The organism is Acidovorax sp. LjRoot38, from assembly GCF_964252975.1.
Lineage (GTDB): Bacteria > Pseudomonadota > Gammaproteobacteria > Burkholderiales > Burkholderiaceae_C > Acidovorax > Acidovorax facilis.
Genome location: NZ_CAXUPT020000009.1, coordinates 115008 through 169012, shown reverse-complemented (window position 1 = coordinate 169012; position 54005 = coordinate 115008). Strand labels below are relative to the sequence as shown.

Genomic DNA, 54005 nt, shown 5'->3' with positions numbered 1-54005 from the left:
GTGGCAATGATTTGATTGATGCAGCCCAAGTACCGCCCGAGCGTAAGGATGGCACACCAGTCCCACGCCATCAGCGACTGCTACTCACCGCAGAAGAGGCAGCCACATCACCTGGCACGGGTGCTGAGCGTTTCATCAGCGAAGCTGGGTGGGACAACTTCGTCTCCTACATGCTTGCCAACTTTGCGGAATTGGTCGCGCGCCGCGACCTGGGGCCCAGCAAGGGTCGCCCCATCTTTCTACACACTTATGCAACACCCACCGTACGGCCATCGGGCACCGTGGGCTCGCCACAAGGGTGGCTATACCCGGCACTGCTACGCTACGGATTGACCGGCGATGCAGCCCAAGATGTATGTGACTTGCTATTTGGCCGTTTGCGCGCCTTTTTGCTGGCACTGGACGAAAGCAGCGGCGAGCCCGAAGCGCAGCCACAAGTGCATGTATTTGATTCAGCAGGGTTGACGACCATACAACGCGCCGACGCGCAAGCTAGCGATTTGTCTGGGCATTGGGTGAACGAGATTCATCTGAGCCCAGATGGCTACGGCGAGTTGGGCGTAGCTTTTGGGCCTTGGATGGAAAGCCACTTGGCCAACTATCCATAGCCATCAGTTGGCAGTCTGGTCCACTGGCTTTGGCAGACACAAGGGTCCTAGGCCTCATCCCCATGTAAACGCTTGTAGAAGTTGCACGATCTCTGCTTGCCGGTGGCAGCCCGTCTTGGTCAGCAGGTTCTTCGCATGCGTACGCGCAGTGTGCCAACTGCACCCTTGTGCCTGCGCGAAATCTTTGACAGTTCGGCCTTGGGCCAGCATGAGCGCAAGACGCGCTTCAGTTTCTGTCAGCCCCAGTGCTGTACAGATATGTTCCACAGTTTTGACAGCCAGCGTGGAAGACCACACGAGCAATGCATAGGGTACGGCGTGCAGGGCAGCCGCCAAAGGATGACTGGCGCGCAAAGGCAGGATATGAACAAAGCACTCGCCGCCACAGTGCTCGCTGGATGCAATGCGAACGATGCCCGCACGTGCGAAGTCTCCGGATCGACAGGCTTCGGCTACACGGTGCTCTAACAAGCGTTGACTCTCTGGGTCGCTCGCGTGCAGCACTCCTTGGCAGGACGTAAAACGGGTTTGGCCTGCAAAAACATGCTCGGCGGCAGCATTGGCATAGCGAACATGTAGCCCAGCATCGACCACGGCCAGCGCTTGGGGCAAAGCATCCAAGGCTGCAGCCCCCAGTGCCGCCTGCACTGCTAGCTGGTTTGCGCGGTAGCGCAGCTTGTTGGCCCGAACCAAGTGGGGCACCAGAGAGGTGACCAGCGTTTGCTCTTCGGAACCAAAGGGCGGCTGGTCAAGATGACGAATGAAACCAAGGAAGTCACGAGAACTGGCGCCGTCGCGCAAAGGAATCCCCAACGTGTGCCGCATACGGAGTTCAGCCAGGAACTCTGTGTAAATCGGCGCCCTGTCCAGGGTGGCGCGGTCTAGCTGTTCGTGGTCGCACCACACGGCGCCTTCGGTGAACTGCCACATGGCAGGCAAGCGAATGTCCTGCGGGGCGTAGTGCCTCTCAAAGGCCGCCACCTTTTCTGACGGAGCCTCCCCACCCGCCATGGATGCGGCAATGCTTTGCACACTGAAGTCCCGGCATCCAATGTCGAGCTGGTGGAAGGCAGCACACTGCAGCGATGCCTGGATTGTCTGCAACGCGCCCATCCATTGGGTTGGCTCCAGGATGCCCTCATACAAGGACGTTGTGATCGCGTCGGTGACTGAGTGGAGGCCCATAGTTCTACGCTATCCACGTATGAGCGACCGGACCAATACACCGATTTCGGCTTGTCGGTGCATCCCCGTTTTGCGCAGGAGATTTTTGGCATGGGTGCGGGCTGTGTGCCAACTGCAACCCTGCAACTGGGCAAAGTCCTTGACTGTGCGCCCTTGCGAAAGAAGCAGCGCCAAGCGCGCCTCTGCCTCGGTCAACCCCAGTGCTGCCCCAATATGAGACACCTGAAGCGTTGAATCAGCCGACACCCAGATCAGCAATGCATAGGGTTGTGCGCGATGCCACTGCGCCAGTGGATGTGTGGACTGCAGTGGCAACACATGCACAACCCGCGAAGCCGCCTGGGCACCTGCGCTGACGCCGCGTGCACCTCCTAAGTGCAGCGTGCCGCCCTGCGCTCCACCGTTGGCTTGGCATGCAGCTGCTACACAGTTCATCAAGCTCTGTTGGACGTGGGGTGAATCTGCGTGCAAACGGCCATGGCGAAACTTCAAACTGCCGTTGCGTGCCAGTTCCTTACGTGCTACCGGATTCAAGTATTGCACGGTACATTGGGCATCCACCAGCACCAGCGCTTGGGGCAAGGCATCCAATGCTGCGATGCCCAATCCAGCCTGCGCAGCAATGCGTCCGACATGCACCCGCAGACGCGATGCACGCAGCAGATCGGGCATCAAGGCTCGCAAAAGGTCGCGGGTATCGTCTTCGAAATGACGTTGACCTACTTCGCGTATGACGCAAATCCACTCCCGAACCGCCCCATCATCGAAGACGGGTACACCGAGAGTATGGCGATAGCCCAGCGGAGCCAGCCAATCAGCGTAGATGGCATTGCGCGACATATCTCGGGGGGAAAAGTGCTCATGATCCAGCAGGATTCCACCGACCGGCATCGTCATGACGATGGGGATGCGGGGGTCGTTGGCAGCATGATACGTTTCGTACTCCCGCACTTTCTCAGCAGGCTGAACATCGTTCGCCACCCCGCTTACAACGCAGTGTGCATGCCGATCCCAAGCTACGTGATGGAAAACGCCATCATCTGCCGCTACCCGCAAGCCATCCAGCGCTTCAACCCAAGTTTCAGCGCAGGCGATTCCTTCGTAAAACTGCCCCGCAAGTTTTTTGATCTTCTCTGTGCGTGCCATGCGCAACAACCTCCGTGTCGGCAACCCTCTCGCCAGATAGTCCTACTATGCAACATATAGACACATTAGTGAAAGCGCGTAGAAGGAATTCATTGAGAAGCGGGCATGTTGTGTGCTTGAATGGTTGCGTGACGTAACCATCACAGGAGCATGCAATGACCAGCCATAGCCTTGTTCCCCAGCCACCCGCCCTGCGCTTGCCGGTGGCCCAGATGCGCAATGTGTTCCACCCCGGTGACGTCGAGCGCAAGCTCGCACGGTTGCAGGAGTCGGGCAACCAGCGCGAATACGAAACCCTGCGCACCGTGTACGAACGCATGCTGGAACGTGGTCCGGAGCGCTTTCAGGTCAAGCCCTCGGGCATCCCCGACATGGCCAGCCTGTACGAGCAGTTGCCCAACTTCACCGAGGTGCTGGACGACGTCAAGCGCCACATGGCGCTGGCGCAGGACAGCAGCGATGGCCTGGAGGTCACGCCCATGCTGCTGCTGGGCCCGCCCGGCATCGGCAAGACCCACTTTGCGCGCCACCTGGCCGAGCTGCTGGGCACGGGCATGAACCTCTTGCCCATGAGCTCCATGACCGCAGGCTGGCTGCTGTCGGGCTCGTCCGCACAGTGGAAGGGCGCGCGCCCGGGCAAGGTATTCGAGGCGCTGGTGGAGGGCGAATACGCCAACCCCGTGATCGTGGTGGACGAGATCGACAAGGCCAGCAGCGATGCGCAGTACGACCCGCTGGGTGCGCTGTACAGCTTGCTGGAGTACGACACCGCCCAGAGCTTTACCGACGAGTTTGCGGAGGTGGCCATCGACGCCAGCCAGGTGATCTGGATCACCACCGCCAACGACACGCGCGGCATCCCCGACCCCATCCTGAACCGCATGAACGTGTTCGAGGTGGAGGCGCCCACGCTGGAGCAGGCGCGCACCATTGCCCGCAACCTGTACCAGGGCATCCGCGCGGGGCACGACTGGGGCCGCCTGCTGGATCCGGAGCCGACGGACGACGTGCTGGACCACCTGGCACAGATGCCCCCCCGTGAGATGCGGCGTGCGCTGATGACGGGCTTTGGCAATGCGCGGCTGGACCGCCGGTCCACCGTGGAGATTGCTGATCTGCCCAAGGCGGCGTCAGGGCGCAGCCGCATCGGTTTCGTGCAATAACAAGGCCCACGCCGCCAGTCCTGCGCTCGCCCGCAGGACTGGCCTTCGGGGCCCCAACCCCGAAGGCCCACCAGGCCCCCCGGTGTGTGCACACCTGGGGTAGGTGCCTGCAGAACGCCCAGATACACTCAGTCATCCGGTGTGCCGCAGCGCCACGCTCCGTCGCCATTCATGACCCTCTCCCAAAGCCTCTTTGTCATCGGGCTGCTGATTGCAGCCAGCGCCTTTTTCTCCATGGCCGAGATCTCGCTCGCCGCAGCGCGCCGCCTGCGCCTGCGGCAGATGGCCGACGAAGGGGATGCCAGGGCGGACCAGGTGCTGCGCATGCAGGAGCAGCCGGGCGACTACTTCACCGTGGTGCAGGTGGGGCAGAACGCCGTGGCCATCCTGGGCGGTATCGTGGGCGAAGGTGCGCTGAGCCCCCACTTCACCACGCTGTTCGGCCTGTGGCTGTCGGAATCAGCCGCGCAGAAGGCGGGCTTTCTCGCCTCGTTCCTGGTCATCACCTCCCTTTTCATCCTGTTTGCCGACCTGTTCCCAAAACGCCTGGGCATGGCCGAGCCCGAGCGGCTGGTGGTGCGGCTGGCGCAGCCCATGGCCTGGTGCATGGCACTGTTGCGCCCTGTGGTGTGGTTCTACAGCCGGGGGGCGGATGCCCTGTTCCGGGTGCTGGGTATGTCGTCGCTGCGGGACGACCGCATCACCTCGGACGACATCCTGGCGATGATGGAAGCGGGTGCGCGTGCCGGCGTGCTGGCCGCCCGTGAGCAGCAGGTCATCACCAATGTGTTCGAGCTGGACACGCGCATGGTGTCCAGCGCCATGTCCCCCCGCGACCGTGTGGCCTTCTTCTTGCGCGACGAGCCGGACTCCGTGATCCGCCTGCGCATTGCTGCCGAGCCTTTCTCCACCTACCCCGTGTGCGAGGGGGACATCGACCATGTGGTGGGCTATGTGGATGCCAAGGACCTGTTCCAGCGCGTGCTGAACAACCAGCCCATTTCGCTGGCCGATGACAGTCTGGTGCGCAAGGTGCTGATCGTCCCAGACCGGCTCACGCTGTCGGAGGTGCTGGAGCAGTTCCGCCAGGTGCACGAAGACTTTGCTGTCATCGTCAATGAATACAGCCTGGTGGTGGGCGTGGTCACCCTGAACGATGTGATGAGCACCGTGATGGGCGACCTGGTCGGCCCGGCGGATGAAGAGCAGATTGTGCGGCGCGATGAAAACTCGTGGCTCATCGACGGCGTCACACCGGTCGAGGACGTGCTGCGCGCACTGTCGCTGGACGAGCTGCCCCACGCGGGCGACTACGAAACCCTGGCCGGGTTCCTGATGGTGATGCTGCGGCGCGTTCCGCGCCGGACGGACAGCGTGAGCTGGGGTGGCTACAAGTTCGAGGTGCTGGACGTGGACAGCTACCGCATCGACCAGGTCATGGTGTCTCGCCTCGGTACCGCCCAGTCAGCAGGTTCCGGCCAGACCATCCAGGCCTCCCCAGCAGACAGCGCTACGCCGACTTCGACCTAGGCCTGTGGGCGAACGGGCACCATCGGCTTTTCGGGAGCTGACTCCCGTTGCCGCTTGCAGAGTTTCAGACAATCAGCCAAATTGGCATTTAGCGCTTGATGGATAAGCACAAACAGCTATATAAACAATAGCAAATCAGGCAGCAGGCAGCTGTGAACCCTCGGCGAACAACCAGTTGCGCTGTGCGCGAAACACGGCGTCCGGATACGGCGAACGCCCCCGGCTGCCGTTGTAACGCCCCAGCGCCATGAACAGGTCGCCCCGCTCCCGGTCGATGTAGTGCCGCAAGATCACACAACCAAAGCGCAGATTGGTCTGCATGTGAAACAACTTGCCCGGGTCACCATCCCCAATCACCCGTGTCCAGAAGGGCATGACCTGCATGTAACCACGTGCGCCCACGCTGGACACCGCGTATTTGCGGAACGCACTCTCCACCTGGATCAGGCCCAGCACCAGGGACACATCCAGCCCGGCACGCTTGGATTCGTACCAGGCGGTCTGCAGGAAGTCGCGACGGACCTCCCATTCGGGCTTGCGGCGGCGCAGGCGGTCGCTCATGGCGGCGAGCCAGCGCACGTAGTGAATGCGGGCTTCGGTGGTGAAAAAATGGGGCTCTGGCGGTGCCTGGTTGGCAATGGCCGAACTGAGGGCGGTGCGCACAGAGTCCATCAGGGGCTCTTCCAGCTGCCCGCCCGCATGGGCCAGCGAGGGCGCCGCCAGCCAAGCCGCAGGTGCAGACAGAGCCGACAGCGCCGTCAGGCACACGCGCCGGGAGACACAGCCCCCATCATCGGGAGCTCTGCCCGCCGCAGAAACCAGCCGCGCCGTGTTCATACCGCCATGCGGCCCTTCACGTGGGCCAGGATGTCTGCCACCGCCACCTTGGTGGCCGCAGGGTCGCGGCGGTGCTGGTACTCGACCACACCGTCTTTGAGGCTCTTGTCGCCAATGGTCACGCGGTGGGGCACACCGATCAGTTCCCAGTCGGCAAACATGGCACCGGGGCGCTCACCCCGGTCATCCAGGATCACGTCCACACCCGCAGCCAGCAGATCGGCATAGAGCTGCTCGGCCGTGGCCTTGACGGCTTCGCTGCGGTCCATGCCCACGGGGCAGACCACCACGGTGAAAGGGGCAATCGCGTCGGGCCAGATGATGCCGCGCTCGTCGTGGTTTTGCTCGATGGCCGCAGCGGGCAAGCGCGTGACGCCAATGCCGTAGCAGCCCATTTCAAAAAATGCGGGCCTGCCGTCGTCACCAAGGAAGGTGGCGTTCATGTCCTTGCTGTATTTGGTGCCCAGGTAGAACACATGACCCACTTCAATACCGCGCTCAATCGCCAGCTCGCCCTTGCCGTCGGGCGAGCGGTCGCCCGCCACCACATTGCGCAGGTCGGCCACGGCGTCGGGCTCGGGCAGGTCGCGGCCCCAGTTGACGCCGGTGATGTGGAAGTCCACCTCATTGGCGCCGCAGATCCAGTCAGCCATCAGGGCGACTTCGCGGTCGGCCACGATCTTCAAAGGCTTCTTCAGGCCGATGGGGCCTAGGTAACCGGGCTTGCAGCCGAAATGGTCTTCGATTTCGCCCACCGTGGCAAAACGGAAACCCGCCAGCCCCGGCACCTTGCCCACCTTGATCTCGTTCATGTCGTGGTCGCCGCGCAGCAGCAGCAGCCAGACCTGGGTCTTGACAATTTCGCCGGCTTCGTTGGTTTCGTCTGTAGCCAGCACGAGCGACTTGACCGTAGTGTTCAGAGGCACGCCGAGCAGTTCTGCCACATCGGCGCAAGTGCTCTTGCCAGGCGTGGCCGTTTTGGTCAACTCCTGAGTGGCTGCGCCGCGTGGGCCGGCAGGGGCCAGCGCTTCGGCTTTTTCCATGTTGGCGGCGTAGTCGCTCTGTGGGCAGTAGACGATGGCGTCTTCGCCCGTGGCAGCGATCACCTGGAACTCTTCGGAGAGGTCGCCACCGATGGCACCACTGTCGGCCGCCACGGCGCGGTAGGTCAGGCCAAAGCGGTCAAAAATGCGGCGGTAAGCCTGCGCCATGACCTGGTAGCTGGCCTTGGCCGAGGCTTGGTCACGGTCGAAGCTGTAAGCATCCTTCATGATGAACTCGCGTCCGCGCATCAGGCCGAAGCGCGGACGGCGCTCGTCGCGGAACTTGGTCTGGATCTGATAGAAGTTCTTCGGCAGCTGCTTGTAGCTCTTGAGCTCCTGGCGCGCAATGTCAGTGATCACTTCTTCGCTGGTGGGCTGCACCACGAAGTCGCGCCCGTGGCGGTCCTGGATGCGAAGCAACTCGGGGCCCATCTTTTCAAAGCGACCCGTTTCCTGCCACAGCTCGGCGGGCTGCACCACAGGCATGGTCAGTTCCACGGCGCCTGCACGGTTCATTTCCTCGCGCACGATGGCCTCTACCTTGCGGATCACCCGCAGCCCCATGGGCATGTAGTTATAGATGCCAGCGCCCAGCTTCTTGATCAGCCCCGCCCGCGTCATGAGTTTGTGGCTGACCACTTCGGCATCCGCCGGAGCTTCCTTGAGGGTGGAAATAAAGAATTGGGAGGCTTTCATCGGAATCGATTGCAGGCAGAACGGGGCCGTCCACTTGCTGCGCGCTAGGCGCCGTGCATAATGGACACAGTTTAAAAATTTGGGGTTTGATTATGCTTGACCGGGACGGCTTTCGGCCGAACGTCGGCATCATCCTGCTCAACCAGAAAAACCAGGTGTTCTGGGGCAAGCGTATACGCACCCACAGCTGGCAGTTTCCGCAGGGTGGCATTGACCGGGGAGAAACCCCCGAGCAAGCCATGTTCCGTGAGCTGCATGAAGAAGTGGGCTTATTGCCCAACCACGTACGCGTGGTGGCCCGCACCCGGGACTGGTTGCGCTATGAGGTGCCTGACCGGTACATCCGCCGCGATGCACGCGGACACTACAAGGGCCAGAAACAAATCTGGTATCTGCTTCAACTGGTAGGACACGACTGGGACCTGAACCTGCGTGCCACCAACCATCCGGAATTCGACGCCTGGCGCTGGAATGACTACTGGGTTCCGCTGGATGTCGTGGTCGAATTCAAGCGTGGCGTCTATGAAATGGCGCTGACGGAACTGGCCCGCTTCCTGCCTCGCCACGAGCAGCGCAACCGCTACCTGCGCAGTGGCATGCGCACGCGCGAGGGCGAACACGCGGGCACCATGTTTCGGACGGGGTCCATGTTGATCAATCCGGGCATGGAGCTTCCACCGGGGGCCAGTTTCGATCCGGATCCGCAGAACAGTGTGCCTGGAGAGCTGGACGGACTGCCTGCGGTCACCACGCCGCGTTAATTCATTGGCGAGGCGATCGCCAGTCCCATGAAAAACGCCTGCAAATCGCAGGCGTTTTTGTTGGTGGACTAATGGTGTCTTTGAGAAGCTACGTTGGCTGCTGGCTTTCGCCGTCAGCTGGCGGCCAGCACCATGTTGTCTCGATGCACCATCTCTGGCTCGGCAACGTAACCCAGAAGCTTTTCGAATTCGGTCGAAGGCTTGCGGCACAACATTCTGGCCTCGGCCGCAGCATAGTTGGCCAAGCCACGGGCAATTTCGGTGCCGGATACGTCGCGCACGGCAATCACGTCGCCGCGCGAAAAGTCACCCTCCACAGCCGTCATACCGATAGGCAGCAGGCTCTTGCCTTCATCACGCACCTTGGCCGCAGCCCCCGCGTCCACCACCACCGAGCCGCGCAATTGCAGGTGATCGGCCATCCACTGTTTGCGGGCTTGCTTTTTTTGCGTCTGGGCCACCAGCAGCGTACCCAGCGCCTCGCCTTGAACGAGGCGAACCAGCACATCGGATTCGCGCCCCCAGGCAATGACTGTGGAGGCGCCAGAACCAGCAGCACGCTTGGCCGCGAGGATCTTGGTGATCATGCCGCCCTTGCCAATGCTGGAACCCGCACCACCGGCCATGGCCTCCAGCGCTGGGTCGCCGGCCTTGGCTTCGTGCACAAACTGCGCGGACGCATCGCGGCGCGGGTCGGCCGTGTACAGGCCCTTCTGGTCGGTGAGGATGATCAGCGCGTCGGCCTCGACCAGGTTCGCCACCAGTGCGCCCAGGGTGTCGTTGTCGCCGAACTTGATTTCGTCGTTGACGACGGTGTCGTTCTCATTGATCACCGGCACCACACCCAGGCGCAAGAGCGTCAGCAGGGTCGAGCGCGCATTCAGGTAGCGCTCGCGGTCGGCAAGGTCAGCATGGGTGAGCAACACCTGTGCGCTGCCCATGCCTTGCTCGCGCAGCTTGGTTTCGTACATCTGCGCCAGCCCCATCTGCCCAACGGCAGCGGCGGCCTGCAGCTCGTGAACTTCGTTCGGCCGCGTGGTCCAGCCCAGGCGCTTCATGCCTTCGGCAATGGCGCCACTGGACACCATCACAACCTCGCGCGGCAGCCCGCCATCGCCACGCACCAGAGCCGCCAGCTGACGACTCCACTCGCCAATGGCGGTTTCGTCGAGGCCACGGCCCTCGTTGGTCACAAGACTGGAGCCCACCTTGACCACGATGCGGCGGGCGTCACGCAATACGCTGGAAACCATTTTTTAAGTTTTTTTGGCCGCTAGCGCTTATCCAAAAAGCGCCAATAGCTATTATTAATATAGCAAATGAGAACGCAGACCGTGACTGCAAATCAGGCTGGCGCATCCCCTGCAAAACGTGGATCAATTTCCACTGGCTCGTTCTCCACCCGCTGTTCGGACTGCACATGGCGGAAGATGGCATGGATCAGCGGCTCGCAGCCTTCACGCGTGAGGGCAGAAATCTCAAACACCGGCCCCTTCCACTTGAAGCGCTTGACGAAATCCTTCACACGGGCTTCCCGCTCTTCGGTGGGCACCATGTCCAGCTTGTTCAGCACCAGCCAGCGCGGCTTGTTGTACAACTGCTGGTCATACTTCTTGAGCTCGTTGACGATGGCTTTGGCCTGAGCCACCGGGTCCACCGCATCGTCGAAAGGCGCCAGATCCACAATGTGCAGCAGCAGGCGGGTGCGCTGCAGATGGCGCAGAAACTGGTGCCCGAGGCCCGCACCTTCCGAAGCGCCTTCGATGAGACCGGGAATATCAGCCACCACAAAACTCTGCTCCGGCCCCACGCGAACCACACCCAAGTTGGGATGCAGCGTCGTAAAGGGGTAGTCTGCAATCTTGGGGCGGGCGTTGGACACCGCCGTGATGAAGGTGGATTTACCCGCATTGGGCATGCCCAGCAGGCCCACGTCGGCCAGCACCTTCAATTCCAGCTTCAGGTTCTTCTTCTCGCCGGGCCAGCCTGGTGTCTTCTGGCGCGGGGCCCGGTTGATAGCGCTCTTGAAGCGCATATTGCCAAAGCCGCCATCACCACCCTTTGCAATGGTGATGACCTCGCCCGGGTTCAGCAGCTCGTAGAGCACCTCGCCCGTTTCGGCGTCTGTGATGATGGTGCCGACCGGCATCTTGAGGGTGATGTCGGCACCAGCCTCACCAAACATATCCGATCCCATGCCATGCTCGCCCCGCTTGGCCTCGTGCCTGCGCGAATAGCGAAAGTCCACCAGGGTGTTCAGGTTCGGATCAGCCACGGCAAACACATGCCCACCGCGACCACCATCCCCACCGTTGGGACCGCCGAATTCCTTGTACTTTTCGTGCCGAAAAGACACGCAGCCATTGCCACCATCACCGGCGGCAATGTCAATAAAGGCTTCATCGACGAACTTCATGGGATATCCAGTTTACAAAAGGGCGCAGCACCGGCAGCAGACTGCCTGATTCTGTCGGAACCGCGGAACGCCTTGCAGGCGCCGTCTGCCGACGACTTGAGCGCCATCGTACAGACCAAACAACAAAGCCCCGGCAAAGCGGGGCTTCGATGGCTACCAGAGGAATGAACCTCAGGCAGGAGTCACATTGACCGTGGACTTGGACAACGCACCCTTGGTACCGAACGACACGTGGCCGTCCACCAGTGCGAACAAGGTGTGGTCCTTGCCCACGCCGACATTGTTGCCGGGGTGGAAACGCGTGCCCCGTTGGCGCACGATGATCGAGCCAGCGCTGATCAGTTCACCACCGAACGCCTTGACACCCAGCATCTTTGGCTTGGAGTCACGTCCGTTTCGCGTAGAGCCGCCGCCTTTTTTCTGTGCCATGACTAGCTCCTTTGATTAAGCAGCAATCGCACCGATTTGCAGCTCAGTGAACTGCTGGCGATGGCCTTGGCGTTTTTGATAGTGCTTGCGACGGCGCATCTTGAAGATATGCACTTTGTCGTGCTTGCCGTGGGCCACGACAGTGGCTTTCACGGTTGCGCCGGACACCAGGGGCGTACCAACCTTCAGTTCAGCGCCGTTGCCGACAGCCAGAACCTGGTCGATCACAATTTCCTGGCCTACGTCCGCAGCAATCTGTTCTACTTTAATTTTTTCGCCGGAAGCAACGCGATACTGCTTGCCGCCGGTTTTTATGACCGCGTACATGTTGACCTCTTGATATGAGTTCTGCAGACGAATTTCTGCAGAGCCCAAGAGTATAGCGCATTGCTATACAACACGCCACCCCCGCTTTCAGCGACAGCATCGCCGCCTCGATGGTCGCAACGAAGCACCTCCGGGGCTTCCTATAATCCGGTCTCTTTCTGTGACCACCATCTTGACTGACCACACCGCCCCCGCAGCATCCCCTCTCTTGCTCGTTGCACAAGACATGCACGAGGTCGACAAGGTCATTGGTCAGCGCCTGACGTCCAGCGTCCCTCTGGTGGCCCAGATATCGCAGTACATCATTGCCGCTGGCGGGAAACGCCTGCGACCGGCACTGCTGCTGATGGTCTGCGGCGCCCTGGGGTATCGTGGCGCACATCGGCACAGCCTCGCGGCCGTTGTGGAACTGATCCACACCGCCACATTGCTGCACGACGATGTCGTGGACGCGTCCACCCTGCGCAGAGGCCGCCCCACGGCGAACGAAACCTTTGGCAACCCCGCGAGCGTGCTTGTTGGCGATTTTCTGCACACCCGCTCCTTCCAGATGATGGTCGAGGCAGGCAGCATGCGGATCATGGAGATACTCTCGGAGGCCACCAACGTGATCGCCGAGGGTGAGGTGTTGCAGCTGATGAACATGCATGACGCATCGCTCGACGAAGCGGGCTACCTGCGCGTCATTCGCTCTAAAACCGCCAAACTGTTTGAAGCCAGCGCACGCCTCGGCGCAGTACTCGCCGAGAGCTCGCCTGAAATTGAGGAAGCTTGCGCAACCTACGGACAAGCGTTGGGCACCGCTTTCCAGATCATTGACGACGTCCTCGACTACGACGGGGATGCGACTGAGATGGGGAAAAACCTGGGGGACGATCTGCGCGAAGGCAAGTCCACCCTCCCCCTCATCGCGGCCATGGAGCGCGGCACCGAAATTCAGGCGCAGGTCGTGCGCCAAGCCATTGAACAAGGCTCGACCGAACAACTGACAGACATCGTGCAAATCGTCCGCGAGACCGGCGCATTGGAGGTCACACGGGCCGCCGCCTTTGGCGAGGCCCGCCGGGCCATGGCGGCTGCAGAGCAATTACCAACCAACGCATATTCAGCAGCTTTGCTAGAATTGGCTGCACAGTTGCTTACAAGACGCAACTGATCTGCCCATTGCATCAGCTTCTGAGCGCAATCGTGGCACACGGGGTGTAGCTTAGCCTGGTAGAGCGCTACGTTCGGGACGTAGAGGCCGGAGGTTCGAATCCTCTCACCCCGACCATAAATACAAGAGCATTTTCAGCAATAGCGCCCTTTTTGTGGTGCTGTTGCCAATCTCGAATCTCTGTACAGCCTTCAGATGATCGGTGATGATAGGATGGTTTCTTTTCCACACCTAACATATTTCCGGTTACATGGCCGCTGTCGATACTGCCCCCAAAGAAGCCTCCGCAGTGGCCCTCCCCGGATTGGGCAGGGCCCTGATGTCTGCTGGCAAGCTGACCCAAAAGGCAGCAGAGGACATTTACAAAAAATCACAAACTAGCCGGACCAGCTTTATTGCCGAACTGACCGGTTCTGGCGCGGTGTCAGCTGCCGACTTGGCCCATACCGTGTCGGCTGTGTTTGGCGCACCCTTACTCGATCTGGATGCGATTGATCCGTTAAGGCTTCCGAAAGAACTGCTCGACGGCAAGATATGCCAAGCATATCGGGTTGTTGTGCTCAGCAAACGGAATAATCGGCTGATTGTTGCGACTGCAGACCCTACGGACCAGGAAGCAGCTGAAAAAATAAAATTCACCACCCAGATGGGGGTGGACTGGATTATTGCGGAGTACGACAAGCTCAGCCGCCTGGTAGAAACCACCACCAAATCGGCCAGTGAGTCTTTGGAAACGCTGACGGGTGGTGGTGGTGATTTTGAATTTGACGACGCGCCCATCGAAGAGGCACCAGACAACAACGATACCGGGGCTACTGATGTAGAAGATGCTCCCATCGTCAAATTCTTGCACAAAATGCTGCTGGACGCATTCAATATGCGTGCGTCGGATTTGCATTTTGAACCTTATGAGCATCAATACCGCGTGAGATTTCGGATTGATGGTGAATTGCGAGAAATCGCGTCCCCACCAATAGCCATCAAGGACAAACTGGCATCTCGCATCAAGGTGATTTCTCGCCTGGACATTTCTGAAAAGCGGGTACCGCAAGACGGGCGCATGAAACTCAAGGTGGGCCCGGACAGAGTCATTGATTTCCGGGTCAGCACCCTCCCGACCTTGTTTGGGGAAAAGATTGTTATCCGTATTCTCGACCCCAGCAGCGCCAAGCTGGGTATTGATGCATTGGGCTATGAACCCCAAGAGAAAGAGCGCCTGCTTGAGGCTATTGGGCGCCCCTATGGAATGATCTTGGTCACGGGCCCCACAGGCTCCGGCAAAACCGTTTCCCTGTATACCTGCTTGAATCTTCTCAACAAGCCAGGTGTCAATATTGCCACAGCGGAAGACCCATCCGAAATAAATCTTCCAGGCGTTAACCAAGTTAATGTGAATGAAAAGGCTGGACTAACCTTTGCGGTCGCCCTCAAGTCCTTTCTGCGGCAAGATCCCGACATTATCATGGTCGGCGAAATCCGTGATCTGGAAACTGCGGACATTTCCATCAAGGCAGCACAAACGGGGCATTTGGTGTTATCAACGCTTCACACCAATGATGCCCCCACCACTTTGACGCGCATGCGCAATATGGGAATCGCTCCGTTCAATATTGCTTCCAGCGTTATTCTCATCACAGCGCAGCGCTTGGCACGCAGGTTGTGCCCCGTCTGCAAAGCGCCCGCCGACATACCACATGAATCGCTGCTCGAAGCAGGGTACAAAGAAGAAGAAATTGATGGAAGCTGGGTCACCTACCGCCCCGTAGGCTGCTCCGCTTGCAACAACGGATATAAGGGACGGGTAGGCATCTACCAGGTCATGCCGATCTCTGAGGACATCCAACGTATCATCCTGCGCGACGGGAGTGCACTTGAAATCGCCGAGCAGGCGAGAGCTGAAGGCGTGCGCTCACTCCGCGAATCCGGCCTGCACAAGGCAAGACTGGGCTTCACTTCCCTAGAAGAAGTGCTTGCCGTCACCAACGAATAACGACTAGAGGGTCCAGCATGGCAACCGCTGCATCACGGGATATCAAGGATTTTGTTTTTGAATGGGAAGGCAAGGATCGCCACGGCAAGATAGTCCGGGGCGAGGTGCGTGCGTCTGGCGAGAACCAGGTGCAAGCCACGCTCCGCCGCCAGGGCGTTTTTCCCACAAAGATCAAGAAACGCCGGATGCGCTCTGGCAAAAAGATAAAGCCCAAAGACATCGCTTTGTTCACGCGTCAGCTTGCCACAATGATGAAAGCAGGCGTTCCACTTCTGCAATCATTTGATATTGTGGGACGAGGGAATACCAACGCAAGTGTTACCAAACTACTCAACGACATCCGCTCCGATGTCGAAACAGGGACTTCCCTGAATTCTGCTTTTCGCAAGCATCCCATGTATTTCGACAGTCTTTACTGCAACCTTGTGGAGGCAGGCGAAGCGGCCGGTATTTTGGAAGCTCTGCTGGACCGTTTGGCCACTTACATGGAAAAAACGGAGGCCATCAAATCAAAAATTAGATCGGCTTTGATGTATCCCATTTCCGTGATCATCGTTGCCTTTGTGGTGGTTACGATCATCATGATTTTTGTGATTCCTGCATTCAAGGAAGTTTTTTCATCGTTTGGGGCCGATTTGCCTGCCCCTACACTTTTCGTGATGGGTATTAGTGAAATCTTCGTAAAGTGGTGGTGGTTAATCTTCGGTGTGATTGGTGGAGGCTTTTTCTTTTTCATGCAGGCCTGGAAAAGAAATGAGAAGATGCAGATGTTCATGGACCGCGTGCTATTGAAGATTCCGATCTTTGGAGCCTTGATTGATAAATCCTGTGTTGCACGCTGGACGCGTACTCTGTCCACGATGTTTGCGGCAGGGGTCCCACTGGTTGAAGCTCTGGACTCAGTCGGTGGTGCTTCGGGCAATTCGGTGTATTCCATGGCAACCGAAAAAATCCAGCAGGAAGTCTCTACCGGTACCAGCCTGACCGCAGCCATGGGCAACGCAAATATTTTTCCCTCCATGGTCCTTCAGATGTGCGCCATCGGGGAAGAATCAGGTTCCATTGACCACATGCTGGGCAAGGCTGCGGATTTCTATGAGGCCGAAGTGGACGAAATGGTGGCGGGCTTGTCCAGTCTGATGGAGCCCATCATCATCGTGTTCCTGGGTACGCTGATTGGCGGCATCGTCGTCTCCATGTACCTCCCAATCTTCAAACTCGGCCAAGTTGTGTAATGGAGATGCCCGTTTGGTGGAATGCAAGTTTGGGCGGGATATTGGGACTTCTGATCGGTAGTTTTCTCAATGTGGTCATCTATCGCCTTCCCAAAATCATGGAACGCCAGTGGGCTGAGGAAATCCGGGCAGCGCAGGCGCAGAGCGCGCAAGGAGATGCCGGTGCCGCACCTCCTGAACAGGAGCGGTTCAACCTCATGGTTCCCCGTTCCCGCTGCCCATCGTGTGGGCACATGGTCCAGTGGTATGAGAACATCCCTGTTTTGAGCTACCTTTTTCTGCGTGGGCGTTGCTCCGCGTGCAAGGTGCGGATCTCGGTACGCTACCCCTTGATTGAGATGGCGACGGGGGCCCTTTTTTTCCTGTGCATCCAGCGCTGGGGGATGACGCCCACGGGGCTCGTCTGGTGCGGGTTCTCGGCAGCCTTGGTCGCCTTGGCGTTTATCGACTGGGACACGACCCTGCTCCCGGACGACATCACTTTGCCGTTGCTGTGGGCTGGACTGCTCGCTTCCGCGCTGCAGTGGATTGACGTGCCCTTGTATGCCTCCGTGCTCGGCGCGGCAGCGGGGTATCTTTCGCTCTGGCTGGTTTACTGGGGATTCAAGCTCGCCACGGGCAAGGAAGGCATGGGCTATGGGGATTTCAAGCTGTTTGCCGCATTGGGTGCCTGGTTTGGCTGGCAGGCGCTGATCCCCATCATCCTGATGTCCTCAGTCATCGGTGCCGTCATCGGTATCGGGATGAAAGTCTTCAGCAGCCTGCGTGAAGGCGGCTACATCCCTTTCGGCCCCTTCCTGGTCGGCGCTGGTTTTACCGCCATGGTGTTTGGCCCCAACGCTATCCTTAACGCTGTCTTGAACCTTCTGGGCCTATAAACGATGAATCCGCGCAGGCGCCCCTTGCGCCTTGGCTTGACCGGGGGCATTGGCAGCGGAAAGAGCACGGTGGGCGGCATGTTCGCCGCGCTGGGAGGCAGCCTGATCGATGCAGACCAGCTGGCTCGCGACGTGACAGGCCCGCAAGGAGCGGCCATGAACGCAATCAGAGCCACTTTCGGGGCAGACTTCGTGGATGCCTCCGGCGCACTGGACCGCGCGCGAATGCGTGCTCTGGTCTTCAGCCACCCCGAGGCACGCGCCCAGCTCGAAGGGATCGTGCACCCTCTGGTTACCCTGCATAGCAACGCGAAGGCCCAGCAGGCTGCGGACCAAGGCCATGCCCTGATCGTATTTGACATCCCGCTGCTGGCGGAATCCGGCCGGTGGGCCCGCAGGCTCGATGCGGTCGTGGTGGTGGATTGCTCTGAAGAAACTCAGATCCAGCGGGTCATGCAACGCAGCGGCCTGGCGCGAGAGGTGGTGCAAGGCATCATCGCCTCGCAGGCAAGCCGCACGGCGCGGCGCGCCGTGGCAGATGCCGTGATTGCCAACGACAGGGATTGCTCGCTAGAGGACCTGCGCCTGCAGACCCGGCAAGTGGCCACGCTGTTCGGGCTATGATGCGAACGAAACCGTTTGTGCTTTCACCCCATGCCGTGCGCCACCGGCGTCAGAATACTCCCTGAGCCCCCAGGAACCCGCCAGCGTGATCCTTTACGAATATCCCTTTAACGAGCGTCTCAGAACCTATCTGCGGCTTGAGCAGTTGTTCCGCCGGTTGGGAGAACTGATTCCCCGCTCCCACGCGCTCGACCACCACTTTGCGCTGGTAACCATCTTCGAAATCATGGATGTGGCGGCACGGGCCGACCTCAAGTCGGATGTGCTCAAGGACATCGAGAAGCACAAGCACCAGCTCGATAGCTACCGTGGCAATCCCTCGATCTCCGAAGCGGCCCTTGACGCAGTCATTGCCCAGCTCGACCGTTGTTTCACAGCTCTCAACACCCAATCAGGCAAGTCCGGACACTTGCTCACCGAAAACGACTGGCTGATGAGCATCCGCAGCCGGGTGGGCATTCCCGGTGGCACCTGCGGGTTCGATTTGCCTGCGTATTACGCGTGGCAGCACCATGAACCAGGTGTGCGCCAGCAGGCCCTCGAAGAGTGGGCATCGACCCTGGCCCCGCTGGCCGAATCCATCTATGTGTTGCTCAAGCTGCTGCGCGACTCTGGCGTTCCCCAGAAGGTGGCAGCAGAGCGCGGTCAATTTCAGCAGAACCTGCCGCAGGGCCGTACATTCCAGTTGCTGCGTCTGCGCATTGACCCGGCCCTGAACCTGATTCCCGAGATCAGCGGCAACCGCCTGATCGTCTCGGTGCGGCTCATGCGGCTGGAAAGTGACGGGCGCCTGCATGCCAGCAATGAAGATGCGGCCTTCGAGCTGACCCTGTGCGCGTAAGCTGCGGCGCCGGATAGGTAGCAGGCAAGGACATTGAGAACGACGACGAGCATGGCCAACTCTACGCACACCCAACCACGAGCACGCATCGTCACCTGCCCCAGTTGTGGCGGTGACAGTGTCTACAGCCCCGCCAACGTGTACCGCCCATTCTGCAGCGAGCGGTGCAAGCAGATCGACCTCGGCGCCTGGGCCAGCGAGGACTTCCGCATGCCTGCAGAGGCTCCACCCGCCGACGAACCTTATGGCGATCCTCGCCTGCAGCACTGACCTCGACGGGGAATTGCCCAGGATTTCAAACAAAATTGGGCTCTAGCGCTTACCAATGAAGCGCTAGCAGCTATAAATTCGGCAGCAAACGAAAGTCACTCCGGCGAATGTTCCAGGCCACGCTCTTCAGCGAGCCACTGCAGCACCGGGTAGGCACCGGGCAGCACCGGTGACACCGTCAGCGGCATCTGCTGCCACTCCATGGTCTGCCCTTCGCGCATTTCGAACTCGCCCGACCATTCCCAGACCTTGCACCAGTGCAAGCGCACCAGGGCATGTGGGTAGTCGTGTTCCGTGACTTTCCAGACACTGGCAGCGCCGATGGTCACACCCAGCTCTTCCACCAGCTCTCTGCGCAGCGCCTGCTCCACAGTTTCGCCCGCTTCGACCTTGCCGCCCGGAAACTCCCAATACCCGGCATAAGGCTTTCCCGGCGGGCGTGTGGAGAGCAACATCGCGCCATCGGCCCGCAAGAGGATACCGACAGCCACCTCGGTGTGCTTGCGCGCCGTGGTCGCGGCCGGTGTTGCAGGCGCAGCAGCGGATTTGGCAACAGAATCAACCATCATGGCGCCCCGCATAGTCACGCGCAAACTGGTAGGCCACACGGCCACTGCGCGAGCCGCGCTCCAGCGCCCAGACCAGCGCCTCGGGCCGGGCCGCTGCAATCGCAGCGGCGGAGACCCCAAAGGAGGCCAGCCACTGGGCGACGATGGTCAGGTACTCCTCCTGGCTGAAGGGGTAGAAGCTCACCCACAGGCCAAACCGCTCTGACAGCGAAATCTTCTCCTCCACCACTTCACCGGGGTGCACTTCGCCATCAGCGGTGTGGGTGTACGTGAGGTTTTCAGCCATGTATTCGGGCAACAGGTGGCGCCGATTGCTGGTGGCGTAGATCAGCACATTGGGCGTGGCGGCGGCCACCGATCCATCCAGGATCGACTTGAGCGCCTTGTAGCCTGGCTCGCCGTCTTCAAAGCTCAGGTCATCGCAAAAGATGATGAATTTCTCGGGCCGGTCGGCCACCACATCCACGATATCCGGCAGGTCGACCAGATCCGCCTTGTCCACCTCGATCAGGCGCAGGCCCTGCCCGGCGTACGCATTCAGGCAGGCCTTGATGAGCGACGACTTGCCGGTTCCACGCGCACCGGTCAGCAGCACGTTGTTGGCGGGCTTGCCCAACACAAACTGCTCGGTATTGCGCTGAATCTTTTCCTTTTGCCCGTCGATCTCTTTGAGATCCGCCAGCTGCATCGCAGCCACATGGCGCACGGGCTCCAGGGTGCCGTGGCCACTGCTGCGCTTGCGGTAACGCCAGGCGATGGACAAAGACCAGTCCGGCGCTCCCAGGGGCTGGGGCAGCACAGACTCGATGCGGGCGATCAGCTGCTCGGCCCGCTCGATCAGATGTTCAAATTTTTGATTCATTTCGGGCCTAGCGCTTATCTATCAAGCGCCAAAAGCTATCAAATTAGGAGCATTCTTTACGAACGATAGTCCGCATTGATGGTGACGTATTCGTGGCTGAAATCGCAGGTCCACACCGTGTCGGAGGCCTCGCCCCGACCCAGCAGCACGCGCACTGTGATCTCGCTTTGCTTCATCACGCGCTGGCCGTCTTCCTCGCGGTAGGCGGGGTTGCGTCCGCCCTGAATGGCCACGTGTACATCGTCCAGGTACAGATCGATACCGGTCTGGTCGAGGTCGTCAATGCCCGCGTAGCCCACGGCCGCGAGGATGCGGCCCAGGTTTGGGTCGCTGGCATAGAACGCGGTTTTGACCAACGGCGAATGGGCGATGGCGTAGGCCACCTTGCGGCACTCTTCGCCGGTCTTGCCACCTTCTACCTGCACGGTGATGAACTTGGTAGCGCCTTCGCCGTCGCGCACAATGGCCTGGGCGAGCTTTTGCGATACCGCCAGCATGGCGGCCTTGAGGGCCTGGCCCTCGGCGCTTGCCAGAGACGTAATGGGCGCATGCGCGGCCTTGTTGGTCGCCACCACCACAAACGAATCGTTGGTGGAGGTGTCGCCATCGATGGTGACGCGGTTGAACGAGCCATCGGCCAGTTCGCGAGCCAGCTGCTGCATGACGACAGGGGCCACGCAGGCGTCCGTGGCCATAAAGCCGAGCATGGTGGCCATGTTGGGCCGGATCATGCCCGCGCCCTTGCTGATGCCGGTGATGGACACGGTGGCACCACCAACCTTCACTTGGGCAGAGAAGGCCTTGGGCAAGGTGTCCGTGGTCATGATGCCTTCTGCGGCGCGCGCCCAGTGGCCCGGCTGCGCGTCGGCAATGGCGGCGGGCAGGCCTGCCTCGATGCGGTCGTTGGGCAGCGGCTCCATGATCACGCCGGTGGAAAACGGCAGGATCTGCTCGGGCGCTACGCTGAGCTGGCGCGCGAGGGCAACGCACGTGGCGCGCGCACGCGCCACGCCATCAGCGCCCGTGCCAGCGTTGGCATTGCCGGTGTTGATCAGCATGGCGCGGATGGGCTGCCCGCTGGCAAGGTGGTCGCGGCTGATTTGCACCGGCGCCGCGCAAAAACGGTTCTGCGTGAACACGCCCGCCACGCTGGCACCCTCATCCAGCAGGAACACGGTGAGATCCTTGCGGTTGGCTTTGCGCACACCGGCTTCGGCAACGCCAATGCGCACTCCAGCAATCGGGTGCAGATCAGCGGCAACGGGGGCAACTAGATTGACGGGCATGGGGGTCCTTCTGAAAAACTGCGGCCGATTATCCGGAAAACCGTGGCACGCCAATGAAAACACGGGCCGAAGCCCGTGTTGTGTGGATCAGGAAATCAGGCGAGCTTGCCGTGGCACTGCTTGTACTTCTTGCCGCTGCCACAAGGGCAAGGATCGTTGCGGCCCACACGCATGCCCTCCGGCAGCGCCAAGTCCTGCGCCTGCGCATCCACCGTGGTTTCGACCTCGCCCGTTTCGGTCGGCGCGGTATAGGTCACGTTGGCAATGCTTTCGCCGCGGCTTTCCATCTCTTGTGCGGCCTGGTCCAGCTGCTCCTGCGATTGCACCTGCACAGTCATGAGGATCTTGGTGACTTCGTTCTTGACCTGGTCGATCAGCTGGCGGAACAGCTCGAAGGCCTCGCGCTTGTATTCCTGCTTGGGTTGCTTCTGCGCATAGCCACGCAGGTGAATGCCCTGGCGCAGATAGTCCAGTGCGGAGAGGTGGTCGCGCCAATTGGAGTCGAAGCTCTGCAGCAGCACCATGCGCTCGAACTGCGTGAAGTTCTCGCGCCCAACCTGCGCCACCTTGGCGTCAAACGAGGCATGGGCAGCGGCCAGCACCTTCTCCAGGATTTCATCGTCGGTGATGGCGCTGGCGCCCTGCACCACCTGCTGCAAGGCAATCGACACCTGCCATTCTTCGGCCAGCACCTTTTCCAGCGCGGCGAGGTCCCACTGCTCTTCCACCGATTCGGCGGGCACATACTGGCGCACCAGATCGGTCATGCAGTCTTCGCGCATGGCGGCGATCACGTCGGACAGGTCAGCCGCATCCAGGATGTCGTTGCGCTGCTGGTAGATCACCTTGCGCTGGTCGTTGGACACATCGTCGTATTCCAGCAGCTGTTTGCGGATGTCGAAGTTGCGGGCTTCCACCTTGCGCTGGGCCGACTCGATGCTGCGCGTCACGATGCCGGCTTCAATGGCTTCGCCATCGGGCATCTTCAGGCGGTCCATGATGGCCTTGACGCGGTCGCCCGCGAAGATGCGCATCAGGGAATCGTCCAGGCTCAGGTAGAAACGCGACGAGCCAGGGTCGCCCTGACGGCCCGAGCGGCCGCGCAGCTGGTTGTCGATGCGGCGGGACTCATGGCGCTCGGTCGCAATGATGCGCAAGCCACCCAGTTCCTTGACCTTCTCGTGATCGATCTTCCACTGCTCGCGCAACGCCGCCACCTTGGCAGCGCGCTCCGTTTCAGACAGGGTCTCATCGGCCTCGATGGCCGCCACATCCTTTTCAATGTTGCCGCCCAGCACGATGTCGGTCCCGCGCCCGGCCATGTTGGTCGCGATGGTGATCATGCCCGCACGGCCTGCCTGGGCCACGATGTCCGCCTCCCGTGCATGCTGCTTGGCGTTCAGCACCTGATGCGGCAGGCCTTCCTTGTTCAGGAGCTGGTCGATGATTTCAGAGTTCTCGATCGACGTGGTGCCCACCAGAACGGGCTGGCCGCGCTCGTGGCATTCACGGATGTCCTTGATGGCGGCTTCGTACTTCTCGCGCGTGGTCTTGTAAACGCGGTCCAGCTGGTCGTCGCGGCGGCTGGGGCGGTTCGGCGGGATGACCACGGTTTCCAGGCCGTAGATTTCCTGGAACTCGTAGGCTTCCGTATCGGCCGTACCGGTCATGCCGGCGAGCTTGTTGTACAGGCGGAAGTAGTTCTGGAACGTGATCGAGGCCAGCGTCTGGTTTTCGGCCTGGATGTTCACGCCTTCCTTGGCTTCCACGGCCTGGTGCAGGCCTTCGCTCCAGCGGCGGCCCGACATCAGGCGGCCGGTGAACTCGTCCACGATCACGATCTCACCGTTTTGCACCACATAGTGCTGGTCGCGGTGATACAGGTGGTTGGCACGCAGCGCCGCATACAGGTGGTGCATCAGCGTGATGTTGGCCGGGTCGTACACCGAGGCCCCCTCGGCAATCAGGCCCTGGCTGGCCAGGATGCGCTCAGCGCTCTCGTGGCCCTGCTCTGTCAGGAACACCTGGTGCGTCTTCTCGTCCAGCGTGAAGTCGCCAGGCTTGGTCACGCCTTCACCCGTGCGCGGGTCGGCTTCGCCTTCCTGGCGCACCAGCAGGGGCACCACCTTGTTCATGGCGATGTACATCGCTGTGTGGTCTTCGGCCTGGCCGCTGATGATCAGCGGTGTGCGGGCTTCGTCGATCAGGATCGAGTCCACCTCATCGACGATGGCGAAGTTCAGGCCTTGCTGCACGCGGTCCTGCGCTTCGTAGACCATGTTGTCGCGCAGGTAGTCAAAGCCGTATTCGTTGTTGGTACCGTAAGTGATGTCAGCGCGGTAGGCTTCCTGCTTTTGCTCGCGCGGCATGTTCGGCAGGTTGATGCCCACCGTGAGGCCCAGGAAGTTGTACAGGCGCCCCATCCACTGCGCATCGCGGTTGGCGAGGTAGTCGTTCACGGTCACCACGTGCACACCCTTGCCCGACAGAGCATTGAGGTACACGGGCAAGGTGGCGGTGAGGGTCTTGCCCTCGCCCGTCCGCATTTCGGAGATCTTGCCAAAGTGCAATGCCATGCCCCCCAGCAGCTGCACGTCAAAGTGCCGCATCTTCATGATGCGCTTGGAGCCCTCGCGCACCACGGCAAAGGCTTCGGGCAGGATGTCATCCAGCGATTCGCCCTTGGCCACGCGCTCCTTGAACTCCTGCGTCTTGGCCTTGAGCTGCTCGTCCGACAGTTTCTCGTAGTCGGGCTCCATCGCGTTGATGCGGGTCACCGTCTTGCGGTACTGCTTGAGGAGCCGGTCGTTGCGGCTGCCGAATAGTTTGGTGAGGAAGTTGGTGGCCATGCGAACAGGACCGCCTGCCCCGCTGCAAGCAGCGCGTCAAGCGACCGAAATCCCTAAGATGAATTGAGTTCAGGTGGGTCCATCACCAAGGATTGCAAGCACTGCAATCCCGGGCCGTGAACACCGGACCCGCGATTTTACCTGCCCGGTGCAGGTGTGGCCGGCTGGCCGGGCGATGCGTGCGGCTGGATCGCCGCAACCTGCGCGCCCGCAGCCGTGCCACCAGCGCTGAGAAACTTCTGTGGGTCCTGGAAAACCCCTTGCACCAGCACCTCAAAGTGAAGGTGGGGACCAGTGGAACGCCCTGTGGTTCCCACTTCGGCAATCTTCTGGCCACGGCGTACGATGTCGCCCTGCTTGACCAAGGTGCGCGACGCGTGGGCGTAGCGCGTGACCAGCTGGTTGCCGTGGTCCACCTCGATCATGTTGCCGTAAGCCGAATGGTATTCCTGCGTCACGACTACACCCCCCGCAGCTGCCAGGATCGGTGTTCCGGTATCTGCCTGAAAATCCAGGCCCGTGTGCAAGGCCGACTGGCCGGTGATTGGGTCTACGCGCCAGCCAAACGCCGAGCCCGGCACCCGTCCGGTGACAGGTGCATGGGTAGGAATCATCTTCTTGCGGATGTGCTGATCAAAAAGGCGCGATTCGAGCACGGTCATCAAATCCACACGCTGGTTGGTCAGGCGCTCCAGCTCGTCAAGGGTGGATTGCAGTTCCTCCATGGAGAGATTGCGTGCACTGACCAACACCCCTCCACGACCATCGGACTTCTGGACATCGGCCGGCGCCATGCCTGCAAGGCCCAGCACGCGGTCACCCAAGGATTCCAGCTGCACCATGCGGGCCTGCATCTCGCCAACGCGGCGGGCCATGGCATCCAGATTGGCACGCATGAAACGGTCCCGCTCTGCAAACTCGTCCTTGACGACCAGCCGTACCAATGACCCCACAATCGGCCAGCCTTCACGCGCGCCCTTGAGAAACACCCAGTGGTACAGCGTCGCAGCCACCAGCATGAGGCACAGCGACAGCAATAGCCCTGCCAGGATCAGGCGGGTGCCCGACAAATGAATGGCCCGGCTACGCGCCAGCCTGGCGTCCGTGATAATCAGATGCACTACGAATTCTCCACGCCCGAAGACGCACACCATGAACCGCCGCCACTACGCCGTCACCCTGCAGCAAGCCAGCGAGGACTCTCCCACGCTGGCCAAGCTCACAGCGCTGACACGCGACTCCAGTGATCGGCTCAAGGCCATTGAAATGCTGATTCCTGCGGCGCTGCGCCCAGCGATCCAGGCCGGCCCCATTGATGGAGACTCCTGGTGCCTGCTGGTCAAAAGCAATGCCGCCGCGGCAAAAATACGCCAACTGCTGCCTGCTTTGCAGGCGCATTTGCGCAGCCGGGGGTGGGAGGTTAACGCGATTCGCCTGAAAGTTCAAACCTGACGGTCAACGCCAGGATCAGGGAATGCGGGGAGGAACAGGAGAAAACTGGTGCCGGTTGTCGGAATCGAACTGACGACCTACCGCTTACAAGGCGGGTGCTCTACCAACTGAGCTAAACCGGCGAAGGCTGCATTTTATCGTGGAAAAAGCAGCCTCAAAAAAACAAGGGGCGGTTATTTCACCCGCTTGAGCGATGGCCGAGCGCCACCCGCAGCCGGAGGTGGTCGCGGCGCGTCACCCCCTTCGTCGCCATCTTTCCTGCCGTCATCCGCAGATACCAGCTGCACCACGCGGTCCTCGGAAGTTTGCGCTCCACTTGCAGCAGAAGCATCTTCGGAAGGCACCGCTTCTGCCAGCACGGGAGCGATGGCCCCGGCAGCAGCTGCACCACCAGCAAGCACATCCACCGGGGGTGGAAACGCCATACCCTGCCCGTTTTCACGGGCATAGATGGCGATCACCCGCCCCACCGGCACGAGGATCTCACGCGGCTTGCCGCCAAACCGGGCCTTGAACTCGATGAAATCGTTGCCCAGTTGCAAGGCACTCGTCGCATCAAAACTGATGTTCAGGACGATCTCACCATCCTTCACGTATTCACGAGGCACCTGCACCGAATCATCGACACGCACCGCCACATACGGCGTCAGCCCGTTGTCGGTGCACCACTCGTACAAGGCACGAATGAGGTACGGGCGTGTGGACGTAGATTCCTGTGCGGTCATGAAGGTGAAAGGCAACTGCTGTGAATAGGGAACGGGGCAGGCCGCAAGTTACTTGCGCATGACCTTCTCGGATGGGGTCAACGCCTCGATGTACGCAGGGCGCGAGAAGATGCGTTCTGCATACTTGAGCAGCGGAGCTGCATTCTTGCTGAGGTCGATGCCATAGTAGTCGAGGCGCCACAGCAGCGGGGCAATGGCCACGTCGAGCATGGAGAAGTTGTCACCCAGCATGTACTTGTTCTTGAGGAACACAGGGGCCAACTGCGTCAGGCGGTCACGGATGTGCGCACGCGCCTTTTCCAGCGCCTTTTCGTTGCCCTTGGTCGCGCGCGACTCCAGGATGTTCACGTGCACGAACAGCTCCTTCTCGAAGTTGAGCAGGAACAGGCGCACACGGGCGCGGTCTACGGGGTCGCCGGGCATCAGCTGGGGATGGGGGAAGCGCTCGTCGATGTACTCGTTGATGATGTTCGACTCGTACAGGATCAGATCGCGCTCGACCAGAATGGGAACCTGGCCGTAGGGGTTCATCACGCTGATGTCTTCGGGCTTGTTGTACAGGTCCACATCGCGGATTTCAAAGTCCATGCCCTTTTCGAACAGGACAAAACGGCAGCGGTGGGAGAAGGGACAGGTCGTACCCGAGTAAAGCACCATCATGGTGGGAGGCTCCTAAAAATCAAAAGAGTGGGACGCCAAAAGCGCCCACTCTGCAAAAAAACCAAGGCACCCCGAAGGGTGCTTTCAATGGATATGACTGCTGCGCGCGTTACTTCACATCTTTCCAGAAGGCTGCGTTGAGCCTCCAGGCAATCACCGTGAACACGCCCAGGAAAATCAGCACCCAGACACCCACGCGCTTGCGGGTGTTTTGCGCGGGTTCTGCCATCCACTGCATGTAGTTCACCAGGTCACCCACGGTCTGGTCGTACTGCAGCGGGGTCATCAGACCAGGCCTGACCTGCTCCCAACCCTTGAAAACCTGGGTCTTGTGACCATGGCTTTCGTGCTCTTCAAACACTGGGCGGCGATCACCCTGCAGCTCCCACAACACGTGGGGCATGCCCACGTTGGGGAACACGAGGTTGTTCCAGCCGGTCGGCTTGGTTTCGTCGCGGTAGTAAGTACGCAGGTAGGTGTACAGGTAATCCGCACCCGAACCACCCGCGCCAGCACGCGAACGGGCGATCACGGTCAGATCGGGGGGATTGGCACCAAACCAGGCCTTGGCCTGCTTGGGATCAATCGCCGCCTTCATGGTTTCGCCGACCTTGTCCGTAGTGAACAGCAGGTTGTCCTTGACCTGCTGATCGGTCAAACCGATGTCTTTCAGGCGATTGAACCGCATGAACGCTGCAGAGTGGCAATTCAGGCAATAGTTGACGAAAACCTTGGCACCATTTTGCAGCGAGGCCAGATCGTTCGTCTTGACGGGGGCCTTGTCCAGCGGAATGCCACCGCCCGCAGCCAGTGCAGAGCCAGCAGCCAGACCCAGGGCGGCCACCAGCGTGAGGATGATTTTCTTCATTGTTGTTATCTCCTGGGGCTCAGTGCGCCACAAAGGTCACGCGGTCGGGCACGGCCTTGGCCTCGCCAATACGGCTCCACCAGGGCATCAGCAGGAAGAACCCAAAGTAGAACAGCGTACCCACCTGCGACACACGCTCGCCAATGGGCGAAGGGGGTTGCACACCCAGGTAGCCCAGGATCAGGAAGATGATCACGAACACGCCATACAGGTACTTGTGCCAGTCGGGACGGTAGCGGATCGACTTCACCGGGCTGTGGTCCAGCCAGGGCAGGAAGAACAGGATGATCACGGCACCACCCATCACCACCACACCCCAGAACTTGGCGTCGATCGACAGCATCAGCACCACCGCCACGACGGCGGCACCGGCGATGCCGGCCTTGATGAAACTTGGCAACTTGGCCTTGAACACACCAAAGGCAGCACCCGCAAGCACACACAGCACCAGAACGTACATCATCTCGGTCGTGATCGCACGCAGCATCGAGTAGAACGGTGTGAAGTACCAGACCGGCGCGATGTGCAACGGCGTCACCAGCGGATCGGCCGGGATGAAGTTGTTGTACTCCAGGAAGTAGCCACCAAACTCAGGCGCAAAGAACACCACGGCCGTGAACGCCATCAGGAACATGCTCAGCGCGAAGATGTCGTGCACCGTGTAGTAGGGATGGAAAGGCACGCCATCGAGCGGCTTGCCATTGGCATCCTTGGGCGCCTTGGGGCCCTTGATTTCCACGCCATCGGGGTTGTTGGAACCCACGTCGTGCAACGCCAGCAAGTGGGCCACCACCAAGCCGAGCAGCACCAGCGGGACAGCGATCACATGGAAGCTGAAGAAGCGGTTCAGCGTGGCATCGCCCACCACGAAGTCGCCACGGATCAGCAAGGCCAGATCAGGACCGATGAAGGGAATGGCAGCGAACAGGTTCACGATCACCTGGGCGCCCCAGTACGACATCTGGCCCCAGGGCAGCAGATAGCCCATGAAGGCCTCGGCCATCAGGCACAGGAAGATGGCGCAGCCGAAGATCCAGACCAGTTCGCGCGGCTTGCGGTAGCTGCCGTAGATAAGGCCACGGAACATGTGCAGGTACACCACCACAAAGAACGCTGAGGCGCCTGTGGAGTGCATGTAGCGGATCAGCCAGCCCCAGGGCACATCGCGCATGATGTACTCGACCGAAGCAAACGCCAGGCTGGCGTCGGGCTTGTAGTGCATGACCAGGAAGATGCCGGTCACGATCTGGATCACCAGCACAACGAGGGCCAGCGAGCCGAAGATGTACCAGAAGTTGAAGTTCTTCGGAGCGTAGTACTCCGACATGTGCACCTTGTAGGCGTCAAAAGCGGTCGGGAAGCGGTTCTCGAACCAGTTCGTGACCTTGGCGCCTGCCGAGGCGTTGGGGGAGATTTCCTTGAATTCAGCCATGTCGATTTACCTCAGGCCTTCTTGTCTTCGCCGATCAACAGCAGCGTGTCGGACAGGTACATGTGCGGCGGCACTTCCAGGTTGTCAGGCGCCGGCTTGTTTTTGAAGACCCGGCCAGCCACGTCGAACGTGGAGCCGTGGCAGGCGCACAGGAAGCCACCGTGCCAGTCGTCTGGCAGCGAGGGCTGTGGGCCGGTCTGGAACTTGTCTCCGGGCGAGCAACCCAGGTGGGTGCAGATGCCCACGCCCACAAACACTTCCGGCTTGATCGAACGGTGCTGGTTCTTGGCGTACTCGGGGGTGGGGTACGTCTTGCGATCCGACTTGGGATCGGCCAGCTGCGATTCCGTCTGAGCGAGAGACTCCAGCTGCTGGGGAGTGCGCTTCAGGATCCACACGGGCTTGCCACGCCATTCAACGGTCAGCTTTTCGCCGGGCTGAAGGGCGGAGATGTCCACCTCTACAGCGGCACCGGCCGCTCTGGCTTTTTCCGAAGGCTGAAAACTACTGACGAAAGGCACTGCAACTGCCACTCCGCCAGCGGCACCGGCACATCCGGACGCAATCAGCCACGTCCTTTTACTGGTGTCGACTGGTGTGTCACTCATGGGGATCCTCGGTAAACATCGCTATTGTTGGGTCAACCGCGAATTGTAGCGGAGTGAAAATGGTTATTTCAAAGTGGGTGACTGTCTTGACAGGGCACCGCGCCGGGCAATACTCCGGCATCACCATTCAAACAAGGAGCACACCATGGGGATGATGCAGGAGTTCAGGGAGTTTGCGGTCAAGGGCAATGTGATCGACCTTGCCGTCGGCGTGATCATTGGAGGGGCGTTCGGCAAGATTGTGGATTCGGTCGTGTCCGACCTGATCATGCCGGTGGTGGGACTGGTGTTCGGCAAACTCGACTTTTCCAACCTCTTCGTGGTGCTGGGGTCCGTGCCACCGGGCACGGCCATGACGCTCGATGCCCTCAAGAAGGCGGGCGTGCCGGTGTTTGCCTATGGCAACTTCCTGACCGTGGCCGTCAACTTCATCATTCTGGCGTTCATCATCTTCATGATGATCAAGCAGATCAATCGCCTCAAGCGCGAAGCCCCTGCGCCAGCCCCCGAAGCCCCAGCCGCGCCCGCCGAAGACATCGTCCTGTTGCGCGAGATCAGAGATAGCTTGAAAAAATAACGCCCCTTTGAGTCGCTACGCGCCTTCCCCCTGAAGGGGGACGCCGCCAGCGGGGCGGAGTGGCCCATGCGCGGTGGCTGCTGGCTCGGGGCGCGCCAGTTTGAAGCCCCATCCCTCAACAATCCGCTATCGAATCGATAGTTTTTTGTTTTTGCGCTTAGCCACAGCGCCATGGGACTGTTTCATCCACAAAGGGTCCGCGCCATGCGCACGGCCTCGATGAGGCTTGCAGCATCGGCAATACCCTGCCCCGCTATGTCAAACGCGGTGCCGTGGTCGGGGCTGGTGCGCACCAGGGGCAGGCCCAGGGTCACGTTCACCCCCTTGTCCACCCCGAGGTACTTCACCGGGATAAGCCCCTGGTCGTGGTACATGGCAATGACCACGTCGAACTCTCCAGCGCGATGGGGCGTACTGCGCGCGCGCATGAACACCGTGTCAGGAGCGAAGGGGCCCTGCACATCCAGCTGCTGCGCGCGCGCAGCGGCGATGGCCGGCGCAATCACCTCGGCTTCCTCGTTACCAAACAGCCCGCCCTCGCCCGCGTGGGGATTGAGCCCCGCCACCGCGATGCGCGGCGCCCGCCCCAGGCTGCGCACCAGGGCAGCGTGCGTGATTTGCAACGTCTGCAGGACGTTGTCCGTGGTGACCGCCGCAATGGCATCGCGCAGCGACATGTGGATGCTGACCAGCACCGTGCGCAGCTCGTCGCTGGCGAGCATCATGCGCACGGGCATTTGCGCCAGCGATACCCCCTGGTGCGCGACGGCCTCGGCCTGCAGCAGCTCGGTGTGGCCCGGAAATGCCACGCCCGCTGCCGCCAAGGCCTCCTTGTGCAAGGGCCCCGTGACCAGCCCCGCCACCTCGCCCCGCAGCGCCGCGCGGGCGGCCCAGACCACGCTGTCTGCGGCGGCACGGCCAGCGGCGGCGCCAATCTGCCCCCAGGGCTGCGGGCCAGGAATGCCTGGCAACTGCAACACCGGAACACAGCGGGGCGGCATGTCCAGCACATCGGCGGGCGCAGCAATCTGTGCCACGGGTACCATGGGCACGCCGGGCCGCACGATGGCCTGGGCCGCACGCCGCAAGGTGGCGACATCGCCCACCACGAAGCAACCCACCAAATCGGCTGGCGCATCGCGAAAGGCCTTGGCCACGATTTCGGGGCCGATGCCGGCAGGATCACCCTGGGTAATGGCGAGAGGCTTCATGGAAGTTTGATTTCAGATAAAAAGTGAACCTAGCGCTTTACTGATAAGCGCAAGTAGCTATTATTTTTATAGCTAAAACCCAGGCTACCAGCGATCAGGCAGGATTGTCGATCTCGATGAATTGGTGGCCCAGACCCAACTGCCCTGCAACCTGCGCCGCCACCGCAGGCGCCCCATAACGCTCGGTCGCGTGGTGCCCTGCTGCGATAAAACCCACCCCCATCTCGCGGGCCAGATGCGCCTGGGGCTCGGAAATCTCGCCGGTGATGAACACGTCGGCCCCAGCCGCAATCGCCGCCTCGAAATAGCCCTGAGCGCCACCCGTGCACCAGGCCACGCGGCGGACTGGCCGTTGCGCAGCAGCGCCTTCCGGCGGCACCCAGGTGACGGCACGGCCCAGGGCCTGCGCGACATGGTCTGCCAGGGCCCGCTCATCGGCAAACGCGGCAGGCCCGGCAAAGCCCAGATCGTTCTCGCCAAACCGCGCGTCGGCCACGAGCCCCAGCACCCGGCCTAGCTGGGCGTTGTTGCCCAGTTCCGGGTGGGCATCCAGCGGCAGGTGGTAGGCAAACAGGTTGATGTCATGCGCGAGCAGCAACTGCAAACGCTGCTTCATCCAGCCCGTCACCCGGCCGTCTTGCCCACGCCAGAACAGGCCATGGTGCACGAAGATGGCATCCGCTTGGGCAGCAATGGCCGCGTCGATCAGGGCGCGGCTGGCCGTCACGCCGCTGACGATGCGGCTGATCTCGGCCTTGCCCTCCACCTGCAAGCCGTTGGGGCCATAGTCCTTGAAGCGCTCGGGTTGCAGCAGGCTGTCAAACGCCTGCAAAAGTTCGGTGCGGGAGATGCTCATGCAGCTATTGTCGCGCGTGGCCCACGCCCACACATGAGGGACAATGCTTTTCTCCGGGAGGCAGCCGTGGCATGCGCATCGCCCGCCACCCCTTCTCCAGCCCATCACCTGTACAGAATTTCATGAAACGCATCTGGCTGTTGTTCTCGCAGGCCGTCACGGTGTTCGTTGCGGCCTACTTCGTTGTCGCCACCCTGCAGCCGAGCTGGCTGGGCCGCGGCGCCACCACCCGCTCCGGCGCTGGCATTGCGCTGCTCGAAGCACCCCCTGCCCCGGCCAATGCGCAACCTGCCGCAGGCAGCTTCAGCGCTGCGGCGCGCCAGGCCGCGCCGGCGGTGGTCAGCATCAACACCAGCAAGGCCGTGCGCCATCCGCGCAGCAACGACCCCTGGTTCCAGTTCTTCTTTGGCGACCAGGGGGCCCAGGCGCAGGCCGGGCTGGGCAGCGGGGTGATCGTGAGCCCCGACGGCTACATCCTGACCAACAACCACGTAGTGGAAGGCGCCGACGAGATCGAAGTGACGCTGACCGACAGCCGCCGCGCCCGCGCCCGCGTGATCGGCACCGACCCCGACACCGACCTGGCCATCCTCAAGATCGAACTCGACAAGCTGCCCGTCATCGTGCTGGGCAACTCGGACGTACTCGCCGTGGGCGACCAGGTGCTGGCCATCGGCAACCCGTTTGGCGTGGGCCAGACGGTGACCAGCGGCATCGTGAGCGCGCTGGGCCGCACACAGCTCGGGATCAACACCTTCGAGAACTTCATCCAGACCGATGCGGCCATCAACCCTGGCAACTCGGGCGGCGCGCTGGTGGATGTAAATGGCAACCTCATGGGCATCAACACGGCCATCTACTCGCGCTCGGGCGGCAGCATGGGCATCGGCTTTGCAATCCCCGTGTCTACGGCCCGCATGGTGCTGGATGGCATCGTGCAGGACGGCCAGGTCACACGCGGCTGGATTGGCGTGGAGCCCAACGAACTCTCACCCGAACTGGCAGAAACCTTCGGCGTGAAAGCCACCGAGGGCGTGATCATCACCGGCGTGCTGCAGGACGGCCCCGCCGCCCAGGCGGGCACGCGGCCCGGCGATGTGATCGTGCGGGTTGAAGGCAGGAAGGTGAGCAACGTGTCCGAGTTGCTGACCGCCGTGGCGGGGCTCAAGCCCGGCACTGCAGCACCGTTCAACGTGCAGCGCGGCGACAAGATGGTGGAACTGAGCATCAACCCCGGCGTGCGCCCCAAGCCTCAGCGCAATGTGAGGCGGTAAGCCTACTCTGAGCCGCTGCGCGTTTTCCCCAAAGGGAGACGCCTCCAGCGGCCCCGCAAAGCCGGTTCCGCGGTGGCACTGGTATTGGGCACGCGCCAGTTTTTAGGGGCTGCGCGCAGAACACTGCGACATGGCCGCTGATGCAACCCGTCAGCTATTAAAAATATAGCTTGAAGCGCTTATCCAACAAGCGCTAGAGCTCATTTTCACGAGAAACTCAACCTTCAGGCGTTGGAGGCGGGCTCGCTACCCTCGTCCGGGGCTTTGGTGTGCTTGATGAAGATCTGCGCCGCCCAGATGCCCACCTCGTACAGCAGACACATGGGGATCGCCAGCGACAGCTGCGACACCACATCGGGCGGCGTGACGATGGCAGCGATCACAAAGGCGATCACGATGAAATAGCCACGAAACTCCCGCAGCTTCTGCACGCTCACGATGCCCATGCGGGCCAGCACCACCACGGCAATCGGCACCTCGAAGGACAAGCCAAACGCCAGGAACATCGACAGCACAAAGCTCAGGTAGGCCTCGATGTCTGGCGCGGCGGTGATGCTCTTGGGCGCAAAGCTCTGGATAAACGCAAACACCTGGCCAAACACCAGGTAGTAGCAAAACGCCACCCCGATGAAGAACAGCAGCGTGCTGGAGATCACGAGCGGCAGCACCAGCTTCTTTTCGTGCGAATACAGGCCAGGCGCCACAAAGGCCCACACCTGCCACAGCACAAACGGCAGTGCCAGCAAAAAGGCCGACATCAACAAGATCTTGAGCGGCACCATGAACGGCGAGATCACCGACGTGGCGATCAGCGTGGCGCCCTTGGGAAGGTGGGCCACCAGCGGCGCCGCCAGAAAGTCATACAGCGCGCCAGGGCCAGGGAAGAAGAACAAAATCGCCGCCGCAATCGCGATGGCAATGATGGCCTTGACCATCCGGTCGCGCAGCTCCATCAGGTGCTGCACAAACGGCTGCTCGGTACCGGCCAGCTCGTCTTCTTTGGAAGGGGTTTCGGACATGTTGGGTTTTCGTGGGCGTCAGGGCCGCCCATGCAGCGCGCGGTGCGCTGGTGGCTGCTGCATCAATGGAATTTACGGGGACGGAAACGCGCCACACGGGCCGCGCCGGACTGTGCCTTGGTGCGCACACCGCTTCGGGCCTTGTACCACTGGGGCACCGCCCCCCGCTTGAGGCGCCAGTTCTTGCCGGGGTGTTTGTAAGCCGGCACAACGGCGGTCTGGTCCTGCAACGCCGAGCTGGCGGTGTCGGTGGCCTCGGCCCAGTCCTTTTCGAACTCGCTGGCGCTGGTCTGGATGGAGTTGTGCACATCGCGTGCGGCGTTCTCCACCGTGTCCTTCATTTTCTTGAGCTCGTCGAGCTCCATGGACCGGTTGACCTCGGCCTTCACATCGGACACGTAACGCTGGGCCTTGCCCAGCAGGGTGCCCACCGTGCGGGCCACACGGGGGAGCTTCTCGGGCCCGATGACTATAAGAGCCACCGCGCCGATCAGCGCCATCTTGGACAGGCCAATATCAATCATGGATCAAGCGCAAAGCGTGCGGGTGCCAGCGGGAACAGCCCGCTCAGCTCTTTTGCTTGGCTTCGACATCGATGGTGGTCTTGTCGGTCGCAGGGTTGTTGGCAACCTGGCCCGCGGGTGGGGTGGTGGTGGCAGCCGCGTCGGCCGAACCGTCTTTCATGCCGTCCTTGAAGCCCTTGACGGCGCCCCCGAGATCGGAGCCCATGTTCTTGAGCTTCTTGGTGCCGAACACCATGACGACGATCAGCAGCACGATCAGCCAGTGCCAGATGGAAAAAGAGCCCATGGAATATCTCCTAACGAATTGCAATCATTTTAGACGGGGGGCGTGACAGGAGTTCACAGCCCAAGCAGAACTGCGGGAATCTCCCTGCACGACCCGTCAGCCTGGTTCAGCCTTTGAGCCACGGACGGGGACCGCCCATCACATGGATATGGAGGTGGTGGATTTCCTGCCCACCTTCAAGCCCCGTGTTTACCACGACGCGAAAGCCACCCTCCGGGTACGGGTTGCAGCCCTGCTCCATTGCCAGCTTCGGCGCCAGCGCCATCATGCGCCCCAGCACACCCGCGTGTTCCTCGGTGACCTGCGCCATCGAAGGGATATGCAGCTTGGGCACCATCAGAAAGTGCACCGGCGCCCAGGGGTGGATGTCGTGGAAGGCGAAAATTTCTTCGTCTTCATAGACCTTCTTCGAAGGAATCTGGCCTGCGATGATTTTGCAGAAGAGGCAGTTCGGATCGTGCATGAGGAAAATGTCAGTACAAAATTAACAGGTCACCAGGCGCTGCTCGCCATCCAAAGCGGTCGCAACCGGCGCGCGCGAAGCCAGTGCCACCGTGGAACTGGCTTTGCCAGGCCACGGGTGGCGTCCCCCAAGGGGGAAGGCGCCGTAGGCGGCACAGGGGGGCTTCATGTATTTTCAGCGATATTGATGGTGGGCCGCACACCCACATCCTTGCGGTGCGCGTGCAGCCATTCTTGCCCGGCCGTGCGGCCGAGGGCGAAAAGCTTGCGCACAAAGGCCATGTCCGCACGGGCCTTGCTGTCGGCGCCAAAGGGCTCCAGCACGGCGCCGCCGTCGATGCGGTGCATGCGCACGCTTTTGTAGCGGCGCGCATCCAGCTTGCCCTCGGCCAGCAGACGGCGCACGAACTCGATGGCGCGCAACTCGGCCAGCAGGCTGGCATTGAAGGTGACTTCGTTCATGCGCTCCATGATTTCCTGGCCTGAGTGGGGCAGATCCAGATGTTCGATGGGGTTGATCTGCACAAGCAGGATGTCGGAGGTCTCGGTCTGATAGATCAGCGGGTGCAACGCAGGGTTGCCCGAATAGCCGCCGTCCCAGTAATGCTCACCGTCGATTTCCACGGCCTTGAACAGCGCTGGCAGGCAGGCCGACGCCATCACGGCATCCGCGCTCAGCCGGGGGCCAGAGAAGATTTCGCCGCGCCCGGTGCGCACGTTGGTGGCGCACACAAACACCTTGGGCCCGCCCGCCGCAGCGCTGGCGCGGCGCACAGTGCACAACAGGTCAAAGTCCACCTCGCGCTCCAGCAGGCGGCGCAGCGGGTTGATGTCGAGCGGATTGGTCTGGTAGGGCGAGAGCCACTGGCGCATCAGCCCCATCATGGGGTTGGCGGCCGACAGGGGCGAGCCCCACATCAGGCTGCCCAGCGTGCCCACGCCCTCCCACAGCCGGGTAAGCGTTTCACGCGCCTGGACGCAACCGGCCAGGTGCGCTTCGTGCGGGTCTTTGTGCTCCTGCGCGGCTTTGGCAAAGCCGTGCGCCATGGCCACGGCATTCATCGCGCCGGCGCTGGTGCCGCTCACGCCATCAAACTGCCACTGGCCATCCTCCAGCAAGGCATCCAGCACACCCCAGGTGAGCGCACCGTGGGAGCCCCCACCCTGCAGGGCCAGGTTCAGCCGTGGCAAGGATGACAAGTGCGACAGGGACGCCGTCGGTTCAGGCATCCACCGCCTGGTTCTTGCTCATGGCCAGCATGCCGCGCACGATGCGGTACAGGAACCACAGCGAGATCAGCCCCCAGGCAATCCAGCCCGGCGCAATCAGCAGCAGCCACAGGGGCGCGGTCACCACATACAGAACACCAGCCCAGATCGTCGAGCGGATGCGCCAGGAGAAATGATTGGCCTGCCAGGTGCCCTCGGCATCGCTGCGCTTGACCAAGTCAATCACCAGCGCAATGACCAGCAACAGCGCACTGGCCTGCGCGCCTGGCAGCACAGCCCCCACGGCCACGATGAGGTGCAGCACATAGCTGACCCAGCCGATGTTCTTCAGGCCCTGGGCCTTTTGCTCATTGCTTTGCACGTCGATGATGTCGTTCATGGGGCCCCTTCTTCGGCAGTGCGCGCAACCACCTTGCGCAAGGCTTTTTCCTCGATGCCGCTGGTGCCCTCGCGGCGCTCCAGCTCGGTCAGTACATCGGCAGGCGTGAGGCCATAGTGGGCCAGGGCCACCATGGAGTGGAACCAGAGGTCGGCCACTTCGTAAACCAGCTTGGACTTGTCGGCGCCGTGGTCCACATCCTTGGCCGCCATGACGACTTCGGTGGCCTCCTCGCCGATCTTCTTCAAGAACGCATCCGGCCCCTTGTGCAGCAGGCGCGAGACATAGCTCTTGTCGGGATCGCCGCCGTTGGCAGGCTTGCGGCTTTCAATCACATCGGCAAGGCGTGCGAGGGAATCGTTGGAACTCATGGTCTTGTCGTCCATTGCCATTACTTGTAGATGGATTCAGGGTCTTTCAAGACCGGATCGACCGCGTGCCAGGCTCCGTCCTTGAGCACGCTGAAAAAACAGCTGTGGCGGCCTGTGTGGCAGGCGATGCCAGGCTCGTGGCCGAGCTGGGTGACCTTGAGCAGCACCACATCGTTGTCGCAGTCCAGGCGGATCTCGTGCACGGTCTGCACGTGGCCGGACTCTTCGCCCTTGAACCACAGCTTCTTGCGCGAGCGGCTGAAGTACACGGCGCGGCCGAGTTCTGCCGTCTTGGCAAGGGCCTCGCGGTTCATCCAGGCAAACATCAGCACGTCGCCCGTGCCCTGCTCCTGCGCAATCACGGGCACCAGGCCCTGCGCGTCCCATTTCACTTCGTTGAGCCAGTTCATGGGCGGGATTGTCGGTGATTTGAATGACCAGCCCGCCTGCCGGGCGGTCGGTTTTGAGGTCATTTTTGCCTCTAGCGCTTATCCATCAAGCGCTAGCAGCTATCAAAATGAGAGTTCAATGAAAAAACAGATGCATCGTCGGGCAGCTTGCAGCCAATTGCAGCACTGCGCAGCGCGTAAATCTGACTACAAAACAATAGCTATCAGCGCTTTCACACTCAGCGCCAGAACCACTTTTGATCGAAGATTTACTTTGCCACGGTCAAAAACACCCACTTGCGATCCCAGTTCTTGCGGCCCAGGTACTTGATGGCAAACGCATAGCGCCCCGGGGGCAGAAAATCCTGCGTGAGGGTTTCCTGCTGCGTCACCACGGGCTGGCCATTCACGCGCACGCTTTGCTGCGCTACCAGCTCCGATTCGCTCTCCAGATCTTGGCCGTCGAGGGCATAGACGGTGACATCGGGCTCTTCCTTCTCATCGCCCACCAGCGGCAAACCCAGCGTGTTGGCGCGGGTTTCCACGTCCAGCGCGAGCGTGCCTAACACGGGTTCGCGCACGATCCAGTGCACGTCACGCACATTGCTGTTCAGCGTCTGGAGCAGGGCCTTGAGCTTCTCGAATTCGGCCTTGTCGGCAATCACCTCCACCGGCTTGCCGCCGATGGTCGCGTCAAAGCAGCGGCCAATGCGGTGCACACAGGGCAGGCGCTCAGAAAAACTCGCATACGACGGGGGCGGCACCTGCTGCGCCGCAGCGGGCAGTGCCATGGCCGCCAGGGCCACCACCAGCGCCCAACGCGCGCCCGCGAATGGCGTCGTCACAGACGCACCGGAATGCCGCGCTCGGCCATGCGGGCCTTGGCCTGGCCCACGGTGTATTCACCGTAGTGGAAGATGCTGGCGGCCAGCACCGCGTCGGCACCACCGGTCTGGATGCCGTCGGCCAGGTGATCGAGGTTGCCCACACCGCCCGACGCGATCACGGGCACGCTCACCGCATCGCTCACTGCGCGGGTCAGCTCCAGGTCAAAGCCTGCCTTGGTGCCGTCGCGGTCCATGCTGGTCAGCAGGATTTCGCCCGCACCGCGCTGTGCCATCTCCGTGGCCCAGGCGATGGCGTCCAGGCCAGTGTTCTTGCGCCCACCGTGGCTGTACACGTCCCAGCCCGCACCCACGGGCTGGCCGTTGGCGCCCAGGCGCTGCGCATCCTCGGCCGAGCGGCGCTTGGCGTCGATGGCCACCACGATGCACTGAGCACCGTACTTGGCAGACACGGCGTTGATGACGTCAGGGTTGGCAATCGCGGCCGAGTTGAAACTGGTCTTGTCGGCGCCCGCATTGAGCAGCCTGCGCACGTCTTCCACAGTGCGCACGCCGCCACCCACGGTGAGTGGAATGAACACCTGGCTGGCCACGGCCTCGATGATGTGCAGGATGAGGTCACGGCCATCGCTGGTGGCGGTGATATCGAGGAAGGTGAGCTCGTCAGCGCCCTGCGCGTTGTAGCGCGCGGCAATTTCGACCGGGTCGCCTGCGTCGCGCAGCTCGACGAAATTGACGCCCTTGACCACACGGCCTCCGGTGACGTCAAGACAGGGAATGATTCGTTTTGCGAGCATGTCAGTGAGCGATTCGTTGATTAGGCGCTACCGAGGCCAGCAGACGCCGTGGAACTGACTTCGCCAGGCCACTGGCGTCGTCCCCGGGGGGAAGCGGCGAAGCCGCTCAGGGGGTGATCGGTTTCAGCCGTTCAGTTCGTCGGCACGCGCTTGCGCCGCAGCAAAGTCGAGGTCGCCGCTGTAGATGGCACGGCCGCAGATCACACCTTCGACGCCTTCGCTCTCCACCGCGCACAGCTGCTCGATATCGGTCATGTTCGACAGCCCGCCCGAGGCGATCACGGGGATGCTCAAAGCCTGGGCCAGCTTCACCGTAGCGTCGATGTTGATGCCCGAGAGCATGCCGTCGCGGCCGATGTCGGTATAGATGATGGATTCGACGCCCCAGCCCTCGAACTTCTTGGCCAGGTCCACGACCTCGTGGCCGGTGAGCTTGCTCCAGCCGTCGGTAGCGACCTTGCCGTCCTTGGCGTCGAGCCCCACGATGATGTGGCCGCCGAAGGCGCTGCAGGCGTCTTTGAGGAAGCCAGGGTTCTTCACGGCCGCTGTGCCGATGATCACGTAGCGCAGGCCGCCGTCGATGTATTTCTCGATCGTGTCCAGGTCACGGATACCCCCGCCAAGCTGCACAGGAATGTCGTCGCCCACCTCTTTCAGGATGGACTTGATGGCGCTGTAGTTCTTGGGCACGCCCGCAAACGCACCGTTCAAGTCCACCAGGTGCAGGCGGCGTGCACCGGCATCCACCCATTTGCGCGCCATGGCGGCGGGGTCTTCACCAAAGGTGGTGGATTGGTCCATATCGCCTTGTTTGAGGCGTACGCAGTGGCCGTCTTTGAGGTCGATGGCGGGGATGAGCAGCATGGTGGTGAAGTTCGGGTGAAAAAGGGCGAGACACAGCTCGGCCCGAACGGGTGGCGGTTAAGGGATCAGGGATTCCAGTGCAGAAAATTGCGGTACAGGGCCAAGCCATGCTCCGCGCTTTTCTCCGGGTGAAACTGGGTCGCAAAAATATTATCGCGTGCAATGGCGGCGGCGAACAAACCGCCGTAGTCCGTTTGCCCTGCGCAGTGGGCAGGATTTTGCGGCACGGCGTAGAAACTGTGCACAAAGTAAAAGTAGCTGCTGTCCGGCACGCCAGCCCACACCGGGTGCACGCCACCGCCGTGGTGGGCGTGGGGCATCTGCCGCACCTGGTTCCAGCCCATCTGGGGCACTTTGAAGCGGCTGCCGTCAGGCTGGGTGCGGCCTGCCAGGTCGAACTTGAGCACGTCGCCAGGGATCAGGCCCAGGCCCGGCGTATCCCCCTCGGCGCTATGGTCCAGCAGCATCTGCATACCTACACACACGCCGAACATTGGCTTGGAGGCAGCGGCTTCGAGCACCGATTCCTGCAGGCCGGACTCGCGCAGCTCGCGCATGCAGTCGGGCATGGCGCCCTGCCCTGGCAGCACGATGCGCTGGGCGGCGCGCACGTCTTCGGGGCGCTGGGTGACGACCACGGTCCAGCCCGTGCCCTCGGCGGCGGCCTGCACGGCCTGCGACACTGAGCGCAGGTTGCCCATGCCGTAGTCCACGACCGCCACTGTTTTTGCTTCCATATTCATAGCTACTAGCGCTTATCCATCAAGCGATAGCGCCTGATTTAACCCAAAATTTCACAACGAACCCTTGGTGGAGGGGATGACACCGGCCGAGCGCGGATCGCGCTCCAGCGCCGCGCGCAGCGTGCGTCCGAACGCCTTGAAGATGGTCTCGCACTGGTGGTGTGCGTTGACGCCCTTGAGGTTGTCGATGTGCAGCGTGACGCCCGCGTGGTTCACAAAGCCCTGGAAGAACTCGAACACCAGTTGCGTGTCGAGCTGGCCGATGCTGCCGGCCGTGAACTTCACATCCATGTGCAGCCCGGGGCGACCCGAGAAATCCACCACCACACGCGACAGCGCTTCGTCCAGCGGCACATAGGCATGCCCGTAGCGGCGGATGCCCTTCTTGTCGCCCACGGCGCGCGCAAAAGCCTGGCCCAGCGTGATGCCCACGTCTTCCACGGTGTGGTGGCCGTCGATGTGCAGGTCACCCTCGCAGTCGATGTCGAGGTCGATCAGCCCATGGCGGGCGATCTGGTCGAGCATGTGGTCGAAGAAGCCGATGCCGGTGTGCAGCTTCGCCTGGCCGGTGCCGTCGAGGTTGATGCGCACACTGATGCGCGTCTCGGCGGTGTTGCGGCTGACCTCGGCGATGCGGTCGGCCATCGGGTCGGCCGATGGGGCGGAGGGTACAAGTGCGGAGGAAGTCATAAGGAGGCTTGGAGTGCGGCCAGCATCTGCGCGTTGTCTTCGGCATTGCCTACCGTAAGACGCAGGCAGTTGGCCAGCAATGGGTGCATTGTAGAAACGTTCTTGACGAGCACCTTGCGGTTTTTCATGCCCTCGTAGGCCTTGGCGGAATCCGCCACACGGATCAGCACCATGTTGGCCTCGCTGTCCCAGCACTTTTCGACACCCGGCATCTGGCGCAGGGCTGCGATGAGCGTGGTGCGTTCGGCACGGATTTCCGCCGCCTGGGCGGCGAAAACCTCGGCGTGTTCCAGAGCAAACAGGGCGGCTTCGCAGTTGAGCACGCTCACGTTGTAGGGCGGGCGCACCTTGTCGATCTCGCTCACGAACGCCGAGGGCCCGATGAGGTAGCCCAGGCGCACGCCTGCGAGGCCAAACTTGCTGAGCGTGCGCATGAGCAGCACGTGCGCGTTGCGCGCGGGCTCGGCGCGCATGCGGTCGATCCAGGTGCGGCTGGCAAAGGGCTGGTAGGCCTCGTCCATGACCACGATGCCGCCCTGTGCGCCCGCTGCGTCGATGATGCGCTGCACCGCGCCCTCGTCCCACAGCGTGGCCGTGGGGTTGTTGGGGTAGGCGATGTAGGTGATGGCGGGGTTGTGCTGCGCGATGGCGGCCAGCATGGCGGGCTCATCCAGCTCGAAGTCGGGCGTGAGCGGCACGCCGACAAAGTCCAGGCCCTGCAGCTGCGCAGACAGCGGGTACATCACAAAACCCGGCATGGGCGCGAGCATGGTGGCGCGCTGGCCCGTGCCGGGCTGTGCGCAGGCCAGGGCCAGCAGGGTGATGAGTTCGTCCGAGCCATTGCCCAGCACCACGCCGTAGCCCTCGGGCATCCCGGCGTATTTCGCGAGCGCCGCCTTCAGGTCCAGCAGGCGGTCGCCGGGGTAGCGGTTGAGCGCCACCGCGCCCAGGCGCTGGCCCAGCGCGGCCTGGAGGTGCGCGGGCAGGCGGAACGGGTTCTCCATCGCGTCCATCTTGAGCATGCCGGTGGAGGGCTGCACGCCGTAAGCGTGCATGGCGCGCACGTCGGGGCGGATACGGGCCAGGGCTTGGAGAGGAGACGACGCAGGAGTAGTCATTCGGTGGTGTCCAGTTCGTTGGGGGTGACAAGAAAAGGGTTGATCGGCCGCACGGCGTCCATCGGCTGGTCGTGTGGCAACGCTTCGGTGAGCAGGTAGCGGCAGCCCTGCTGATGGGCGGACGAGAGGATGAGCGCATCCCAGTAGCCCAGGCGGTAGCGGTCCTGCAGGTCCCAGGCGCCGTCGACGGTGTAGGAATCGAGGTGCGGCGGCAGCCACACGCGCAGGCGGCGCACCTGGGCGCGCACCTGCTGCAGCACGTGGGGGCCATCAAAACGCTGGATGGCCTGGTTGTACAGCTCGTTGAGCACCTGCGAGCTGATGCGGCCGCTGCGCGTCTGCCAGCAAAAGCTGATCCATTCGCGCGCCCGCGCCTGGCGCTCTGCATCGCGGTCGTCCACGCTGGCGAGCAGGATTTCGGTATCGACAAAGATGGGGACGGTGGCCATGCGTTTTGCCCGGTTCAGCGCAGAAACAGGGTTTCGCGCGGCACATAGGGCCCGCTCGAAGCACCCCAGCTTTCAAAACTCAGCGCCTCGCGCATGGCCTGGGCGTAGGCGTCTTCCTGGCGCATCTTTTCGGCCAGCCATTCACCGAGCAGGCGGGACACGCTGCTGCCGCGCTTGGCGGCTTCCACGCGCACCCATTCGGCAACGGTGTCGTCCATGGTCACGGTGATGTTTTTCATGGATTAAATATTACACGAACTTCGTGTACCACGAACTTCGTGTTGATTAAAACACCACATTCAAGCTGCCTTGCGGGGTGCCCCGCTTTGCAGCATCTGGCACGCCATGTCACCCACGGTGCGCAGCGCCTCCAGATGGGCAGGCGACCAGTCGCCGCCCACGCCAATGCGCAGGCAGTTGCGGAACCGCCCGCTGGCGCTGAACACCGTGCCGGGTGCGATCAGGATCTGCCGGGCCAGGCAGGCCTCGTGCAGTTGCACGGAATCGAGCGCGCGCGGCAGCTCCAGCCACAGCAGCAGGCCGCCGGGCGGGTCACTCACGCGCGTACCCTGCGGGAAGTGCGCGGCAATCACATGGCGCACCTCATCCATGCGCGCCGCCACGGCCGCACGCAGCTGGCGCATGGCGGCGGCGTGGCCCGTCTGGGTGATGAGGTCGGCCAGGGCCAGCTCCAGCACGGCGGACTGGCCGCCCGCCTGCAGGTCCTTGATGGCGCGCAGCTTGTCGGCCCAGCGGCCGGCCTCCAGCCAGCCCAGGCGCAGGCCCGGCGCCAGCGTCTTGGAGAACGAGTCGCACAACATCACATGGCCGGTGGTGTCGTACGACTTGACGGTGCGGCGCATCTCGTCCACCTCGACCAGGTCGTTGTAGATCGCGTCCTCGATGACCGCCATGTCGTACCGCGCCGCCATCTGCACCAGGCGCTTGCGCTCGGCCTGGGGCATGCAGCTGCCCAGCGGGTTGCTGAGCGTGGGCACCACCATGACGGCCTTGACGGGCTGGGTGTCCAACGCCAGTTGCAGCGCATCCAGCGAGAGACCGTTGCGCGGGTGGGTGGGAATCTCCAGCGCCTTGAGGTGCAGGCCCTGCAGCACCTCCAGAAACGAAAAATGCGTGGGCGACTCCAGCGCCACCACGTCGCCCGGCTGCGTCACCGCGCGCAGGCACAGCGCAATGCTGTCCATGCAGCCCCCGGTGATTACGATGTTCTCGGGGTCCAGGCTGCAGCCCAGGCTGACGGTATAGCGCGCCAGCGCACGGCGCGCGTCCTCATGGCCCGACGAACCGGGGTAGGTGCACAGCAGGTTGCGGTGACGCTGTGCGGCGCGCACCACGGCGCGGCGCACGCGGTCGGGGTTGAACAGCTCGGGGCCGGGCGTGCCGCTGCTGTACGAGATCATGTCCACCGGCTGGTTGCGCCCCAGGATGCGCTGGCCCAGCCAGTCCACCGAGACCTCGCGCGGGCGGCGCATCGGGCGCGGTGTGCTGGGCTCGGGCAGGCTCACCGGCCGCGCCGCCACAAAAAAGCCGGAGCGCGGGCGCGCGGTGATCAGGCGCGCATCTTCGAGCCAGTGGTAGGCCTGCACCACCGTGGTCTGCGCCACGCCGTGCTGGCGGGCCAGTTCGCGCACCGAAGGCAGCTTTTCGCCGCGCGCGAGCGTGCCATTGCGGATCAGCTGCCCGAGTTGCTCGGCAATCTGGAGGTACAGCGGAGGTGCGTCATCGGTGGCCATGCTGCATTCTGTACTGGCCCTCTGGTCGACAGACAGTACAGAGGCATCCCAGTACGACCAGTACAGATGGGTTGGTTTGCTGTTCTGTACTGGCCCAGATTGTGCAGGCCTGTGGCTGGTGGCGCATCGCAGGTGGCCGCACAGTGAAGGCATGAACACGCTGCACACCCCCACCCCACCGTCGCCCGCACTGCCCAGCCAGCCTGCGGTTCCTCTCACGCTGCAATGGAAGCGCCAGCCGCTGCCGCCCTTGCAGGCTGTCCAGGTGCTGGACTTCCGCGCAGGCGACATTGCCCTGCTCGAAGTCGAACAAGGCCGCGTCTGGGTGACCTGTGATGGTCTGCTGGAGGACTATTTTCTGGAGGCCGGCCAGCGCCTGTCCTTCACCGGACCCGTGCGACTGCGGGTCAGTGCCGAAGGCCACCGGCCCGCGCGGCTGAACTGGGCACAACACCGGGCGGTGGCAGGAGCCGCCTGTCCGCCTGCACCCGCCGCATCTCAGCCCAAGGCGTCGGCACCCACACAGGGTGCCCTGCCCCGGGGGGCGATCAGCGCGGCTTAGCTCCAGCTTTGAGCCGCATCTCGGCCGCCTGCGCGTGGGCCTGCAAGCCCTCGCCGTAGGCCAGCTCGGCGGCGATGGTGCCCAGCACCTGGGCACCAGCTTCGCTCACTTCGATGATGCTGCTGCGCTTCTGGAAGTCGTACACGCCCAGCGGGGAGGAGAAGCGTGCCGTGCCGCTGGTGGGCAGCACGTGGTTGGGGCCTGCGCAGTAGTCGCCCAGGCTTTCGGAGGTGTAGGCCCCTAGAAAGATCGCTCCGGCGTGGCGCAGCAAAGGCTCCCAGCGGTGCGGGTCAGTGCTGCTCACTTCCAGGTGTTCCGGTGCGATGCGGTTGCTGATGGCGCAGGCTTCTTCCATGTCCTTGGTGAGGATCAGGGCGCCCCGGCCGGTGAGGCTCTTGGCGATGATCTCGGCGCGCGGCATGGTGGGCAGCAGGCGGTCGATCTCGCGCTGCACGGCGTCGAGGTAGGCGGCGTCAGGGCACAGCAGGATGCTCTGCGCCAGCTCGTCATGCTCGGCTTGGCTGAAGAGGTCCATGGCCACCCAGTCGGGCGGTGTGGTGCCATCGGCCAGCACCAGGATTTCGCTCGGGCCCGCGATCATGTCGATGCCCACGGTGCCGAACACGCGCTTCTTGGCGCTGGCCACATAGGCGTTGCCGGGGCCGGTGATCTTGTCCACCTTGGGCACGGTGGCCGTGCCGTAGGCCAGCGCGGCCACGGCCTGGGCGCCGCCGATGGTGAAGGCGCGGGTCACACCGGCCACGTAGGCGGCTGCCAGCACCAGCTCGTTGCGCTCGCCCCGGGTCGACGTGCCCTCACCTGAGCCGCCGGTCGCCACGCTGCCGCGTACGGGCGTGGGCACCACCATGATGATTTCCTGCACTCCCGCTACGTGGGCCGGGATGGCGTTCATCAGCAGGCTCGACGGGTAGGCGGCCTTGCCGCCGGGCACGTAGATGCCCACGCGGTCCAGCGGCGTGACCTTCTGGCCCAGCAGAGTGCCGTCCTCGTCGCGGTAGCTCCAGCTCTCTCCCGACGCCTTCTTCTGCGCCTCGTGGTAGCTGCGCACGCGCTTGGCGGCTGCCTGCAGCGCTTCGCGCTGGGCCTGGGGGATGGCGTCAAACGCGGCCTTGAAGTCGGCCTGGGTCAGCTCCAGCGCGGCCATGTTCGGTGCCGAGAGGCCGTCGAAGCGGGCGGTGTATTCCAGCACCGCCGCATCGCCGCGCTTTTGCACGTCGGCCAGGATGTCGGCCACGCGCTGCTCGATGGCCGCGTCGGTGTCGGCAGACCAATGCAGGCGGGCTGCAAAATCAGCCTCAAAAGTGGCCGCAGCGGTGGACAGACGGGCGGGAGCAGCTACCAAAGTCATAGTGCGTTCTACGGTGGGTTCAGTTCTTGGGGGCAGGGATGGCCGAAGCAAACGCATCAATGATGCGGCGCAGCGGTGCCTGCTTGAGCTTGAGCGCGGCCTGGTTGACCACGAGGTAGGAGCTGATGTCCATGATGCGCTCCACCTCCACCAGATGGTTGGCCTTGAGCGTGTTGCCGGTGGACACCAGGTCCACGATGGCATCGGCCAGGCCCGTGAGCGGCGCCAGTTCCATGCTGCCGTAGAGCTTGACCATGTCGACATGCACGCCCTTGGTGGCAAAGAAGTCACGCGCAATCGACGTGTACTTGGTGGCGACCTTCAGGCGCGAGCCCTGCTTGACAGCGCGCTCGTAGTCAAAATCATTGCGCACGGCAACGCTCACGCGGCACTTGGCAATCTGCAGGTCCAGCGGCTGGTACAGCCCCTGGCCACCATGTTCAATGAGCGTGTCCTTGCCGGTCACGCCGATGTCGGCACCGCCGTATTCCACATAGGTGGGCACGTCGGTGGCACGCACCAGCACCACGCGCACGTTGGGCTGGTTGGTGGGCAGGATGAGCTTGCGCGACTTTTCGGGGTCTTCCAGCACCTCGATGCCTGCGGCGGCCAGCAGCGGCAGGGTTTCGTCAAAGATGCGGCCCTTCGAAAGCGCCAGGGTGATCATGTTGCTGCTCATGCTTTTACTCGTTCGATGTCGGCGCCAATGCCGCGCAGTTTGGCTTCCATGCAGTCGTAGCCGCGGTCCAGGTGGTAGATGCGGTCCACCACGGTTTCGCCGTCGGCCACCAGGCCGGCAATGACGAGGCTGGCGGAGGCGCGCAGGTCGGTGGCCATCACGGTGGCGCCGGACAGGCGGGGCACGCCTTCGATGACCGCCACCTTGCCATCGGTCTGGATCTTGGCACCCAGCCGCACCAGCTCATTGACATGCATGAAGCGGTTTTCAAAAATTGTCTCGGTCACCGTGGCCGTGCCCTGCGCAATGCAGTTGAGCGCCATGAACTGGGCCTGCATGTCGGTGGGGAAACCCGGGTACTCGGTGGTGCGAAAGCCCTGTGCCTTGAGCGTGGCGCCGCCCGCGCTTTGCACGCGGATACCGCCCTCGACCGCTTGCACAGTGGCACCGGCCTCACGCAGCTTTTCGATCACCGCATCCAGGTGGTCGGCGCGGCCATGGCGCAGCATCACATCACCGCCCGTGGCTGCCACAGCGCACAGGAAGGTGCCAGCCTCGATGCGGTCAGCCACCACGCGGTGGGTGCAGCCATGCAGCTTGTCCACGCCCTGGATGCGGATGCGGCTGGTGCCGTGGCCTTCGATCTTCGCGCCCATGGCGATCAGCATCTCGGCCAGGTCCGAAATTTCGGGCTCTTGCGCGGCGTTTTCCAGCACCGTCTCGCCTTCGGCCAGCGCAGCGGCCATGAGGAAGTTCTCGGTGCCCGTCACCGTGACCATGTCGGTGGTGATGCGCGCGCCCTTCAAACGCGTCCAACCCGCAGGCAGCTTGGCGATCATGTAGCCGTGCTCGACCACGATCTCGGCGCCCATGGCGGCCAGGCCCTTGATGTGCTGGTCCACCGGGCGCGAACCGATGGCGCAACCACCGGGCAGCGACACCGTGGCCTCGCCAAAGCGGGCCAGCAGCGGGCCCAGCGCCAGCACCGAGGCGCGCATGGTCTTGACCAACTCGTACGGCGCCTCGGGCGTGTTGAGCGCACTGGCGTCGATGCTCACCGTGCCGTCGTCGGCGCGCTCTGCGGTCACGCCCATATTGCGGATGAGCTTGAGCATGGTGCTCACATCCTGCAGCTGGGGCACGTTGAGCAGGGTCACCGGGTCGGCGGTGAGCAGCGCGGCACACAACTCCGGCAAGGCGGCGTTCTTGGCGCCAGAGACCAGCACCTCGCCTTGCAAGGTGCGTCCGCCGCGAATCAGGAGTTTGTCCATCTCTATCTAACAACCAAAATATGAATGAAAATGGCCCTTAGCGCTTATCTATCAAGCGTTAACAGCTATCAATAAATGAGTACCTAGGCAGGCAGCGTCACTGCGCTTGCGCCGCCCACTCGGCGGGGGTGAAGGTCTTCATCGACAGCGCGTGAACTTCATCCGTATGCATTTTCGCGCCCAGAGTGGCGTACACGCGCTGGTGGCGTTGGATGGCGCGCTTGCCCTCGAACTCGGCCGAGACGATGGTGGCGTACCAGTGGCGCCCATCGCCCTCCAGCGTGATGTGTTCGCAGGCCAGGCCGGCGGCGATGATGTCTTTGAGTTGGTCAGCGGTCATGTTGGGCTCGGAATCAGTTGCGAATTTTGTAGCCGGTGCGCAGCAGGTGGACGGCGAGAAAGCTCACGGCCAGCCAGGCGATGCCCACGATGCTGAGGCTGAGCCAGGGCGAGGTGTCGCTCTGGCCGAAGAAGCCATAGCGAAAACCATCGATCATGTAGAAAAACGGGTTCAGGTGGCTCACGGTCTGCCAGAACGGGGGCAGCGACTGGATGGAATAGAACACACCCGAGAGGAACGTCATGGGCACGACCACGAAGTTCTGGAACGCGGCGAGCTGATCAAACTTGTCGGCCCACAGCCCCGCAATCAGCCCCAGCGTGGCCAGCAGGCCCGCCCCCAGCACCGCAAACACCAGTATCCACAGCGGCGCCGCAAACTCTGGCCGCGCAAAAGCCAGCGTGACGATGAACACACCCAGCCCCACCACCAGCCCGCGCACCATGGACGAGCCCACATAGGCCACAAACCAGGCCCAGTGCGACAGCGGCGTGAGCAGCACAAACACCAGGCTGCCCATGATCTTGCTCTGGATCAGGCTCGACGAGCTGTTGGCAAAGGCGTTTTGCAGCACGCTCATCATCACGAGGCCGGGCACCAGAAAGGAGGTGTAGCTGATGCGGTCGTAGACCTTGACGTGGTCTTCGAGCACGTGACCGAAGATCAGCAGGTACAACACGGCCGTGAGCACCGGCGCGGCAACGGTCTGGAAGCTGACCTTCCAGAAGCGCAGGACTTCCTTGTAGAACAGGGTCTGCCAGCCGGTCATAGCGCGACACCTTCGAGTGGGATGTTGGACGCAGATGTACCGGACATCACCTGCAAGAACACATCCTCCAGGTCCGGCCTGCGGATCTCCATGTCATGCACCTCCACGCCCGCTACGCGTAGCGCTGCCAGGTGGCTTTCGATCTCTGCGGCATCGTGCGCGGGCAGTTGCACGATACGACCGGTGACACGCGCCGCCATCGCCAGGGCGGGTGGCAAAGCCGCATCGGTCTTGAACTGCAGGATGCTGCCTGAAGCCGCCTGCAGCAGTTCGCTGGTGCGGTTCAGCGCCACGATCTGGCCGGACTTGAGCATGGCAATGCGGCCACACAGGGCTTCGGCTTCTTCCAGGTAATGCGTGGTCAGCAACACCGTGTGGCCTTCCTTGTTCAGGCGCGCGACAAAGTGCCACAGCGTCTGGCGCAGCTCCACGTCCACGCCAGCCGTTGGTTCATCGAGCACGATGATGGGCGGCTTGTGCACCAGCGCCTGCGCCACGAGCACGCGGCGCTTCATGCCGCCCGACAGTTGCCGCATGTTGGCGTTGGCCTTGTCGGTAAGGCCCAGGTTCTCCAGCAGCTCGTCGATCCAGGCGTCGTTGTTCTTCACGCCGAAATAGCCGGACTGGATGCGCAGCGATTCGCGCACATTGAAGAAGGGGTCGAACACCAGTTCCTGCGGCACCACACCGAGCTTGCGGCGCGCCTCGGCGAAGTCGGCCTGCACGTCGCTGCCCTGCACCAGCACACGGCCGCTGCTGGCGCGCGCCAGGCCCGCGAGGATGCTGATCAGGGTGGTCTTACCGGCACCGTTGGGGCCGAGGAGTCCGAAGAACTCGCCCTCCTCAATGTCCAGGTTGACCTGGTTCAGTGCCTGAAAAGGGCCTTTGGGCGTGGCAAAGGTCTTGGAGATGGCTTGGAAGGAGACTGCGGGCATGAAGCCCCTGATTTTACGGCCTTGCCCCGAACAGCGTTATGGCGGAGGGTATGCACCCTCAGGACACGGGCGTGAGCAAGGTGCCAACGCCGTACAAGCCCGCCATGCCGCGCAGCGCCGTGGGCAACCCCTGCACGGCAAAGGTCTTGCCCACGGACAGCGCCTCACGCCGGCATTCCAGCAGCACGGCCAGGGCCGAGCTGTCAAACACCGTCATCGCGCTCGCATCCACCACCACACCACTTTCACGGTGCACGCGCAGCCCCTGCAGAAGCATCTGCAGGCAGGCCGTGGCCTGGCGGTGGGTCAGCTCGGGGGGGAGAACCAGCATGGAGGGGGCTCAGCCCTTGGCGGTGGAGTTGGCTTTGTTGCGCGCAGCCAGGGTCTCGATCAGGCCATCAATGCCCTTGGCGTTGATCTCCTGGGCAAACTGGCCCCGGTAGGTTTCCACCAGCCAGACACCCAGCACATTCAGGTTGTAGATCTTCCAGCCAGCGCCATCGCCAGGGGTTTTTTCGAGGCGGTAGTCCAGCTGAATGGGGTCGCCACGGCCCACGATTTCGGTACGCACCAGCACGTCCTTGTCTTCGGGCGCAGCGCGCAGGGGCTTGACCTGGATGCTTTGGTCGTTGACCTGCGCCAGCGCACCCGCATAGGTGCGCACCAGCAAGATCTTGAACTCGTCCTGCAGGCGTTTTTGCTGCTCGGGCGTGGCCTGGCGCCAGCCTGGCCCCACGGCAGCGGCAGTCATGCGGCGAAAGTTGACGTTGGGCATCACGGTCTTGTCCACCAGCGCGATCACCTTGGTCAAGTCGCCGCCCTGAATCGCCTTGTCGGACTTCACAGTGTTGAGCACGTCGGTGGACAGGCGCTTGATCATCGCGTCCGGCGCTTCGTCTGCCGCCAGAGCGGCCAGCGGCAAGCCCAGCGACGCCACGGCGGCAGCACACAGTGCCAGGTGGCCCAGGGAACGTCGGTTCATCATGTCCTCTATCCTCTACTTTCTCATTCAGTCATGAGCCGCCATCCGGCATGCCCGTGTTGCATTGTGGTGGCCGCAGAAACAACGCATGCGTCGCGGGCGTTGCGGTGTGCAAGCAAGTGCAACACGATCGCCCGCGCTATGGCCGCTATCGGCGGGCAGCCCTCTGGAAATCACCTCAACGGGGAGGCTCTTGCGGCAATACGCCGTCGTTGCCGTCTTTGCCGTCCGAGTCCTTGCTGTTCTGGGGCTCACCAGCCTGGCTGCGCACCTGCAGGAAAACGTCCCGCGTGAAGCTGTACTTGTCCAGCGCGGCACTGTCGAGGACGGAGCTTGCCCGCAAAAGATTGGCGCGCGTGTCCACCACCCGCAGTGCATACAGCGTGTTCCGGGCCGAGACCGGGTCCACATAGCTCACCACGTTGCCCTTCATGTCCACCGGCAGCGCAAAGGTGTCGCGCACCGTGGACGGACCGAGAACCGGCAGCACCAGGTATGGGCCGGTTCCCACGCCCCATCGGCCCAGCGTCAGGCCAAAGTCCTGCTTGTAGCGGTCTATGCCCAGCTCGCTGGCGATATCCAGCACCCCGCCGAGACCCATGAAGGTGTTGACATTGACGCGCATGAACGTCGAGGCGGCGGCCTCCGCGCGCAGCTGCAGCACGTTGTTCACAAACGACCAGACATCGCCGATGTTGGCGAAAAAGTTGCTCACCCCCGTGCGCACGGGGGCGGGCGCGATGTCCTGGTAGGCAATCGCTACCGGCTTGAGCACCATGGCATCAACTTGCTCGTTGAAGTTGGTCATGCTCCG

Annotated in this window: 61 protein-coding genes and 2 tRNA genes (2 of these 63 cut by a window edge); 16 read left to right on the top strand and 47 right to left on the bottom strand. The window is 62.3% G+C overall.

Features of this window, described 5'->3' with window-relative positions; all coding sequences use genetic code 11:
• A protein-coding gene (locus ACSQ22_RS17580) for a hypothetical protein (RefSeq protein ID WP_436131063.1) crosses the window boundary here: on the top strand, positions 1-608 show its 3' portion. Its footprint begins 304 nt before the window's first position; 608 of the gene's 912 nt are visible here — the last part of the coding sequence; its start codon lies off the left edge, out of view; its stop codon occupies positions 606-608.
• Between the two features lie 54 nt (positions 609-662).
• On the opposite strand, the gene ACSQ22_RS17575 is transcribed toward ACSQ22_RS17580, so the two are convergent.
• Positions 663-1793, bottom strand: coding sequence for a helix-turn-helix transcriptional regulator (locus ACSQ22_RS17575; RefSeq protein ID WP_436131062.1), 1131 nt, complete (start codon positions 1791-1793; stop codon positions 663-665).
• Positions 1794-1802: 9 nt separating this feature from the next.
• The gene (locus ACSQ22_RS17570) at positions 1803-2939 is read right to left on the bottom strand and encodes a helix-turn-helix transcriptional regulator (RefSeq protein ID WP_436131061.1); all 1137 of its coding nucleotides are present in this window, start codon (positions 2937-2939) and stop codon (positions 1803-1805) included.
• A 155-nt stretch (positions 2940-3094) separates the two neighbouring features.
• Here ACSQ22_RS17570 and ACSQ22_RS17565 point away from each other — a divergent pair, with 155 nt between their 5' ends.
• Positions 3095-4102, top strand: coding sequence for an AAA family ATPase (locus ACSQ22_RS17565; RefSeq protein ID WP_436131060.1), 1008 nt, complete (start codon positions 3095-3097; stop codon positions 4100-4102).
• A 171-nt stretch (positions 4103-4273) separates the two neighbouring features.
• Positions 4274-5632: a hemolysin family protein gene (locus ACSQ22_RS17560; protein ID WP_436131059.1), complete on the top strand. Its 1359-nt coding sequence runs from the start codon at positions 4274-4276 to the stop codon at positions 5630-5632.
• 135 nt (positions 5633-5767) lie between these two features.
• Here the strand turns inward: ACSQ22_RS17560 and ACSQ22_RS17555 are convergent, their stop codons facing one another.
• Together ACSQ22_RS17555 and ACSQ22_RS17550 are read right to left on the bottom strand one after the other, a co-directional pair.
• The gene (locus tag ACSQ22_RS17555; RefSeq protein WP_306553531.1) at positions 5768-6469 is read right to left on the bottom strand and encodes a lytic transglycosylase domain-containing protein; all 702 of its coding nucleotides are present in this window, start codon (positions 6467-6469) and stop codon (positions 5768-5770) included.
• Positions 6466-8208, bottom strand: a complete 1743-nt coding sequence (locus ACSQ22_RS17550; protein ID WP_121507426.1) for a proline--tRNA ligase — start codon at positions 8206-8208, stop codon at positions 6466-6468. The genes ACSQ22_RS17555 and ACSQ22_RS17550 overlap by 4 nt, the downstream gene beginning before the upstream one ends.
• Positions 8209-8300: 92 nt before the next feature.
• Here ACSQ22_RS17550 and ACSQ22_RS17545 point away from each other — a divergent pair, with 92 nt between their 5' ends.
• Positions 8301-8969: an RNA pyrophosphohydrolase gene (locus ACSQ22_RS17545; protein WP_055399169.1), complete on the top strand. Its 669-nt coding sequence runs from the start codon at positions 8301-8303 to the stop codon at positions 8967-8969.
• Between the two features lie 113 nt (positions 8970-9082).
• On the opposite strand, the gene proB is transcribed toward ACSQ22_RS17545, so the two are convergent.
• The 4 genes from proB to rplU all read right to left on the bottom strand — a co-directional run bounded on the left by proB (position 9083) and on the right by rplU (position 12141).
• On the bottom strand, positions 9083-10222 hold the full coding sequence (gene proB / locus ACSQ22_RS17540) for a glutamate 5-kinase (protein ID WP_436131058.1): 1140 nt from the start codon (positions 10220-10222) through the stop codon (positions 9083-9085).
• 92 nt (positions 10223-10314) lie between these two features.
• On the bottom strand, positions 10315-11385 hold the full coding sequence (gene cgtA / locus ACSQ22_RS17535; protein WP_436131057.1) for an Obg family GTPase CgtA: 1071 nt from the start codon (positions 11383-11385) through the stop codon (positions 10315-10317).
• A 171-nt stretch (positions 11386-11556) separates the two neighbouring features.
• Entirely contained in the window at positions 11557-11814 is a 258-nt protein-coding gene (rpmA, locus tag ACSQ22_RS17530; RefSeq protein ID WP_008905145.1) for a 50S ribosomal protein L27, read from the bottom strand.
• 15 nt (positions 11815-11829) lie between these two features.
• A complete protein-coding gene (gene rplU / locus ACSQ22_RS17525; protein WP_005794184.1) occupies positions 11830-12141 on the bottom strand; it encodes a 50S ribosomal protein L21 in 312 nt (103 codons plus the stop codon).
• Between the two features lie 226 nt (positions 12142-12367).
• Here rplU and ACSQ22_RS17520 point away from each other — a divergent pair, with 226 nt between their 5' ends.
• The 8 genes from ACSQ22_RS17520 (at position 12368) to ACSQ22_RS17485 (ending at position 19135) form a co-directional block, all read left to right on the top strand.
• Positions 12368-13297, top strand: a complete 930-nt coding sequence (locus ACSQ22_RS17520) for a polyprenyl synthetase family protein (RefSeq protein ID WP_436131056.1) — start codon at positions 12368-12370, stop codon at positions 13295-13297.
• Between the two features lie 40 nt (positions 13298-13337).
• A tRNA-Pro gene (locus tag ACSQ22_RS17515) sits at positions 13338-13414 on the top strand.
• A 133-nt stretch (positions 13415-13547) separates the two neighbouring features.
• On the top strand, positions 13548-15287 hold the full coding sequence (gene pilB / locus ACSQ22_RS17510) for a type IV-A pilus assembly ATPase PilB (protein WP_176888507.1): 1740 nt from the start codon (positions 13548-13550) through the stop codon (positions 15285-15287).
• A gap of 17 nt (positions 15288-15304) precedes the next feature.
• On the top strand, positions 15305-16522 hold the full coding sequence (locus ACSQ22_RS17505; RefSeq protein WP_176888506.1) for a type II secretion system F family protein: 1218 nt from the start codon (positions 15305-15307) through the stop codon (positions 16520-16522).
• The gene (locus ACSQ22_RS17500; RefSeq protein WP_436131055.1) at positions 16522-17400 is read left to right on the top strand and encodes a prepilin peptidase; all 879 of its coding nucleotides are present in this window, start codon (positions 16522-16524) and stop codon (positions 17398-17400) included. Before ACSQ22_RS17505 ends, ACSQ22_RS17500 begins: the two co-directional genes overlap by 1 nt.
• Before the next feature lie 3 nt (positions 17401-17403).
• Positions 17404-18024, top strand: coding sequence for a dephospho-CoA kinase (coaE, locus tag ACSQ22_RS17495; protein ID WP_436131054.1), 621 nt, complete (start codon positions 17404-17406; stop codon positions 18022-18024).
• A gap of 85 nt (positions 18025-18109) precedes the next feature.
• Positions 18110-18865, top strand: a complete 756-nt coding sequence (zapD, locus tag ACSQ22_RS17490) for a cell division protein ZapD (RefSeq protein WP_055399185.1) — start codon at positions 18110-18112, stop codon at positions 18863-18865.
• Positions 18866-18916: 51 nt separating this feature from the next.
• On the top strand, positions 18917-19135 hold the full coding sequence (locus ACSQ22_RS17485) for a DNA gyrase inhibitor YacG (protein ID WP_055399187.1): 219 nt from the start codon (positions 18917-18919) through the stop codon (positions 19133-19135).
• Between the two features lie 95 nt (positions 19136-19230).
• Here the strand turns inward: ACSQ22_RS17485 and ACSQ22_RS17480 are convergent, their stop codons facing one another.
• The 5 genes from ACSQ22_RS17480 to ACSQ22_RS17460 all read right to left on the bottom strand — a co-directional run bounded on the left by ACSQ22_RS17480 (position 19231) and on the right by ACSQ22_RS17460 (position 25822).
• Entirely contained in the window at positions 19231-19701 is a 471-nt protein-coding gene (locus ACSQ22_RS17480; protein ID WP_436131077.1) for an NUDIX domain-containing protein, read from the bottom strand.
• Positions 19694-20566: an ATP-binding protein gene (locus ACSQ22_RS17475; protein ID WP_436131053.1), complete on the bottom strand. Its 873-nt coding sequence runs from the start codon at positions 20564-20566 to the stop codon at positions 19694-19696. The genes ACSQ22_RS17480 and ACSQ22_RS17475 overlap by 8 nt, the downstream gene beginning before the upstream one ends.
• Before the next feature lie 56 nt (positions 20567-20622).
• Positions 20623-21852, bottom strand: coding sequence for a bifunctional glutamate N-acetyltransferase/amino-acid acetyltransferase ArgJ (gene argJ, locus ACSQ22_RS17470; protein WP_436131052.1), 1230 nt, complete (start codon positions 21850-21852; stop codon positions 20623-20625).
• Positions 21853-21947: 95 nt separating this feature from the next.
• Positions 21948-24701, bottom strand: a complete 2754-nt coding sequence (gene secA, locus ACSQ22_RS17465; RefSeq protein WP_436131051.1) for a preprotein translocase subunit SecA — start codon at positions 24699-24701, stop codon at positions 21948-21950.
• A 137-nt stretch (positions 24702-24838) separates the two neighbouring features.
• Positions 24839-25822: a M23 family metallopeptidase gene (locus ACSQ22_RS17460; RefSeq protein WP_436131050.1), complete on the bottom strand. Its 984-nt coding sequence runs from the start codon at positions 25820-25822 to the stop codon at positions 24839-24841.
• A gap of 31 nt (positions 25823-25853) precedes the next feature.
• Between ACSQ22_RS17460 and ACSQ22_RS17455 the strand changes: the two genes are divergently transcribed.
• Entirely contained in the window at positions 25854-26153 is a 300-nt protein-coding gene (locus tag ACSQ22_RS17455) for a hypothetical protein (RefSeq protein WP_055399197.1), read from the top strand.
• Between the two features lie 46 nt (positions 26154-26199).
• Here the strand turns inward: ACSQ22_RS17455 and ACSQ22_RS17450 are convergent.
• From ACSQ22_RS17450 to petA, 6 genes are all read right to left on the bottom strand, one after another.
• A tRNA-Thr gene (locus ACSQ22_RS17450) sits at positions 26200-26275 on the bottom strand.
• Between the two features lie 51 nt (positions 26276-26326).
• Positions 26327-26878 (bottom strand): ClpXP protease specificity-enhancing factor, encoded by a 552-nt coding sequence (locus ACSQ22_RS17445; protein ID WP_436131049.1) that lies wholly within the window; start codon positions 26876-26878, stop codon positions 26327-26329.
• Positions 26879-26926: 48 nt separating this feature from the next.
• Positions 26927-27538, bottom strand: coding sequence for a glutathione S-transferase N-terminal domain-containing protein (locus ACSQ22_RS17440; RefSeq protein WP_007854512.1), 612 nt, complete (start codon positions 27536-27538; stop codon positions 26927-26929).
• Between the two features lie 109 nt (positions 27539-27647).
• Positions 27648-28406 carry a cytochrome c1 gene (locus ACSQ22_RS17435; RefSeq protein ID WP_055399199.1) on the bottom strand — a complete coding sequence of 253 codons (759 nt, stop codon included), beginning with the start codon at positions 28404-28406 and terminating at the stop codon, positions 27648-27650.
• Positions 28407-28425: 19 nt separating this feature from the next.
• Positions 28426-29838 (bottom strand): cytochrome b, encoded by a 1413-nt coding sequence (locus ACSQ22_RS17430; RefSeq protein ID WP_121422443.1) that lies wholly within the window; start codon positions 29836-29838, stop codon positions 28426-28428.
• Between the two features lie 11 nt (positions 29839-29849).
• Positions 29850-30446: a ubiquinol-cytochrome c reductase iron-sulfur subunit gene (gene petA, locus ACSQ22_RS17425; protein ID WP_055399203.1), complete on the bottom strand. Its 597-nt coding sequence runs from the start codon at positions 30444-30446 to the stop codon at positions 29850-29852.
• Between the two features lie 145 nt (positions 30447-30591).
• Here petA and mscL point away from each other — a divergent pair, with 145 nt between their 5' ends.
• Positions 30592-31023, top strand: a complete 432-nt coding sequence (gene mscL, locus ACSQ22_RS17420; protein ID WP_055399204.1) for a large conductance mechanosensitive channel protein MscL — start codon at positions 30592-30594, stop codon at positions 31021-31023.
• Positions 31024-31205: 182 nt separating this feature from the next.
• On the opposite strand, the gene pdxA is transcribed toward mscL, so the two are convergent.
• Both pdxA and ACSQ22_RS17410 read right to left on the bottom strand, forming a co-directional pair.
• Positions 31206-32234 (bottom strand): 4-hydroxythreonine-4-phosphate dehydrogenase PdxA, encoded by a 1029-nt coding sequence (pdxA, locus tag ACSQ22_RS17415; RefSeq protein WP_436131048.1) that lies wholly within the window; start codon positions 32232-32234, stop codon positions 31206-31208.
• A 94-nt stretch (positions 32235-32328) separates the two neighbouring features.
• On the bottom strand, positions 32329-33090 hold the full coding sequence (locus ACSQ22_RS17410; protein ID WP_436131047.1) for a Nif3-like dinuclear metal center hexameric protein: 762 nt from the start codon (positions 33088-33090) through the stop codon (positions 32329-32331).
• A gap of 122 nt (positions 33091-33212) precedes the next feature.
• On the opposite strand from ACSQ22_RS17410, the gene ACSQ22_RS17405 reads away from it, so the two are divergent.
• On the top strand, positions 33213-34364 hold the full coding sequence (locus tag ACSQ22_RS17405) for a S1C family serine protease (protein WP_436131046.1): 1152 nt from the start codon (positions 33213-33215) through the stop codon (positions 34362-34364).
• A 224-nt stretch (positions 34365-34588) separates the two neighbouring features.
• Here ACSQ22_RS17405 and tatC read toward each other — a convergent pair whose 3' ends face one another.
• The 17 genes from tatC to ACSQ22_RS17320 form a co-directional block, all read right to left on the bottom strand.
• Complete coding sequence (tatC, locus tag ACSQ22_RS17400) at positions 34589-35383, bottom strand: twin-arginine translocase subunit TatC (protein ID WP_436131045.1); 795 nt, start codon at positions 35381-35383, stop codon at positions 34589-34591.
• Between the two features lie 62 nt (positions 35384-35445).
• Positions 35446-35907, bottom strand: coding sequence for a Sec-independent protein translocase protein TatB (gene tatB, locus ACSQ22_RS17395; RefSeq protein ID WP_055399209.1), 462 nt, complete (start codon positions 35905-35907; stop codon positions 35446-35448).
• 43 nt (positions 35908-35950) lie between these two features.
• Complete coding sequence (gene tatA / locus ACSQ22_RS17390; RefSeq protein WP_055399211.1) at positions 35951-36193, bottom strand: Sec-independent protein translocase subunit TatA; 243 nt, start codon at positions 36191-36193, stop codon at positions 35951-35953.
• Between the two features lie 106 nt (positions 36194-36299).
• Entirely contained in the window at positions 36300-36656 is a 357-nt protein-coding gene (locus ACSQ22_RS17385) for a histidine triad nucleotide-binding protein (protein ID WP_055399213.1), read from the bottom strand.
• A gap of 164 nt (positions 36657-36820) precedes the next feature.
• Positions 36821-37885 carry a patatin-like phospholipase family protein gene (locus ACSQ22_RS17380; protein ID WP_121507439.1) on the bottom strand — a complete coding sequence of 355 codons (1065 nt, stop codon included), beginning with the start codon at positions 37883-37885 and terminating at the stop codon, positions 36821-36823.
• On the bottom strand, positions 37878-38264 hold the full coding sequence (locus ACSQ22_RS17375) for a DUF4870 family protein (RefSeq protein ID WP_121422438.1): 387 nt from the start codon (positions 38262-38264) through the stop codon (positions 37878-37880). The genes ACSQ22_RS17380 and ACSQ22_RS17375 overlap by 8 nt, the downstream gene beginning before the upstream one ends.
• Positions 38261-38635: a phosphoribosyl-ATP diphosphatase gene (locus ACSQ22_RS17370; protein ID WP_055399375.1), complete on the bottom strand. Its 375-nt coding sequence runs from the start codon at positions 38633-38635 to the stop codon at positions 38261-38263. The genes ACSQ22_RS17375 and ACSQ22_RS17370 overlap by 4 nt, the downstream gene beginning before the upstream one ends.
• Positions 38636-38655: 20 nt before the next feature.
• The gene (gene hisI, locus ACSQ22_RS17365) at positions 38656-39054 is read right to left on the bottom strand and encodes a phosphoribosyl-AMP cyclohydrolase (RefSeq protein ID WP_176889144.1); all 399 of its coding nucleotides are present in this window, start codon (positions 39052-39054) and stop codon (positions 38656-38658) included.
• 239 nt (positions 39055-39293) lie between these two features.
• Entirely contained in the window at positions 39294-39869 is a 576-nt protein-coding gene (locus ACSQ22_RS17360; RefSeq protein ID WP_306553170.1) for a hypothetical protein, read from the bottom strand.
• Positions 39866-40666, bottom strand: a complete 801-nt coding sequence (gene hisF, locus ACSQ22_RS17355) for an imidazole glycerol phosphate synthase subunit HisF (RefSeq protein WP_121422436.1) — start codon at positions 40664-40666, stop codon at positions 39866-39868. The genes ACSQ22_RS17360 and hisF overlap by 4 nt, the downstream gene beginning before the upstream one ends.
• 123 nt (positions 40667-40789) lie before the next feature.
• Positions 40790-41530, bottom strand: a complete 741-nt coding sequence (hisA, locus tag ACSQ22_RS17350; RefSeq protein WP_436131044.1) for a 1-(5-phosphoribosyl)-5-[(5-phosphoribosylamino)methylideneamino]imidazole-4-carboxamide isomerase — start codon at positions 41528-41530, stop codon at positions 40790-40792.
• Between the two features lie 65 nt (positions 41531-41595).
• Positions 41596-42273 carry an imidazole glycerol phosphate synthase subunit HisH gene (gene hisH / locus ACSQ22_RS17345; protein ID WP_055399227.1) on the bottom strand — a complete coding sequence of 226 codons (678 nt, stop codon included), beginning with the start codon at positions 42271-42273 and terminating at the stop codon, positions 41596-41598.
• A gap of 51 nt (positions 42274-42324) precedes the next feature.
• The gene (gene hisB, locus ACSQ22_RS17340) at positions 42325-42963 is read right to left on the bottom strand and encodes an imidazoleglycerol-phosphate dehydratase HisB (RefSeq protein WP_015012685.1); all 639 of its coding nucleotides are present in this window, start codon (positions 42961-42963) and stop codon (positions 42325-42327) included.
• On the bottom strand, positions 42960-44081 hold the full coding sequence (hisC, locus tag ACSQ22_RS17335; protein ID WP_121422433.1) for a histidinol-phosphate transaminase: 1122 nt from the start codon (positions 44079-44081) through the stop codon (positions 42960-42962). Before hisC ends, hisB begins: the two co-directional genes overlap by 4 nt.
• Entirely contained in the window at positions 44078-44530 is a 453-nt protein-coding gene (locus tag ACSQ22_RS17330; protein ID WP_056060234.1) for a PIN domain-containing protein, read from the bottom strand. The genes hisC and ACSQ22_RS17330 overlap by 4 nt, the downstream gene beginning before the upstream one ends.
• A 14-nt stretch (positions 44531-44544) precedes the next feature.
• Positions 44545-44769, bottom strand: a complete 225-nt coding sequence (locus tag ACSQ22_RS17325; protein ID WP_069103652.1) for a CopG family transcriptional regulator — start codon at positions 44767-44769, stop codon at positions 44545-44547.
• 60 nt (positions 44770-44829) lie between these two features.
• Positions 44830-46284 (bottom strand): PLP-dependent aminotransferase family protein, encoded by a 1455-nt coding sequence (locus ACSQ22_RS17320; protein WP_436131043.1) that lies wholly within the window; start codon positions 46282-46284, stop codon positions 44830-44832.
• 151 nt (positions 46285-46435) lie between these two features.
• Here ACSQ22_RS17320 and ACSQ22_RS17315 point away from each other — a divergent pair, with 151 nt between their 5' ends.
• A complete protein-coding gene (locus tag ACSQ22_RS17315; protein WP_108497075.1) occupies positions 46436-46846 on the top strand; it encodes a DUF2917 domain-containing protein in 411 nt (136 codons plus the stop codon).
• Here the strand turns inward: ACSQ22_RS17315 and hisD are convergent.
• The 9 genes from hisD to ACSQ22_RS17270 form a co-directional block, all read right to left on the bottom strand.
• A complete protein-coding gene (gene hisD / locus ACSQ22_RS17310; protein ID WP_436131042.1) occupies positions 46833-48215 on the bottom strand; it encodes a histidinol dehydrogenase in 1383 nt (460 codons plus the stop codon). The two genes, ACSQ22_RS17315 and hisD, sit on opposite strands and share 14 nt — an antisense overlap.
• A 19-nt stretch (positions 48216-48234) precedes the next feature.
• A complete protein-coding gene (gene hisG / locus ACSQ22_RS17305) occupies positions 48235-48894 on the bottom strand; it encodes an ATP phosphoribosyltransferase (RefSeq protein ID WP_436131041.1) in 660 nt (219 codons plus the stop codon).
• Positions 48891-50165 (bottom strand): UDP-N-acetylglucosamine 1-carboxyvinyltransferase, encoded by a 1275-nt coding sequence (gene murA, locus ACSQ22_RS17300; protein WP_436131040.1) that lies wholly within the window; start codon positions 50163-50165, stop codon positions 48891-48893. The genes hisG and murA overlap by 4 nt, the downstream gene beginning before the upstream one ends.
• A 97-nt stretch (positions 50166-50262) precedes the next feature.
• Positions 50263-50505: a BolA family protein gene (locus ACSQ22_RS17295; protein ID WP_010462096.1), complete on the bottom strand. Its 243-nt coding sequence runs from the start codon at positions 50503-50505 to the stop codon at positions 50263-50265.
• 13 nt (positions 50506-50518) lie between these two features.
• Positions 50519-51274, bottom strand: coding sequence for an ABC transporter permease (locus tag ACSQ22_RS17290; protein ID WP_436131039.1), 756 nt, complete (start codon positions 51272-51274; stop codon positions 50519-50521).
• Positions 51271-52209 (bottom strand): ABC transporter ATP-binding protein, encoded by a 939-nt coding sequence (locus tag ACSQ22_RS17285; RefSeq protein ID WP_055399246.1) that lies wholly within the window; start codon positions 52207-52209, stop codon positions 51271-51273. The genes ACSQ22_RS17290 and ACSQ22_RS17285 overlap by 4 nt, the downstream gene beginning before the upstream one ends.
• Positions 52210-52267: 58 nt before the next feature.
• On the bottom strand, positions 52268-52540 hold the full coding sequence (locus tag ACSQ22_RS17280) for an STAS domain-containing protein (RefSeq protein ID WP_055399248.1): 273 nt from the start codon (positions 52538-52540) through the stop codon (positions 52268-52270).
• Between the two features lie 9 nt (positions 52541-52549).
• Positions 52550-53194 carry an MlaC/ttg2D family ABC transporter substrate-binding protein gene (locus tag ACSQ22_RS17275; protein WP_055399250.1) on the bottom strand — a complete coding sequence of 215 codons (645 nt, stop codon included), beginning with the start codon at positions 53192-53194 and terminating at the stop codon, positions 52550-52552.
• Positions 53195-53369: 175 nt separating this feature from the next.
• Positions 53370-54005: the 3' portion of an MlaA family lipoprotein gene (locus ACSQ22_RS17270; protein WP_436131038.1), read on the bottom strand. It continues 159 nt past the right edge of the window; only the last 636 of its 795 coding nucleotides appear in the window; the start codon falls outside the window, past its right edge; it ends in the stop codon at positions 53370-53372.

Bases quoted from the DNA above. Each gene is read 5' to 3' on its own strand.
- ACSQ22_RS17575 (WP_436131062.1), bottom strand. From the start codon at position 1,793: ATGGGCCTCCACTCAGTCACCGACGCGATCACAACGTCCTTGTATGAG.
- ACSQ22_RS17570 (WP_436131061.1), bottom strand. From the start codon at position 2,939: ATGGCACGCACAGAGAAGATCAAAAAACTTGCGGGGCAGTTTTACGAA.
- ACSQ22_RS17565 (WP_436131060.1), top strand. From the start codon at position 3,095: ATGACCAGCCATAGCCTTGTTCCCCAGCCACCCGCCCTGCGCTTGCCG.
- ACSQ22_RS17560 (WP_436131059.1), top strand. From the start codon at position 4,274: ATGACCCTCTCCCAAAGCCTCTTTGTCATCGGGCTGCTGATTGCAGCC.
- ACSQ22_RS17555 (WP_306553531.1), bottom strand. From the start codon at position 6,469: ATGAACACGGCGCGGCTGGTTTCTGCGGCGGGCAGAGCTCCCGATGAT.
- ACSQ22_RS17550 (WP_121507426.1), bottom strand. From the start codon at position 8,208: ATGAAAGCCTCCCAATTCTTTATTTCCACCCTCAAGGAAGCTCCGGCG.
- ACSQ22_RS17545 (WP_055399169.1), top strand. From the start codon at position 8,301: ATGCTTGACCGGGACGGCTTTCGGCCGAACGTCGGCATCATCCTGCTC.
- proB (WP_436131058.1), bottom strand. From the start codon at position 10,222: ATGGTTTCCAGCGTATTGCGTGACGCCCGCCGCATCGTGGTCAAGGTG.
- cgtA (WP_436131057.1), bottom strand. From the start codon at position 11,385: ATGAAGTTCGTCGATGAAGCCTTTATTGACATTGCCGCCGGTGATGGT.
- rpmA (WP_008905145.1), bottom strand. From the start codon at position 11,814: ATGGCACAGAAAAAAGGCGGCGGCTCTACGCGAAACGGACGTGACTCC.
- rplU (WP_005794184.1), bottom strand. From the start codon at position 12,141: ATGTACGCGGTCATAAAAACCGGCGGCAAGCAGTATCGCGTTGCTTCC.
- ACSQ22_RS17520 (WP_436131056.1), top strand. From the start codon at position 12,368: ATGCACGAGGTCGACAAGGTCATTGGTCAGCGCCTGACGTCCAGCGTC.
- pilB (WP_176888507.1), top strand. From the start codon at position 13,548: ATGGCCGCTGTCGATACTGCCCCCAAAGAAGCCTCCGCAGTGGCCCTC.
- ACSQ22_RS17505 (WP_176888506.1), top strand. From the start codon at position 15,305: ATGGCAACCGCTGCATCACGGGATATCAAGGATTTTGTTTTTGAATGG.
- ACSQ22_RS17500 (WP_436131055.1), top strand. From the start codon at position 16,522: ATGGAGATGCCCGTTTGGTGGAATGCAAGTTTGGGCGGGATATTGGGA.
- coaE (WP_436131054.1), top strand. From the start codon at position 17,404: ATGAATCCGCGCAGGCGCCCCTTGCGCCTTGGCTTGACCGGGGGCATT.
- ACSQ22_RS17485 (WP_055399187.1), top strand. From the start codon at position 18,917: ATGGCCAACTCTACGCACACCCAACCACGAGCACGCATCGTCACCTGC.
- ACSQ22_RS17480 (WP_436131077.1), bottom strand. From the start codon at position 19,701: ATGGTTGATTCTGTTGCCAAATCCGCTGCTGCGCCTGCAACACCGGCC.
- ACSQ22_RS17475 (WP_436131053.1), bottom strand. From the start codon at position 20,566: ATGAATCAAAAATTTGAACATCTGATCGAGCGGGCCGAGCAGCTGATC.
- argJ (WP_436131052.1), bottom strand. From the start codon at position 21,852: ATGCCCGTCAATCTAGTTGCCCCCGTTGCCGCTGATCTGCACCCGATT.
- secA (WP_436131051.1), bottom strand. From the start codon at position 24,701: ATGGCCACCAACTTCCTCACCAAACTATTCGGCAGCCGCAACGACCGG.
- ACSQ22_RS17455 (WP_055399197.1), top strand. From the start codon at position 25,854: ATGAACCGCCGCCACTACGCCGTCACCCTGCAGCAAGCCAGCGAGGAC.
- ACSQ22_RS17445 (WP_436131049.1), bottom strand. From the start codon at position 26,878: ATGACCGCACAGGAATCTACGTCCACACGCCCGTACCTCATTCGTGCC.
- ACSQ22_RS17440 (WP_007854512.1), bottom strand. From the start codon at position 27,538: ATGATGGTGCTTTACTCGGGTACGACCTGTCCCTTCTCCCACCGCTGC.
- ACSQ22_RS17435 (WP_055399199.1), bottom strand. From the start codon at position 28,406: ATGAAGAAAATCATCCTCACGCTGGTGGCCGCCCTGGGTCTGGCTGCT.
- ACSQ22_RS17430 (WP_121422443.1), bottom strand. From the start codon at position 29,838: ATGGCTGAATTCAAGGAAATCTCCCCCAACGCCTCGGCAGGCGCCAAG.
- petA (WP_055399203.1), bottom strand. From the start codon at position 30,446: ATGAGTGACACACCAGTCGACACCAGTAAAAGGACGTGGCTGATTGCG.
- mscL (WP_055399204.1), top strand. From the start codon at position 30,592: ATGGGGATGATGCAGGAGTTCAGGGAGTTTGCGGTCAAGGGCAATGTG.
- pdxA (WP_436131048.1), bottom strand. From the start codon at position 32,234: ATGAAGCCTCTCGCCATTACCCAGGGTGATCCTGCCGGCATCGGCCCC.
- ACSQ22_RS17410 (WP_436131047.1), bottom strand. From the start codon at position 33,090: ATGAGCATCTCCCGCACCGAACTTTTGCAGGCGTTTGACAGCCTGCTG.
- ACSQ22_RS17405 (WP_436131046.1), top strand. From the start codon at position 33,213: ATGAAACGCATCTGGCTGTTGTTCTCGCAGGCCGTCACGGTGTTCGTT.
- tatC (WP_436131045.1), bottom strand. From the start codon at position 35,383: ATGTCCGAAACCCCTTCCAAAGAAGACGAGCTGGCCGGTACCGAGCAG.
- tatB (WP_055399209.1), bottom strand. From the start codon at position 35,907: ATGATTGATATTGGCCTGTCCAAGATGGCGCTGATCGGCGCGGTGGCT.
- tatA (WP_055399211.1), bottom strand. From the start codon at position 36,193: ATGGGCTCTTTTTCCATCTGGCACTGGCTGATCGTGCTGCTGATCGTC.
- ACSQ22_RS17385 (WP_055399213.1), bottom strand. From the start codon at position 36,656: ATGCACGATCCGAACTGCCTCTTCTGCAAAATCATCGCAGGCCAGATT.
- ACSQ22_RS17380 (WP_121507439.1), bottom strand. From the start codon at position 37,885: ATGCCTGAACCGACGGCGTCCCTGTCGCACTTGTCATCCTTGCCACGG.
- ACSQ22_RS17375 (WP_121422438.1), bottom strand. From the start codon at position 38,264: ATGAACGACATCATCGACGTGCAAAGCAATGAGCAAAAGGCCCAGGGC.
- ACSQ22_RS17370 (WP_055399375.1), bottom strand. From the start codon at position 38,635: ATGAGTTCCAACGATTCCCTCGCACGCCTTGCCGATGTGATTGAAAGC.
- hisF (WP_121422436.1), bottom strand. From the start codon at position 40,666: ATGCTCGCAAAACGAATCATTCCCTGTCTTGACGTCACCGGAGGCCGT.
- hisA (WP_436131044.1), bottom strand. From the start codon at position 41,530: ATGCTGCTCATCCCCGCCATCGACCTCAAAGACGGCCACTGCGTACGC.
- hisH (WP_055399227.1), bottom strand. From the start codon at position 42,273: ATGAATATGGAAGCAAAAACAGTGGCGGTCGTGGACTACGGCATGGGC.
- hisB (WP_015012685.1), bottom strand. From the start codon at position 42,963: ATGACTTCCTCCGCACTTGTACCCTCCGCCCCATCGGCCGACCCGATG.
- hisC (WP_121422433.1), bottom strand. From the start codon at position 44,081: ATGACTACTCCTGCGTCGTCTCCTCTCCAAGCCCTGGCCCGTATCCGC.
- ACSQ22_RS17330 (WP_056060234.1), bottom strand. From the start codon at position 44,530: ATGGCCACCGTCCCCATCTTTGTCGATACCGAAATCCTGCTCGCCAGC.
- ACSQ22_RS17325 (WP_069103652.1), bottom strand. From the start codon at position 44,769: ATGAAAAACATCACCGTGACCATGGACGACACCGTTGCCGAATGGGTG.
- ACSQ22_RS17320 (WP_436131043.1), bottom strand. From the start codon at position 46,284: ATGGCCACCGATGACGCACCTCCGCTGTACCTCCAGATTGCCGAGCAA.
- ACSQ22_RS17315 (WP_108497075.1), top strand. From the start codon at position 46,436: ATGAACACGCTGCACACCCCCACCCCACCGTCGCCCGCACTGCCCAGC.
- hisD (WP_436131042.1), bottom strand. From the start codon at position 48,215: ATGACTTTGGTAGCTGCTCCCGCCCGTCTGTCCACCGCTGCGGCCACT.
- hisG (WP_436131041.1), bottom strand. From the start codon at position 48,894: ATGAGCAGCAACATGATCACCCTGGCGCTTTCGAAGGGCCGCATCTTT.
- murA (WP_436131040.1), bottom strand. From the start codon at position 50,165: ATGGACAAACTCCTGATTCGCGGCGGACGCACCTTGCAAGGCGAGGTG.
- ACSQ22_RS17295 (WP_010462096.1), bottom strand. From the start codon at position 50,505: ATGACCGCTGACCAACTCAAAGACATCATCGCCGCCGGCCTGGCCTGC.
- ACSQ22_RS17290 (WP_436131039.1), bottom strand. From the start codon at position 51,274: ATGACCGGCTGGCAGACCCTGTTCTACAAGGAAGTCCTGCGCTTCTGG.
- ACSQ22_RS17285 (WP_055399246.1), bottom strand. From the start codon at position 52,209: ATGCCCGCAGTCTCCTTCCAAGCCATCTCCAAGACCTTTGCCACGCCC.
- ACSQ22_RS17280 (WP_055399248.1), bottom strand. From the start codon at position 52,540: ATGCTGGTTCTCCCCCCCGAGCTGACCCACCGCCAGGCCACGGCCTGC.
- ACSQ22_RS17275 (WP_055399250.1), bottom strand. From the start codon at position 53,194: ATGATGAACCGACGTTCCCTGGGCCACCTGGCACTGTGTGCTGCCGCC.